This window comes from Pantoea sp. Cr_R13 (assembly GCF_029222565.1).
Taxonomy (GTDB): domain Bacteria; phylum Pseudomonadota; class Gammaproteobacteria; order Enterobacterales; family Enterobacteriaceae; genus Pantoea; species Pantoea eucalypti.
In genome coordinates, this window is record NZ_JARHXL010000001.1 from 1 (window position 1) to 57,671 (window position 57,671).

Genomic DNA, 57,671 nt, shown 5'->3' on the forward strand with positions numbered 1-57,671 from the left:
AAAAAAAACTCCAAACCTCAGCATAAAAACCTAATTACATAGACTTTAAAGATTTAATTTTGGCTGTTAAGAATATTCCGCTATTTTCCTTACCAGGCATTTAATCACCTTACTGATATCGAGGTTCAATCCATGAAAAAAGCAATCTTATTATTCTCATTACTGGCACTGACAGGTTCGTCATTCGCTGCCACACTGGTTCAGCGTGCTGAATTAGGTGATTACACGATTAAAGATCGTATATCAATTTCGGGCGTTCGTGGTGGGAAATCTCATGCCATAAATGCCATGAGTAATGAAGCCGATAAAAAAGGTGCTGGATATTTCTTTATTACCTCACTTAGCACAGGCGGTGACTCCAGCCAATCGCGTGGTACAGCGATTACGCTGGAAAAAAATGAGGTGTCAAAATAATGAAAAAAAGTTTACTCGCACTGTGCCTTCTGGGCTTTATCACTGCACCAGCAATTACGTTAGCACAGCAACCGGTTACCTGTATAAAAGTGTCTGAACAGGATGTCGCCAGCCTGTTTGATAAATGGAACGATTCTCTGGCAACCGGCGACGCGACAAAAGTCTCTGAGTTATATGTCAGCGATGCCGTTTTACTGCCAACCATTTCAAATAAAGTACGATTAACCGATCAGGAACGTATTGATTATTTCAAAGACTTCCTGAAAAAAGGTCCAATCGGCAAAATCGATTCGCGCACCATCAGAATGGGTTGTAATAAGGCTATTGATACCGGCGTTTATACTTTCACCTTCAAAGACCATACGCACGTCACAGCACGTTATACGTTTACTTATGTCTGGGATGGTCAGGGCTGGAAGATTTCAACTCACCACTCCTCAGCAATGCCAGAGCCTGTGAGCCAGCCTTAACAGCACGTTCGGTAGGATGATAACCAGCTTCGCATTACGAAGCTGTTTTTTCTACTCCAGCACTGCAGGATTTTCAATTAACTGCCGCCCGGTCCCGGCAGGCAGTTAATTGATGACACAACCCAAATACATTAATTCAATACCTGAAAATTATAAAAACCATTGGGGCTAAAAATTCTGACGCGAATTTTTTCCGATTGCACCTGTAAAGTGAAAATAAACACCAGATAGCGTTCAATTTAATTATCAGACTGAACGTTACTCCCGCACCCCATTTTCCATCAACAATATATTTAATCGCCGTTACCAATCTGCCAGATAAACGTCGGATCGTTACCGTTTACCTCCCAGTCACCCACGTTACGTATTTTGTAGATCACTGGATTATGTGATGAGACCGTCCGGGCATTGCGCCAGTGCCGGTCCAGCGCCTTGCTGACACGGGTATCGGAAGCGCCAAGGGCATTGAAGAATTCAGTGGCGGCACGCGTCACTAACTCAACCGCGACCACCTGCGCCCGGGCGGACTCAACCTCTGCCTGTACGTTAGCCGCGTGAAGCTCTGCTTCTTTAACACCGCTTAGTTGCAGTTCAAATGCCCGCTGTAATGAGTGGGTCGCCCGATCCACGGCGGCTTCAGCAGCCCAGGTCCAGCTGCTGATCTGACCGACAACCTGTAAAACCTGCACATCCTGTTTGACCTGAGGCGCGTTGCCGTGGCTGTAAATCCTCTTACGGTGCGCAACACCCTGAGACACATCACGAACTATGGCCCGGCCTATACCCGCCAGCGTGGCTAATAATACATGCTGATAAAATGCGGTCTGGTAACGAAAGCGCTCACTGAAATCATAAACGTTCGGCTGCTCCACACAGGCATGATTAAAGCGTGTTGTGCCGCTACCGGTCAGACGCTGCCCGAAGCCATCCCAGTCGTCATCACATTCCACCTCACTCTGATGGGTGTTTACCAGGGCAATCACGTCACGACCGTTGTCAGTACGCTTTGCATAGACATCAATCCAGTCCGCATAAAGTGTGCCGGTGCTGTAAAACTTTTCGCCACTGATCCGCCATCCTCCCTCTGTGGGTGAGACCTGAGTGTTGACCTCACCCAGCTTAACCGCTCCGATCTCGCTCCAGCCGCTACCCACCAACTCACCATCCACGAAACGGCGAAACCAGCGCCGCCGATCTTCACTCTCTGGCTGGTTCAGACGATCTTCAATAAAGGCAAAGTGCGCGCGCAGTGCCTGCGGCAGATTCGAATCAGCCTCGGCCAGGCCAGTCAGCAGGGAAAAGAGCTGCGGCAATGAAACACCAAAACCACCTTCCTCTTTTGGGATACGCAGGATGCCGAATCGCGCCGCTTTCAGCCAGCGAATCGGCTCATGCAGCAGAGTGCGATCGGCTTCACGTGCGGCGGCACCCTCAGCAATGCGGATAAACAGTGGCCTGAACTGTTCGGTCAGTGCGGCAAATTCAGTGCGACTTAATTCAGACATGATCTTCTCCTGATTCGGGGTGTTCATCAATGTCCTGTCGGGTCGGTTCAAACCGGATAATCAACAGGAAAAAAATGGGAATAAGGGCGGCAAGAGATACAATCCAGAACATATTAGTGCCATAACGAGCCTGCAAAACTGGCAGGATAAACAACGCCAGCGCACTTCCGATGCCAGAGAGCGAGCGACTAAAACCAACACCGGTTGCACGAATGTGGGTCGGATAGGAGAGCGCCGGATAGATCATTAACTGTGCGCCAGGTCCAAATCCTTCGGCAAACAGCCAGAGTCCCAGCAACAGTACAGCAAACACCACACCGAGGGTGGCCTGCGGATGACCGATCAGTGCCAGCGAAATCAACGCGATAAACTGCAGCGCAAAGCCGGCAATCGCCACATGCCGTGAAGGGAATTTCCAGGCCAGCCGCATGCCAAGCAAACCGCCGGTAAAAGCAAACAACGCATTCAGACCCAGCGAAGCGGAAATCGTCTCAAAGACGCCCGCCCCAAGGAACTGCGCCAGAATGGAGGGCAGGAAGAAAGCAATGGCAGTGTACTCAAACGAGATACAGACGTTCATCACTGCGCTGACGACGGTACGTTCCAGGTAAGGCTTCTGAAACAGTACGCGGATACGCACTTTCGGTGTCGCTTTAATAGTTTCGGCTTTAGCGGTCTGCTCCTCATGCGCAACAATGCCGTAGGAGTCACGCAGAATACGCACGGCGCCGCTCAGATCGCCCTGATTAGCTGCCCACAGTGGTGACTCATTCATAAACTTACTGCGCACCGCGATAATCAGCAGCGCCGGTACGGCACCAAACAGCAGCGAGGCACGCCACAGCCAGTCGATGTGTTCAGCGGGCAGCAGGAAATAGAGTGCAAAAATAATAAAGAAGCAGACTGATGAGGCGGCATACCACATCGGACACCAGGCCGCGAGCCGCGACGCTTTGTTTCCCTTGCCGGAGAATTTAGAGAACTCCGCCAGATAGGCCATGGCCACCGGCAGATCGATTCCTACTCCGATTCCCATCAGAAAGCGCGCTCCGATCAACACCCAGACATTGGGTGCCAGGCCCGCAGCTATAGCCGAAACCACAAAGAACAGCATGTCCGCCATAAACACTGAGTAGCGGCCATATTTATCAGTCAGCCAGCCGCCGACCAGATTACCGACGATGGTGCCAATCATAATCGAAGAGGTCACCAGTCCGGTCAGGACTGGGGTTAAGCCAAACTCTTTCACTACATCGTCAATACCATAGGAGAGCGTGGTGAGATCGTAAGCATCGAGAAACACGCCCCCCAGTGCCAGGAAAACGATCCAGCGGGCATAGCTATTTTTCTCTGTATGACTGTTGATAAGCCGGGCCACATCACTCACCGAACCAACCGGTGAGGAGTGAGGCGGCGGGGCGGTCAGGGTGTCGTCAATATTTAAAGTACTCATCGTATCCTCGTTATTATATTCAGCAGGTAACGAGGGTTTTATAGGCATTTCCGGGCCAGCTAACAACCAACAAATAAAGATAACTATTTCAGTATATTCAATAAGTTATTTACATAAACTGTTCACGACAAAAGCCGGATGAATAGCTGGATTCATCCGGTGAGAAGCAAAGCATTTGTGTTTTAAAACCTGAAAATCACGGTTTACTGCCAGCCCATAAAGCGTGGGTTCAGGCATGACGCCTGGCAGTGAACGTCCCGTCTCATCCCGACATTTCGGCGCTGTTTATCTGCTGTTCTATGTCCGCGGTCCGACGATAACCGGCCCCTGGATGCGGCAAGGCCAGTCGTGGCCCCTGTCCAAACAACTTTTCACGCAGCGTGCCGGGCTGATAGTGCTGTTTGTAGACGCCACGCTTTTGCAGTTCCGGCACCAGCAATTCCACCACATCTGTGAAAGTCTCATGCGTCACGGCGTAGGCGAGGTTAAACCCGTCAACGTCGGTTTCTTCAATCCAGCTCTGCAATTCATCAGCCACGGTTTCGGCGCTGCCTGCCAGCAGCGGACCAAAGCCGCCAATGCCCACCCAGTCTGCCAGACCCTGCACCGTCCACTGCCGATGAGGATCGGCAGTAGAGAATGTCTCAACCGCCGACTGAATGGCATTGGTATGGAGATGCTTCAGTACCTGATCCGGCTGATACTGCCCGAAATCGATACCTGTCCAGCCCGAGATCAGCGCCAGCGCGCCTTCGTAACTGACATAGCTTTTGTACTCCTGCCATTTCGCCTGCGCCGCCAGGTCGGTTTCACCCACAATAACCGTCTGCAGATTGAAGATCAGTATTGAACGCGGATCGCGTCCTGCCTCTGCAGCCCTTTGTCGAATATCCGCTACGGTTTTCTTTAGCAGCACTTTTGACGGTGCCGCGACAAATACACATTCAGCATGCTCAGCTGCAAAGGCTTTACCGCGGCTGGAGGCACCGGCCTGATAAAGCACCGGCGTGCGCTGCGGTGACGGCTCGCAAAGATGAATGCCCGGCACCTGGAAAAACGTGCCCTGATGATTAATCGGATGGATTTTTTTCGGGTCGCTGAAAATCTGACGTTCACGATCGCGCAGGACAGCACCGTCTTCCCAGCTACCTTCCAGCAGCTTATAGATGACCTGCAGATACTCATCGGCATAGTCGTAGCGCGCATCGTGGTCCGTCTGAGCCTGATGCCCGATATTGCGCGCACCACTTTCAAGATAGGAGGTCACAATATTCCAGCCAATGCGACCTTTGGTCAGATGATCCAGGGTCGAGATCCGTCGCGCAAACGGGTAGGGATGTTCAAAGGAGAGCGAGGCAGTCAGGCCAAAGCCCAGATGTTCTGTCACCATGGCCATCGGCGTGATTAACGCCAGCGGATCATTTACCGGCACCTGCGTAGCCTGACGGATAGCGGCATGGTTATTACCGTTGAGCACGTCATAGACACCCAGCACGTCAGCAATAAACAGCCCATCAAACTTACCGCGCTCCAGCAGGCGCGCTAAATCGGTCCAGTACTCCAGGTCTTTGTACTGCCATGAGCGGTCACGGGGATGCGCCCACAAGCCGGGTGACTGATGACCGACACAGTTCATATCAAAAGCATTCAGGCGAATTTCACGTTGCGATGACATAGCGACTCCTGAGCGGATGCGGCAATCGCTTGCCGCCCACTATTTATAATGTGGTTTAAGGTCGGGGATTTAGTAAGTCAGTGAGCCAGGACATCGCTCGCTGAACGACAGCGGCGGGGTGCTAAGCAGTTGCCGTGCGACAGATTCAGCATGTTCCGCCACCTGCGGTAATCCCATCAGCTCGCCAAAACGACCCCGAGCGGCAGGCCCGGCGACGTAGAGACTGGAATTCGCTTCACCGTTAACATTCAGCGTCTGTGACAGCGCATTAATATGGATTCCCAGCGCCAGCGGATCGGGCTGAATCACGCCGTCACCCTGCAGCTGTCTCAACAGCGCGTTGCTGTTAAGCAGAGCGTTGTGCGCGGGGCCGGTGGTGACGATCACTTTCTCTACCTCGAGCATATGCGATTGCGCGCCACGCAGGCGCAGCGTCAGCCGGAGCGTTTCGCCACCCGATTCGGCTGCGATCAGGCGCGCCGCCAGCAACGACAGCTGACCGCTGGCCTGCTGCTGGCTGAGAACCTGGCTCACCTGCGGTGCAATCCGGTAGCGATGGACGTCCCACCAGGGGCGAAGATGATGCAGAAAGCGTTGCTGCTCGTGCAGCGACAGACTCTGCCAGATGCGCTGACCGTTACGGCGGATGTCATCCAGTACCAGCTGCCAGGGCAGATTCATCGCCGCCGCATTTCTGACTTCCTGACGCACCCGATGTAACCAACTGCGCACGGTAGCAGTCTGCGGCTGACTGTAATCCAGCGTGTAATTCTCTGAACTGCCACTGAGGTTTGCACGCGGAAGCTGTCCACGGCGGGAGAAAGCGGTGATCGCTCCACGATGCTTCTGACGATGTAGCGACGCCACCACATCTGACATCGTCAGACCTGACCCGATGATTGCTACCCGATCGTCAGGGGCGACTTGTGCCAGCGCATCGCTCTGCCACGGGTTAGCAATCAATCCCGGATGGTCCTGAAGCGACTTCAGCAGAACAGGAAGGTCCGGCGGTGGATGGCTGATCGCTAGCACGACCTGATCGGCCCGGATCTGCTGCCCAGAAGCCGTGGTCACCACCCCATTCTTAAAAGCGACCGCACTGTCACGAAGATGGTTAAGTTTCACTGGTGAGCGCTGCTGTTGAGACTCAAACTGCGCATTGACCCAGCGACCAAACTCACCACGTTGCGGGTAAACATTATCGTCATGCCACAGTGCCTGCGGATCGGCGCTAAAAGCCGGTGATGCGCGATAGTCGCGGTCGAATGCACCCTCGTCATCACCTGCAAGCTGCATTCTGGCGGCTGGCACATTAATGCGGTGAGCTGGATCGGTAGTGCCATATGCCACGCCCTGCGCAAGCTGCGCGCGCGGTTCAATGACCGTTACCTGCAATCCCGACTCACCCAGCCGGGCCAGATGGATCGCCAGCGCGGTACCGGTGAACCCACCGCCGATAATGACAATCTGCTGTTGTAACATACACAAGCCTTCTCTTCTTTTAACTGGCTAACTGGCGCTGGCCTGTTTGTCAGGACGACGGTCACCGCCAATGGTTTCACCAAACGGACCTGTGTTCACGCTGCGCTGTTTCTTTTCGGTATTGGCGGCCAGCGGCAATAGCGGCATCACCAGTTCAGCAAAGCGGTGTGCCTCTTCGAGATGCGGATAGCCCGAGAAAATAAAGTTCCCGATGCCCAGCGCCTGATACTCCCGGATGCGATCGGCAACCTGCTGCGGATTGCCCACCAGTGCGGTTCCGGCACCGCCGCGCACAAGACCGACGCCAGCCCAGAGATTAGGAGCGATGCGCAGGCTCTCTCGCGAGCCCTGATGTAATGCACTCATCCGTGCCTGTCCGGCTGAATCCATACGCGCAAAGATCTTCTGCGCGGCGGCGATAGTCTCTTCATCCAGATAAGAGATCAGCCGATCCGCAGCCGCCCAGGCCTCCTCTTCGGTTTCACGGACAATGACATGCAACCGGATGCCATAAGAGAGAGTACGGCCGCTCTCCTGCGCTCGCTGACGCACCACCGCCAGCTTTTCCGCCACCTGTTCAACCGGCTCGCCCCATGTCAGATAGGTGTCGATCTGATTCGCTGCAACATCAATTGCCGCATCTGACGAGCCACCAAAATAGAGCGGCGGGCCCTTTTCCTGCACCGGCGGGAAAAGAATTTCTGCGCCTTCTACGCGGATATGCTCGCCCGCAAAGTCGACCTTCTCGCCTTTCATCAGGCGGGAGTAAACTTCAAGAAACTCCCGGGTCACTGCATAACGCTCTTCATGGCTCAGAAAGATACCGTCACCTTTGTTCTCCACCGGATCGCCACCTGTAACCACGTTAATCAGCAGACGTCCGCCGGATAGACGATCCAGCGTGGCCGCCATCCGCGCCGCCAGGCTCGGCGGTTGCAGACCAGGGCGAACCGCCACTAAATAGCGCAGCGTTTTGGTGACCGGCGCCAGGGCCGAGGCGACCAGCCATGAATCCTCGCAGCTTTTACCGGTCGGGATTAATACACCGTAGTAGCCCAGATTATCTGCCGCCAGCGCAATCTGCTGTAAATAGGGTAAATCAACCGATCTGCCGCCTTCTGTGGTGCCCAGATAGCGTCCATCACCGTGGGTGGGCAGAAACCAGAAAAGGTTAAGATTTTCCTTTGTCGCATGGCTCATTAGCAAATTCCTTTATAACGATATTTGAATTTATTACATAGGGACTAACCCTTTGGTTATATCGCTATTTGCAGAATGTGTGCCAGTGTGCATTTTGTTTTTTTATACTTAAACTTCAGTAAGTTATGACAATCAGGAATTGCGCTATCCTGCTGCATTTGCGGCAGATAAAGCTGCAGACTGCTGTAATGGCAACAACCCGGCTCGTTTCGCCCCCTCGTTTCCGCCACTGCCACGCGGTATGGTCATGGCTTTCCTGTTAATCCGGTAAACAAGATGCAGATATCCAGCCCTGAGTTAATTGATCCCGCATCGCGCGCCTTTAAAAGCGTACTGGATCAGCTCGCACCTACCGATGCAACGGTGTTGATCATCGGTGAAACCGGCACCGGCAAAGAGGTGATGGCGCGCTATCTGCATCATCATAGCGCCCGCAGCCGGCAGCCATTTCTGGCGGTCAACTGCGGGGCACTCACCGAGAGCCTGGCGGAGTCAGAGCTGTTCGGTCATGAGAAAGGGGCCTTTACCGGCGCGCAGGATCGCCATCGTGGCTGGTTTGAAGCAGCAGAAGGCGGCACGCTGCTGCTGGATGAAGTCGGTGAACTCAGTCCGTCGCTGCAGGTGAAGCTCCTGCGCGTACTCCAGGAGCGCGAGATCACTCGCGTGGGCTCGTCTAAAGCGATAAAGGTCAATGTGCGGGTGATTGCGGCCACTAACCGGGATCTGACTGTGGCGATTCGTGAACGGCGGTTCCGGGAAGACCTCTACTACCGTCTCAATGTCGCCAGCGTCACACTGCCGCCGCTGCGCCAGCGCTGCGAAGATATTCCGGTGCTGGCCAGTCATTTTCTGCAACTCTATGCGCGACGTCTGGGACGTCCTCAGTTACGGCTGAGTGAAGATGCTGTCGCCACGCTAATGGACTACAGCTGGCCGGGTAATATCCGTGAGCTGGAGAACACGCTGCACAATGCGGTGCTACTCAGCAGGACCTCGCTGGTCACGCCGCAACAGCTGCGGCTGAACGCCATTGCTGGCAGCGATTTACCCTCCGGTGAGGAGGCGCTCGACCAGTTTTTACGTCAGCAGATGCAGCAGAGTGAGACGCCACTCTATCCACGAGTGATCGCCGCGCTGGTAAAAAATGCGCTGGAACTCACGCAGGGTAATCAGTTACAGGCGGCCGCGCTGCTGGGCATCAGCCGTCATACACTGCGTACCCAGCTGGGGCATCTGGGTGTGATTAAACCCCGCCGCACCTCATTGCGTCAGCGCGACGCCTCTCCTCATCATCAGCCTCAGCAGGAGCGTGAACTGCGTATCGGTTATCAGAAGTTTGGCAACCTTGGCATTCTGAAAGCGCGTCAGTCGCTTGAGCAGCAGCTGAGCGATCAGGGCGTCAGCGTGCTGTGGAGCGAGTTTCCAGCGGGTCCACAGCTCCTCCATGCGCTGAGCAATAAGGAGGTCGATTTCGGGACCACCGGCGAAGTTCCTCCCTTGTTTGCGCAAGCCAGCAACAGCCCGATGGTCTATGTCGCCTGGGAACCTGCCGCTCCGCAGAGCGTGGCACTGCTGGTACCCACTAATAGCCCGGTTCAGCAGATTGGCGATCTCAGAGGCAAACGCATCGCCGTGAATCGTGGTTCTAATGTCCACTATCTGCTGCTGCAAATCCTGGATGAGGCGGGATTAGCGCTGGATGAGGTACGCATTGTCTATGCCCCCCCCAAATATCCACTGACGCCCAGCGACCTCAGCGCGGTAGATGCCTGGATGATGTGGGATCCGCTCCTCAGTGATGCTGAGAACAGCGGACAGTTCAGGGTGATAGCGGATGGCACTGGTCGGGTCAATAATCATCAGTTTTACCTTGCCGAACGCGGATTTGCTGCGCAGTCGGGCGATCTGTTGCAGATCCTGCTCACCGCCCTGGAACAGACGGGCCGCTACATTGATGCACACCATACTGAAGCCGCCGCGTTGCTCTCCAGCGAGCTTGGCATTTCTGCAACCTCACTGATGCACGCCTTAGCCCGGCGCAGCCATCAGACTCAGCGAATGAACCTGGCCATCATCCGGGAACAGCAAACCATCGCTGACCGCTTTTATGCGCTGGGGTTATTCAGTCGGGCTATTCGCGTACGCGAGTCAGTCTGGCATCCATAGCGTTTTTTTAGCTAAGTATCGAACATTTCCTCGCTAAGCGCTTCAATCTGCGTTTGTTATGTTGCGCTGACAACAAACAGACTCAGGAATGAGAGATGAAAAAAGTTTTATTCAGCGCAATGATTATTGCCGCCCAGGCGGGTTTTGCATTTAACGCCCAGGCAGCTGCAGAGAAACCCGATACAGTGAATATCGGTTTTCAAAAAGCTAATATCTTCGCGCTGCTGAAATATCGCGGCACGCTGGATCAGGAATTTAAGAAGCAGGGGATTGCGGTGCACTGGATTGAGTTCCCGGCCGGGCCGCAGATGCTGGAGGGCTTAAACATCGGCAGTATCGATCTGGCCGCCACCGGCGATGCGCCACCGACATTTGCCCAGGCCGCACAGGCCGATCTGGTTTATCTGGGACACTCGCCAGCTAACCCTAAAACCGAAGCGATTGTGGTGCCTGCAGACTCCCCGATTAAAAGCGTGGCGGATCTTAAAGGCAAGCGGGTGGCGCTGAATAAAGGCTCTGACGTTAACTATTTGTTGGTCACCGCGCTGGAGAAGGCAGGGCTGAGCTACAAGGACATTACACCCGTATATCTGCCGCCCGCCGATGCGCGCGCGGCTTTCCAGCGTGGCGCGGTGGATGCCTGGGTCATCTGGGATCCTTACTACGCCGAAGTGGAAACCAACGCTAAAGCCCGGCTGATTAAAAATGCCGAGGGACTGGTGCCGCACTACACCTTCTATCTTGCCAGTCGCAAGTTCGCAGATACTTATCCTCAAATCGCCGACCAGGTGGTGGATGAGCTGGACACGCTTAGCACGTGGGCCAATCAGCATCATGAAGAGGCGGCTAAAATCATGTCCACCTCAACCGGTCTGCCCCAGCCGATCTGGCAGCAGGCGCTGGCAAGGATGCCGTTTGGTGCAGAACGGATGACGCCTGAAGTCTTTACGCAGCAGCAGGCACTGGCGGATACCTTTACCCGGATTGGTCTGTTGCCGGTGAAGGTGGATATCCGCAGCGCGACCTGGTCGCTGGATAAGAAGTAAGTAAGGGCCGGGCGTAGTTTGGGTTGAGCGAATTGAAGTCGGTGATTATGTCTGCTTGCCCTTTATATGCCGGCGGCGGATTCTGCGAAAATTACGAGAAAGGATTAACCGGTTAGGGTCAGACGGCAAATCCGGGTTCGGCTGGTGCCGTCTATGGCTTTGCGGCGATGAGCGAATGGGTGGGGGACTGGCGGAGTGAGTGACTTCGCGTTCCCTTTGCTGATTTTACCTGTCTGGTATTGCCGCCGGATGCGTCAGAAAAGGAGGAAGACGAGGTTATGCTTACAGACAAACATAGCCACGAGGATAACGCCATCACGTTGAATAGCCTTGTCGCATCAACCCAAGCCACGGGCGATATGGGTACGGCAGGCGTTTGTTGTTCCTAAGGAATCCGGAAGAGCAATGGATTCGGCTAAAAAAGGTAAAGTGCTTTTCGATTAAGAATCGCCCAGTCGGGCACGATGTTTAACATAATTAGTATTATGCGCATGACTAATTTCCTGAATCACATCAGATTTTCCAGTTTGATTTTAAACTATCGCAGCACCCGATGTTGAGCAATCCTCACCGGTGTTCTACCTTCAGAAAGCGTCTTTAACGCCTCACCTGTCACATCCATTAAACCAACCGGAGGCACGATGACCGACAGTCATAACCCCGCACCCTACAGCGGCACCCTGTTTTTTGATGTCAATGAGACCCTGCTGGATACCACTGAGCTGAACCGGGTTGTCGCGCAGCGACTCGGTGACCTACCGGAACGTGCTGAAGCCTGGTTTACCTCGCTGTTACATCATTCACTCGTGGAGTCTGTGACCGGCAGCTGGCATAACTTTGGTGATATCGCCGAAGCAGTGCTGCAGATGACCGCCACACGCTATGGTATTACTCTGCCTCCAGACGCAACACCGCTGGCTGACATTATCGCAGCCATGCCAGCCCATCCTGATGTCGCCGCAGGACTGAGTGCTCTGCAGCAACAGGGATTTACACTGGTCGCGCTGACCAACTCTTCTGCGGCACTGGCCGAAAAGCAGCTCAGTTCTGCCGGACTGGCTCGGCTGTTCACGCGCATTCTCAGTGTGGAACAGGTGCAGGTTTATAAGCCCGATCTGAAAGTGTATCATTGGGCAATGCAGGAAATGGATCAGCCTGCATCACAGTGCATGATGGTGGCTGCTCATGGCTGGGATGTGGGTGGAGCAAAACGCGCAGGAATGAAAACCGCATTTGTTACCCGCAAAGGACAGGCACTTTACCCGCTGGCACCTGCACCGGATTTGATTGTCAGCGATATAGGTGCGCTGGCCACAAAACTTAAACCGCTCTGCTAAATGCAGTGCTCAGCGACCTCACATGACACCTGAATACTTAGTCTGTGTGGGTCTCAAACGCTGACCTGACCGCTTCCACAATCCGTTGTGCAGTCGTTGTGTCGTCCAGCAGCGGGAACGTTTTTTTGAGCTTGCCAGAAATCTGCCAGCCATTTTCTTTCAGCGAACGGATAATACGACTGGCGTCCTGATCAGGCATCTCAACGACCTCCTTCAGCTGCTGTTGAGCGCGCTGAAATATCACCAATACGCGCGCTTCATCAGCCATCTCAGTTCGGACCGTGTGTTCGATGACTCTGCAGGTATAGAGCACATGCTCGGTTAAGTCGGGATAACGCCAGGCGAAACGGGCATCCTCATAGTCGGTGAAAGTGAAATTACTCCGCGTGCCATCTTCATAGGTTTTCAACTCGCCAAACCGATAGCAGCCTGCATAGCGCCGCATTAGCCGTTTAGAAAATACGTCCAGCGTGCGATCGTAACCGACCCGAAAATCCATCGAACTGGTGATGGTGGCTGAAACCGGCAGGATCACGCCATCCGGTATCGCCCCATCACGAATCAGTGTGTCATTGATTAAAAAACGGTGGATGCGGCCATTGCCGTCGCGCATCGGATGGATATAGACAAAGCCAAACGCGATAACCCCCGCACGAGCCAGTGGTGCGGCACCCCGCGTAGCCTGCTCAAAGGCTTTAAGCCCATTCATAAAGCGCGGAACATCATCATAGTGTGGCGCAATATAGTGGACGATATCTTCACGCATGGTCGACTGTCCGACAAACACGGGCGAACGTCGCAGCCCCAATCCCAGCGCATCCTGCCCGAGAATGCCCTGCTGTATTTTATGCAGGCTGGCATCGCTGAGTGGATCCTCAAGCTGGCCGCAATACTGCGCGATAACGTGGGCAAATCGTTGAATACGATCGCCCTGGTCCGCCTCTTTCTCAATCAGGAAACTGGCACGTGACTCTTTAAATGTCAGCCAGTTGGCGGTGCGCATCAGAATATCCGCGCCAAAGGTGTTATCCAGATCATGCAAAGCATCGTTGAGATCGAACGTGAGCGCCTGCTCAATGGCTGCGGTTCTGCGCACCAGCGGGCAGAAATCAGCGGATCCTGGCAGATTATTATTGATGCGCCAGCGCCTGTTACGGTTCACGGTCGTTCGGGTCAGATACGCTTTGGATGAAATCGCCTCAACATAGCCTCCGTTGGTGACGTCCGGTACCTGTAAGGTATTACCAGTCAGCCATTCATAGAGAAAGCCGGCCCGTCGCGCATACTGTCCGAACGGTTCCTGCCGACACCACGCTTCCAAAGGTTGTGGTCCGATAGTCGTAAACAGGCGTGCGAAAAACTCCAGATGGATCTCTTCGTACTTGAGACCAAAGGCAAAGTGACCCGCAAAATCATCTTCCGGCTGATAGCCTGGTGGATAATAATTTTCTACCTGTCCCTGGCCTTCATGATGAGAGCGTACGGTTCCGATAGCTGACTTCACGCGTAAGGGCTGCGCCAGTTTGATAGCATAACGTTCGCACAGTGCGCTAAAGCCAACCAGCATGTTGAATCCTTTATCCGTCGCCCGAAAACGATAACAAAATGGATATTTATCATGAAAACGCTAAATAATCCATTATGACGGCATTAATTACCGCCCGGAAACGTTAATAAAAACGGTGTTCATTGCGGAAATAGTAAAATACAGAATGTTCAGGGCTTAACAACAATGCACAGTAGCCCGATTACAATAATCACCACACCAGCTAAGCTACGCCAGCTAAATGCTTCGTGAAATACCGGTAAGCAAACCGCCACCAGCCAGACCAGCACGTAACTCAGGCTGAGCAGTGGATAGACCCGATTAAGCGGAAAATAGTGCAGCGCCCGAATCCAGCAGAGCATGGAAACAGCATAAGCTCCCAACCCGGCCAGCAGCAAAAAGGCAGGCAGTATGGCAACTGTTGGCAGCGACGTCAGGCTACTGACATCGGGCAGGCGCGGCATCGCCCAGCGCATCATCAGCTGTGCCGCTGAGACCAGCAGCACGCTACATGCGACCCATCCGTACCCTTTCATATTCATAGCTGGCTCGCCATTAGCGCGACGCCCGTCACCACCAGCAGCGTGCCTGAAATCTGACGAAGCGTTAGCCGTTCGCGCCACAAAATGCGTCCGGCCAGCGCAACGAAGATGAAATTAAGGCTCAGCATGGGATACGCTTGGCTGACGGGCACCCGCTGCAGCACCAGCAGCCAGAGGAGCATTGCGATACCTAACAGCAGCACGCTTACGCCAATCCAGCTTAAGCGGATGCGGCCTGATGCCGCATGGGTCGCCTGTTTCTGACACAGCTGCGCGCTGCAGCTGAGCAGACTCACCAGCACAATCAGCAGTAGCATTTACTTCATCTGACCGTAATAAAGGCAGACCAGCCGGCCCTGGCGATAGACCTCATCCGGAACCGGCACATCCTCGCCAATATCACTGTGTGGGGAATCAACCAGTAACAGCAGTGACACGCTTCCCATGCGGCGATGATCGGCAAGCCAGCCGCCGAAATCTGCCTGAGAGACAAAGCGGGATTGTGCATCCGGATAGCTCAGCCCATATTGCAGCTCACCTTTATTATCATAGAAGCCGATATCACTGCGTTGCAGGTGCCAGGCTGCGGCAGATGCCACGCCCGGATTGTCCGCCAGAATAAAATGACTGGATGCCAGACGCTCGCTGATCACAGAGACAAAGTGTTGCGGCTGTTTGGCATCACGGATTTTATCCGGGATAGCTGAGCCAATAAAGAGAGCGACCCCCAGCGGGCAAAGCGCGGCCACCAGCCAGCGGCGTTGTGAAAATCGGCAGCTGTATGCGCCCGCCAGTCCCCAGATGAGAAACGCCAGCGCTCCCAGTCCCAGCTTCAGCATCTCATGAGTAGCAAACAGGGGGTGATGCGTTACGCTCCAGGGCGCGAGCACCAATAGCACAGTTGCCAGCGTGAGGATGCCGAAAATCAGGTTGATCCAGCCATTAACGGTTAATGCGCGCCCTGCCCGCTGCGCCGCGTTCAGCCCATAATGGGCCATCAGCAGCGACAGCGGCACAAAACAGGGCAGGATATAGGTCGGCAGCTTGCCTTTTGCCAGACTGAAAAACAGCAGCGGCATCACCGTCCAGCTCAACAGATACAGTGCGCCGGGATTCTGCTGACGCTCGCGCCAGCCTGTCATCAGTGCACCCGGTAACAGCGCCAGCCACGGTAGCGTTCCCAGCAGCAGAACCGGCAGGTAGTACCAGAAAGGGGCTTTGTGCTGTGCATTATCTTCTGCAAAGCGCTGAATATGCTCAATCCAGAAGAAGTAGTGCCAGAAATCAGGGGCCTGATGATAGATCGCCAGCGCCCAGGGTGCGCTGATTGCTGCGGCAGAGAGAATCGCCAGCGGCCCGAAGCAAAGCAGCTCAGGTATTCTCTTTCGCCAGATCACCCATGGCAGAATCGCCAGCACCGGTAGCGCCAGTGCCAGGAATCCTTTGGTCATGAATCCCATGCCGCAGGCGAGACCCAGCAGCAGATAGCCGCCCGCGCGCCCGGCTCGGCCGCTGGCCTCCGTCGCCAGCCAGAAGCTGCACATTGCAGCCGCCAGCCAGAGCATCAGCATCGGATCGAGCACGGCGTAGGTGCCAACGCCATAAACCAGCAGTGAACTCAGGAAAATCAGAGAACCCACAGCAGCGGTGCGGACCGAACCAAACATCCGCCTGCCGAGCCAGAAGATCAACGCGGCGGTTATCGCTGTTGAGAATATTGATCCTGCTCGTACACCAAAATTGTTATGGCCGAAAAGCCATTGGCCCAGTGAGTTTATCCAGTAACCCGCAATCGGTTTTTCAAAATAGCGAAGACCGAAGAAGTGTGGTGTCACCCAGTTACCGGTTGCCAGCATCTCCCGGCTGATCTCTGCGTAACGCGTCTCATCCGGTTGCCAGAGGTCGCGGAACATAGGCGGCAGAAGGTAATAGAGAATGAAAAAGCTAAAAAAAATGAGCCACTTCGTGTTCTTATGTATCCGCACTAGTTCGCCTCTTTAGTCAGTTTCTGGCAGCCCAGCCACCCTTCCCGTCCGGGAATTTCACCTCTGACGATCCTTCCCACGGGTAAGGTGCTCAGGTCGTCGGGCAATAGCTCGCTTAACGGACAGAACTGAATGCCATTACGGGTTGCTGCATTCAGCAATTTGTCGAAGTCTGGTAAGCCAATAATCCCCTCCACTTCGGCATGCACGGTATAGACAGCGCCATCATCAGAAGCGAGCATTTTCGCCAGAATGTAATCGTTATAGCCTTCTGCGCTGACCTCACGGCCAACCACTTCATCCCATGTGGGTAACGTCACCGGAATCTGTACAGTGCCGATCTGGCCATCTGGCAGTATGGGCCTGAATGGCCCGCTGCCGCGGCAGTCACTGTTGTAGTGAAAGCCAAAATCCTGTTTGGCGGCAACGACCCGACCATCAGCACGCCAGCCTGCAACGGCCGAACAGCTAACAGGATGACCAAGGATTTCACTGAGCGTTTCGGTGCCGCGTGCTATCTGCTCAACCAGTTTATCCTGCGGCCAGACCCCCGCCCAGGTCTGCCAGGCAAAGTGGTCCCAGGCATGCAGACCGACTTCATGCTGACGTGTGGCATCCTGCATAATGTTCCGCAGGCCACGGCCCATCTGCTTTCCCGGCCAGGCCGTTCCGGCGAGCAAAATGTCCCAGCCATAAAGTGATGCGGCGCGGGAGCGCAGCATTTTCATCAGAAACGCCGGTTTCACCAGCCGCCAGAGATGGCGGCCCATGTTGTCCGGTCCCACGCTGAAGAAAAAGCTGGCCCGCACTGCGTGACGCTGGAAGAGCTCAAGCAGCGCCGGCACACCCTGCTTCGTGCCGCGCCAGGTATCTACGTCAATCCGCAGACCGATCTTCTTCATCACTTATCAGCCTGTTGCTCAACGGTACGCAGGAAGAAATCGAGCGTGTTGTCGATAGTGACATCCATCGTGACGGTTGGCGTCCAGCCAAGTAAGCGACGCGCATTGCGGATAGCCGGTTTGCGGTGCTCCACATCCTGATAGCCTTTACCGTAGTAACTGCTGCTTTCCACTTCGCGGAAACCGGCAAACGGCGGGAACTGGCTGCGCAGCGGGTGACGCTCGAAGCTGGCCAGCAACTGCTCCGCCAGTTCTTTGATACTGGCTTCATTGTCCGGATTACCGATGTTGATGATCTGACCATCACAATTCTGCTGCTTGTTTTCGATAATGCGGAACAATGCTTCCACACCATCCTGAATATCGGTAAAGCAGCGCTTTTGTTTGCCGCCGTCGATCAGCTTAATCGGTGAACCTTCAACCAGATTGAGGATAAGTTGCGTGATCGCGCGAGAACTGCCGATGCGTGCTGCATTGAGGTTATCCAGACGCGGTCCCATCCAGTTGAACGGACGGAACAGGGTAAAACGCAGCCCCTCTTTTTCGCCATAAGCCCAGATCACACGGTCCAGCAGCTGTTTCGATACCGAATAAATCCAGCGCTGTTTGTTGATCGGCCCGACCACCAGATTGGAGCTATCCTCATCGAAGCTGGCATCAGTACACATGCCATAGACTTCAGAGGTGGATGGGAAAATAATGCGCTTCTGATACTTCACGCAGTCACGGATGATTTTCAGGTTCTCTTCGAAATCGAGCTCAAAGACGCGCAGCGGATTACGGGTGTATTCAATCGGCGTGGCGATCGCCACCAGCGGCAGGATGACATCACATTTTTTGATGTGATACTCAATCCATTCGGAATGAATAGCGATATCCCCTTCAACGAAATGGAAGCGCGGATGTTCCAGGAAGCGGCTGATGGCGTCTGAACTGATATCCAGGCCATAGACTTCAAAATGCTCATCCTGTAATAAACGCTCGGTGAGATGGTTACCAATAAAGCCGTTAACCCCGAGGATGAGCACGCGTGTACGACGTTGCAGCGCCGACTGCGGTTTTGAATAGAGCAGTGCGCCAGGCACCATGCCCAGGCTTTGCGCCAGCTGGCTGCCATTCATGTAAACGCCATGCTCAGACTGTCCGGTCAGAATTTCCAGTGCACCCTCACCACAGGCGATAAGGAATGGCTGCTTAGAAATCACCGTACCTGGCTTCGCCTGATGCGGGTGCGTATGAACCCGGCTCTTCCAGACGATAAATTTAACCGAACCGGCGAAGGCGAAGGCGCCTGGCCACGGATCGGTAACCGCTCTGACCAGATTGTGAATCTTCTCTGCGGGTTGATTCCAGTCGATGCGGCCATCTTCGGCCGTGCGACGGCCAACACAGGTCGCCTGACTCTCATCCTGTGGCGTCTCACTGACCTCACCCGTGTGCAGGCGAGGTAAGACGTCGTTAAGTAACTGCTCTGCAGCCTGAGTCAGTTTACGATGCAGCGTCAGCGCGTTGTCTGCATCCTCAATGGCCACCTTCTGTTGCGCCAGAATATTACCGGCATCCGCACGCTTCACCATGCGATGTAACGTAACGCCGGTTTCCGTCTCACCGTTGACCAGCGCCCAGTTAAGTGGCGCCCGACCGCGGTATTTTGGCAGCAGTGAACCGTGCAGGTTAAAAGCCCCCTTTTCAGCGCATTGCAGGATCTCATCGCTCAGCAGATGGCGATAGTAGAAGGAGAAGATCATTTCTGGCGCCATGGTGCGGATGCGGTCAAGCCAGATTGGGTGATTCGCCTCGTCCGGTGCATAGACCGGAATGCCGTGCTCTGCCGCCAGACGCGCGACTGAGCCGAAAAAGTGATTTTCGGTAGCCACATCGTTGTGTGTAAAAATGGCGGTGATCTCATAGCCTGCGCTAAGCAGTGCATTGATGCCGACACAGCCCAGATCGTGATAGGCGAAAACAACGGTCTTCATGATTGAGTATCCTGTACTGAAGGCTCTTCAGGAGCCTGAACAATGCGTTGAACGAAATAGCGCGGACGCGCCCGAACGTCGTTATAAATTCGCCCGATATACTCCCCGAGCAGTCCCATACCCACAAACTGGGCACCGATAAACATGAACAGCACGGCGAACAAGACGAAAACACCATCTCCCGCCCATGCCGCACCAAAAAAGAGTCGCAATACGATAAGCACCAGCGAGAAAGCGAAGCCGGAGAGAGCAATAAGGCTGCCTACTACGCTGAGCAATCGCAGCGGCGTGGTGGTCAGGCAGGTCACCAGGTCGTACATCAGGTTGATCAGGCGCATAAAGCTGTATTTCGAATCGCCAAAGGCCCGCTCGGCGTGGAGTACCGGCAGTTCAATGGTGTTTCGGGCAAAGGTGTTGGCCAGAATCGGAATGAACGTACTGCGTTCGTGACAATTGAGCATCGCCTCGACGATATGCCGACGATAGGCACGCAACATACAACCGTAATCGCCCATCGCTTTGCCGGTTACCCGCTGAATCAGCCGGTTGAGTGTGCGCGAGGCCTTGCGACGGAACCAGGTATCCTGACGCTGCTGACGAACGGTACCCACCACGTCATACCCCTGACGCGCAGCTTCAACCAGGCGCGGGATCTCTTCCGGAGGGTTCTGCAGATCGGCATCCAGTGTCACAATCAGATCGCCACGGACCTGGCTGAATCCGGCCATAATGGCGGAGTGCTGACCGTAGTTGCGATTGAGCAGTACGCCCGTTATGCGGCTGCCGGGAATGATGGCAGCCTGTTCAATCAGTTCGGCTGAGCGGTCACTGCTGCCGTCATCCACCAGCAGAATTTCATACTCAATTTCAATGGCGTCACATGCCGCGCTGGTCCGCTGCAGCAATTCCGGCAGGCTTTCCTGTTCGTTATAAACCGGGATGACCACGGAGAGCATATTGATAGGTTTGATATCGCGCATTTCAGGCTCCGGCAATGTCATGTAAAGCCTGAATCACACGCCCGACATCCTGATCCGTCATTGACGGAAACAACGGAATCGAACACATCTGCTGGCTATTCAGTTCACTGGCAGGTAAACGTAAATCGGGATAGTGCTCGCGATAATATTTGTGGGTATGCGCCGCACGAAAATGCAATCCGCTGCCTATATCCCGCGACTTCAGTGCCTGCATAAAGGCATCACGCGTCAGACCGCAGCGCTGCTCATCAATGCGAATAATGAACAGGTGCCACGCGTGCTGATGTGGCCAGACAGGCAGTGACAGTGGCGTGAACGGCAGCGTGTGCAGCGCTTCCAGATAGCGCTCAGCTATCTCACGGCGGCGAGCAATAAAACCGGGTAGCTTCTGTAACTGCACCAGCGCAATGGCTGCGCTGATATCAGGCAGATTATATTTAAAGCCCGGCATCATCACTTCTGCCTGTGGCAGACGCCCCTGGGTCTGGCGATCAAAAGCATCAACCGCCAGGCCATGAAACTTGAGACTGCGAATACGATCGGCGAGAGCAGCGTCATCGGTCACCACCAGGCCGCCTTCCGCACAGGTGATATTCTTGATGGCGTGGAAAGAGAAAATAGCTGTGCCGCGATGCCCGATCGGCTTTTCGTGATAAGTCGTGCCCACCGCGTGAGCCGCATCTTCAATAATGGCGATGCCATGCGGCTCAGCAAGCTGATAGATTGGCGTGAGATCGGCGGGAGCACCGGCGTAATGCACCGGAATAATCGCGCGGGTACGTGAGGTAATCGCCTGAGCTATGAGTTCCGGCGTCACCATCAGGTTGTCAGGGTCGACATCAATCATCACCGGCGTGGCGCCCAGCAGCGTGATCAGGTTCAGAGTGGAGACCCAGGTCATGGACGGCGTAATGACCTCATCGCCAGGCCCGATTCCCATCGCCATCAGCGTTACATGCATCCCCGCGGTGGCAGAACTCACAGCAATGGCGTGCTGGTTGCCAGTCAGTTGTACAAAAGCCTGCTCCAGTTCCGCGCATTTAGCGCCTGTTGTTATCCACCCAGAGTCAAATACCGCTTTAACAGCAGCCAGCTCTTCATCACCAAATGAAGGGCGGGAAAATGGCAAAAAATCCATGCTAAAACTCCTGCAGATCAAACTCATTAGCTGTCGCGCATTGTTAGTCAGACACAACGCCGGCAAAAGAATTGAAATAGCGAAATATCAACATCCGGTTATGGCGTTATCGACACCTTATTTTCCCGTTCTGGAATTGAGGTTACCGGACTGCTAATACAAACTAACGTATGAAACTTAACTGAACATTAAATGAATAGTGTTCATTGCAATAAAATCAAAGAAGAGTGAGTTAGGGTTTTACGAAAAAGTTCACATTTAAGTTAATAATAATGACTCAGCTCTCAATTTTTGATTTATTGATGTTCTGTTTAAGGTAGCAAGCGCTGCCACTTCTCAGATCAGAAACCTTCACCAGAGAGGCAACACACGGAACTCAATCTAACCAAATGATTTTATGAAATAAATACAGACTGACACGCCAGACGACTCCTGACCAAATCAGTATCCTGTTAATTTCACCGAAAACATCCGCCGATAAAAGCGTCTTAATGTATTCTTAATATTGTTCGTTATTAATGTTCAGCCCTAACAATAATTATTACACTTTGGTAAAACTAAGATGACAGTCAGTTAATATTTGTCAGATTACCTGTACCTGAAGGGTGAAAACAGTGCTAAAAAAAGTGAATAAGATCGTGGTTTGAGGCGTTAACGTCTGGTCTGCCTAAAAAGAGAAAATTGTGATGATGCGTGTCGCCTGTTTATGCACACTGTTCGCCCTGCTCAGTCCGTTACTTTACGCCGCGCCAGTAACCTATACCATAACACCTGATAAAACATCGATTGGCCTCTCATGGCGTGCCTTTGGTCACGATTTTTCGCAAGCCAGACTACAGGGTGTGACTGGCACGGTGACACTTAATCCGGATGAAGACCATGACGATCGTATCGAAGTGAATATTCCAGTGGGCACACTGGTGGCATCGAACAGTCTGTTGACCTGGCAATTGAAAAGCGATCTGTTTTTTGATGCTGAGCGTTACCCGCAGATTCACTTCGTGAGCAGTCGTGTTGCCTCACTGGGTGAGGGTAACTACCGTATTTTTGGCGTGCTAACGGTTAAAAATGTCAGCCGGTCAGTGGTAATGCAGGCCTCATTGGACAGTGGTAAAACAATTGATCCGGCGTCACGCTCTCTGGCGCTGCATGCCTCCACTGCTATTTCCCGCTCTGCCTTTGGAATGGATCGATTGGTTGGAGTGGTTGATGATCGGGTAAACATTGCGCTGATAATTGCCGCACAGGCCAGATAATCGCTGTTGAAGCAAACGCTCAGGGACAGGTTTTTTTAACTGAGCGTGGTCACCAATGCTTTAGCGATGGCAGCCAACTGAGCAGAGGGATTACGCCCTATCAGAACATACTGATAGCCACCGCGCTTCCACCAGGCCAGCTGCATGCCGTGGCGCTGTTCCTGAGTAATCGGGTTCGAATCCTGTGGTGCAGGCGAGATACAGAGCGCCATCGGACCATAATCAGCATGCAGCCAGGCGATCTGTGCAATCGACGTTCGTTCGTAACGCAGGATCCGCACCATTTTCAGTTCAGCGCCTGGCAGGCGAAGTTGCTGCGGGTGCAGCTCCAATCCTAAATCCAGCCGTGTACGGTCGAGACCTCTCTGCAGCATTGCGGCGTCATTGGGGGTATCGGCCAGCGTTTCAGCACTGTAAAGCGACATATATCGCGCCTCCAGATCGCGGATATTCTGACTTTCATCCTTCGCATCATCTGAGGGTCTTGCCAGAAAACCGATGCCGCTGCCCACCAGTAAAAAGCTGACCGATGCGGCAATAAGCGCGCGACGACTATACTCGGGTGCCGCCTCGGGTGCCGGAATGGTCGCCAGGCGCTGGGCCATTCTGGCCTGTGGTGCCTGTTCGAGTAGCGGCGAAAAAGCCTGTTTAAAATCGAGACTGGTGTGCTGAAAATGCGCAACCCGCTCCACCAGTTCAGCATCCTCATCCATCGCCTGTTCAAACTGCGCAGCTTCTCGCGGCGTCATCTCACCATCCAGCCAGGCGACAATCGCCTCATCGCGCCACGGCGGCGTAAAAGTTTCCCTGTTCATCTCCGTTTCTCCTGCGGTGAGGGCGTGGTCGCCGGCTGTCTGGCTAGCGTGGCGCGTGCGGCGGCCAGACGGCTCATAATGGTGCCAACCGGGACAGCCAGCGTCTCTGCTGCCTCCTGATAGGTGAGTCCTTCCACGTAAACCAGAAACAGCGCATTTCGCTGTGCCTCGGGTAAGGCGTTGACGTGTTGCATAATGCGCTGGAAATGGCGATTGTCGTCGCTGGTGGCGTGATTATCCGCGGCCAGCAGCGCATCGGGATCCACAAATCCCTGCCCCTGCCGCACTTTTCGTGCGCGTAAATCGCTAACCCAGATGGAATGGAGGATGGAAAACAGCCATCGATCAATACGCGTACCCGGCATGAACTGCGCGCTGCGTTCCAGCGCGCGCACGCAGGTTGACTGTACCAGCTCTTCTGCCATGTCACGGTTGTGTGACAACACATAGCCATAACGCCAGAGCCGCGTCAGATGTTCCGCAAGGTGCTGACGGATGTCACTGTGAGTGATTTTTCGCTCCTCCCTGCCGCATCAGACCTCAGGATGGCCATTGATCGCGGCTTGCAGATCGCGGTACTCCTCGCAATCTGTACCACAAATTCCGGCAATGGTTTTTAACTGTTCGCGAGCCAGATCGGGGCGCCCTTTAATCATCCAGGCTTCGCCCAGATATTCACGCACTTTAGCGTAACGAGGATCAAGCGCAATGGCGCGCTGATAATAGCCAATACCCTCATCGGTACGCCCCAGCTTGCGGGTGGCATAACCACGGTAGTTCCACGCTTCACGCGTATCCTGATTTTTCAGTGTATCCAGCAGGTTCAGCGCCGCCTGATATTCGCCCTTTTTTGCCAGATGATAGGCGTAGCGCGTTTTATCATCGTCACTCAACTTGCTGGTTTTTTCGGGCACACAGCTTTTAGTATGACTGTCATAAACCTGACCTTTTGGACAGTCGGGCGTTTTTTTATCACTGTCATTATCACCCATCGCCATACTCAGCGGAGAGTGCAGCATCAGCAATAGAGCCGGAACAGCAAGCAGAGAAATACCAGAACGCGTTGTCATAATTTATCCTTATCGGGTCTGTGAGGCAGGCGATAAAGCCCGCCGGATGCAGTCCGCTATCGCGGCGCTGTACGGTAAACACCTCAGCGCCGGTTTCTATTCGATAAAAATAAAATTATTTTTTATCAGCCTGCCGTGCGTGATCAAATCCGCAGTTTTTCCACCTGGCAAAAGCGCCCTTCTGCCAGCGAAATTACGGCGGCTTCCGCAATGGCCTGTGCTTTCAGACCATCCTCAAGGTTTGGCAGATCGTCAATCTGCTCACCATTCAGCGAGCGGATAAACGCATCCAGATGGGCATAGATAGTAAGTGGGCTGCACCCGGCTAAACTAGTCAGGTAGCAGCCCCGGCTGCAGAATCTGCGCACCCTGATAGCAGCTGACTCCCCGCTGTGGCTGAGAAGCCGATTCGAGCATCCCGAGCGGTCCCATCACACTGATACGTTCATCGTAGCCATAACCGGTGCGGCGAGCATTGTCCAGCTGTGCCAGCGCCCCGCCGTGCAGCCGCAATAGCAACGTGCTGGTATCCACATCTTCAAATTCGCTGATCGCGGGTAACGCCAGCGCTGCCCCCATAACGGCAACCTCCGTGACTTCCTCTTCATTCAGCCAGCGCAGCAGGTCAAAAAAGTGGATAGCCTGATCGCGCATCTGGCCACCTGAAGCTTTCAGATAGCTCAGCGGCGGCATGGCTGAGGAGCGGCAGACCATTTGTATCAGTTCTGCCGGCCCAATCCGCTCCAGGCGGAGTTGCTGTTTAAGCTGCTGATGACTGACATCGAAACGGCGATTAAACCCCACAGTGACGGGTACGTTGTAAGGGAGGACATTAGCCACAGCTGAGCGTGCACGCTCAAGAGAGAGATCGATCGGTTTTTCACAGTAGATTGCTTTACCGGCACGGGCGGCGGTTTCCAGCAAATCGGCATGAGTCGGCGTTGCGCTGGCGATTAACACCATATCGATCTCTGCATCATTGATCGCCTCAGTCACGGGTGCTGCACGGGTCGAAAAGCGCGTCGCGAACGCGTCAGCGCGTGCAGGTTCTGCATCGGCCACCCAAACCAGGTCACCCTCAGGATGCGCCCGAAGATTCGTGGCATGAACTTCGCCAATAAAGCCACATCCCAACAGGGCAACACGTTGCTTTTTATTCATTTTTGAACTCCGTCATAGTCCAGCAGAAGGCTGAACCAGCAGGATAACGCGGCGTTTTAAACTCACCGCATGATGTTTTGAGGTGTTTACCTCAAAGGAGCAGACATGGCACTGAAAGACGTTGCCCTAAGGGCAGGGGTTGGGCTGACAACCGTGGTTCGGGTACTCAATGAATGTTTCAGAAAGATTGACACCGCTGTTAAATAGCCCTTAAACCTGACATTTTTATAAAAATTAAAATATAAATCTATTTAGGATTCATTTGGCATTTTAATAGTTTACCCCGCTTAAGAGTTGTTATCATCACATCGAATATGGAACGCAGTCATGCCGAAACAAAAGCCGAAGCAACATAGTTGCTCTGAAACCGAAAACGGGCACCCTGCAGAACCTTTTTAGCATTCAAATACTGATGGCAGGATAATCCTGCATTTTTCCTGCACTCATTACGGTGCCTGACTAATCAATGAGAGTTTGCTTTGGAACACTATTTATCCCCGGTGCGCACCACCAAAGAGAGAGTGCTGCACGCGGTTGTTTTCGAAGTTGCTGCCAATGTGCTTGTCTTCATTATCCTGATGATTTGGGCCTCTGCTGCCCCCGCACAATCGGCACTGTTGACGATCGTCTCATCAACGCTTGCAATGGGATGGAACTACCTCTTCAATCTGATGTTTGACAGCATCCAGCTACGAACAGGATTTAAAAAAGACTGGCGAATGAGATGCCTCCATGCTGTTTTGTTTGAGGCTGGACTGTTAGTGGTGCTGATACCTTTTGCAGCATGGTGGCTGAATATTTCGCTACTCGCAGCGCTGAAACTGGAATGCGGGCTGGTGCTGTTTTTTCTGGTCTATGCTTACCTGTTTAATCTGATTTGGGATTACGCAAGTGCTGCTCGTAAAAAGAACAGTTAAACTAATTCCGGATAGCACTATGAATAAATCTTTTTATCTTAATAAATTAAGAAAACTTCCATCATCCGATATTTTTAGCATCCAGAAATTAATATGTGCAGAAATAAATTATAAACACACCTTTTCTTTCAACGAAAAAACACCATAAAAAGTCAGGATAATAACGTAAGAGACCTGTAGAAAAGTGCGTCCAGAAACAGGAAGCAGGGTGTGTCTTCCGGTAATTTTTTAGATTTTTAATTGCACAACCTGTAAAACAACTCATAAAAGCAGTTATTTTCAACGCCTGCACTTAATAAAAAATTTAGCCTCATGTCCTGTGACAGGAATGAGGCCAGAAAGGTTAATCAGTCCAGTTGTAAAGGAAAGTGAGTGAATAACGGATTGAACAGTGATGAGTACTCACGACAAAACCAGGCAAAACCATTTATAATACAACACAGTTAAGCATCATCATTTTGGCTATCGAATAATCCAGGAACTATTTCGATTGATCACGATGAAATAATGCCCACTGCTCAATCTTTTCTCCTGATGGCAAAACACAATAGAGCGCACTGCCGCTGGATGATGCCTCCTGCACCAGTTTCCCACCACGCTGAAGACACCACTCGCTGGCAGGATTACGCATTGTCAGGCGCTGTGGTTCAGCATTGTTAGACGTGCAGCCACTCATTTGCACGGTAGCCAGCATCAGAAAACAGATTGCTATTTTATTGGCGACTTCCATTTAACTCTCTCAACATTAATTTCAGGCACATTCTTAATAAACAGGTTAATTTTCACATACTTTTTGTTATTCGAAAAAATGAAGTTGTTTAGGTATTCTCAGCATCCTGAAACGTGTATGAATGTTTATAACGATAGCATCTGCTCGTTAAACTCTTTCTTAACGATGTCATAAGGTTGTCACTCCCCTCACCCGACAAAAAAGAACAACTGAACCACATCAAAAAGAGACCTTGTCGATTAAGATTCTGGGGTATCAATAATTCCTTTATAAAGCTCAAACAAAGAAAGATCATTGATAAATGCGTTAAACTGTCTGTCACCGTTGAGTGAAAACTTTTTCATTACATTATACTTATGTGTGTAAACAGTTTTAACTGAAAGATTAAGATGCTTAGCTATTTGCCCGACATTATACCCTTTTTTTAAAAAACTCAGCACCTGCAACTGGACTATCGTCACACGTGCAAAAACACAACCTGCGCAATCTGACGGTAGAAAACCTTGTCTGTTTCCCTGACTACCGACCCAGAAGCGAATGATTTTCTCATGAATATCCCGAATGGAATCATTGCGCGAAATAATAATAATAGAGCGATAGCATACAGGAAGTTGCTCAAGGGTGATGTCTTCAACATCGTCAGTGAACACTATTATAATGCTACCGGGCTTTCGAGCACGGTAGGCCGGCTGACACATATAAAGACGCCACTGAGCAGCATTAATGAGTATAAAATCGGCCAGGCCTAAACTTTGTGAACTGTCAGTTCGTAAAAACTCCACAGATGAATCAGATAGTAATGCCTCCTCAATTATTTTTGAGATGCCCAACCGAAAGAAGTAGTTTTCATTTGTACAAACAACTTTAAAATCCATTTTTTCCTTAAGCATCTCAGATATTAAAATAATCAGGTAAACTTGCCATTAACCAGGGTGAGCTCACCTTTCTCTTTCAATTCTTTCAGCACTCTGCAAATTGAGCTTTTTGAAAGATGTGAACTACTTTGAATCAGACAAAGTGCTGAAAATCGTTTTTTAAGGTGCGGTGGTAGCTTTTCCCAATGCCGGATTAAGGAAACCACTTCATCATAGGAATTATTTTTAGATAACTGTATATAGTTCATCAGGTCAGAATATTGGCCAGATAAAATAGACATAGCGTCATTGAAAAGGTCTTTCTCGAAGATCAGTTGCCAGAATAGATCGTAATCAATAAAACTGACTTTTCCATAATCAATCCTTTCCAGATAAACGGGAGGTTCATCGAGTGATGGCGTAACACCGACAACAAAGGGAGCCGATAAGACATTCAACACCTTATGATCGCCCTTTAACTTGAGTAAGAAATCACCATCAAGAATGAACATAATTCGGCGTAGATTATCTTTAGTAAGATGATAGCGACGCTTCCCACGCGAAATCTCATCTGGATTTGCAGCCTGGGTATATCCGGCTAATGCATCAATGACCCGCTCATGATTTTCGGTTACTCTAAACATAATAATTAACTCAATCTGACTAACACAAGGTTAGTGATTAGTAAAAAAATCAGTAAATATCATTACACCACTTAAATGCTTGTAAATTAGCAGACAAAAGCAAACGTCAGAATTTTAACGAAGTAAATGATAGCGTTGTCGATTTCTCAGGAAATCATAATCACCTGAGCATACAGGTTATCGATTCGTCATATCAGGCATACAAAAAAGCCTTACAGCGTTGAGATATAGCCAAAATTGAGAATAAAAGTTTTCAGCCATCATTGTGAAGTCCTGTATTGATAAAATAACAACACATCCGTCAGGCTTAATTAGGACACACCGCGCCCAAAATTGACATTTAAATCCACCACAATCAAATAATTAGGTTTTTATTCTATTTTAATACTTCAATATAGGTTAAAGCTCTAAAAAAAGATTTTGCACCCAGCACCCTATCTTACCTGCAGGTGTATATAGTGTAAGTTCTGCACTCTCTATTTTGGTAAGCTCCGTTTTTTCCTCGCATTGAAGTCTTGATGGCAAAATGCATGTCACCCGTATTATCAATACTCTGGCAAAAGGGATTTTAAAAACTAAAATAACGCTCAGCTGAACGCCTATATTCATTGCCAACGGGGGATTTACGTTGCGCCTGAAAAATGGCATCAGAAAAACACCCGTAAGAGCATTCTGTCTTACGGGTATAATTTCAACTAAAAACTGACTGGTTTAATACCGCTGGCAGGTAAATAAACTTGAAAGGGGACCACTTATAAGATAGGTATTCCCATTTAGCCGAGTGAAGTCCAGCTGTAAATAATTGGGGTCAAGTGTAATCTCAGCCAGCAAAATATTAAAGACATCGCCTGGCGTTGAATCATTCGTAGAAGTGATCATCTTTGTGATTTTATAACGGTATGTATCACTGTCTATTTTCCGGCCCTGACTTAACGCAATACGCCGATTAAGTTCTGTAATCTTATCATCAACTGTAACCTGACCATTTAATAACAGATATCCTGTATCAGAATCGATAAAACGCAGATCCTGTGTTACAGCAAACTCAATTCTACTAGCATCATGACGGCTTAGCTCGTAGCGACTGAATGCTGAGCAGCGGAAAGGCAGATCGTTAGCCCGGGATTTGAAATATTTAAATCCTGTAAAAATCACCAGTAAAAGTGCAGCCAGTGATATTGTCAGCGTGGCATTTCGTTTCAAGACGTTCTCCAGTCCAGATAATAGAAGTTGTCACAGGAAACGATATGACCACTACTGTTAAGATTGCATGCAGAGAGCATCGTTCTGCCATAATTAGTCGTCGATAGTGAGGTTTTTTTGTCAAAATAGATACGGCGTCCCGGTATACAGGATTGATTATTTTCTTTCAGGATTTCTGTAATTTCTTTATTGAGTGATTTTTTCTCAAAAACATTGAGCCCTTGCAATATCACCGCTTCGCAGCCGCCTTCCAGTTTGATGGTACTCATAGAGTAACCCTTTTCATCAAAGCCAGGCCCCGCGTAATACCAGAGAGAACTGCCCAGTAACACCAATATAATAATGAAAAAAATCACCTTACTGAAGTTGAGGAGCGGTTTTTTGACACTTACATCCTGATTAACAGACTCAGTTAATACAGTGTGGCTTTTCTCCACTGAACCAGAATCTTCAGCGTTCACCTCATCCGTTTGGGCATCTGTCACATCCGTAGCCTGTGGGCTTTCACGTTCAATGCTGATGTCAGTGTTGAGTCTGATGCCAATTTTCGGAATGGTGATAATTAAATTTTCACAGCCATAAGCGGCGAGCGCTCTGCGCAACATACTTAGATACTGATTCAGATTACTGTTTGAGCCGCGCAGGCCATATTTATCCCAGACTTCAGTCAGCAGGATTTCGCGTGCCAGGACTTCTCCCTGAGAATTCAGTAGCTGCTCAAAAAGACGACCAGAAGAAATACTCAGACTCAGCGTTTCCTGGGTAGGCATGTGCGTCAGGGTACAGTCGTCAGAATTGTAGGTGATCTGGCCATCAATAATGTAAATCATTAAAAAACCACTGAATTTGCCTTCATTCCAGACAGTATAATTCAGCTCAATTAAAGAAGCACTCAAGAAACCTGAATCTGACATTTAACCAAGATGATGTTTAGCTGGCACTACTATGGCGTATCCAGAGGAGATTCGATTGTTTGAGGCTTTTCACCGATGAGGTACTGAGTCGCATAAACAGTGCCCGACTCTCTCCATCTTATCCGGACTGTAGATTTTCACCGCAGCTCAGCCTAACATGTGACCATTAATAACAGTGGTCACTGAGTTTTCATCCACCTTTACTCTGTCAGGTTTTAACAATGATCCAGTCTGTAACAGAAAATGCGACACGTGGTCCGGCCGGGCACAACGTTCGTGACCAGATTGTCGATGCTGCCATGCAACACTTTGCACATTATGGCTATGAAAAAACGACGGTATCTGATCTCGCAAGAGCTATTGGTTTTTCGAAAGCATATATCTATAAATTTTTTGAATCTAAACAGGCGATTGGAGAAGTAATATGTGCCAATCGGCTGGCGATGATTATGCAGCGTGTCGAAGAAGCGATGGTTGATGCACCTGGGGCATCAGAACAACTGCGACGGCTGTTTCGCACACTTTCTGCCACCGGCACTGAATTGTTTTTTCATGAACGCAAACTCTACGATATTGCCGCTGTGGCATCTCGCGATCGCTGGCCATCAGCTTCAGCTCACGAAGAGCGGCTGCTTAACCTGATTCTGCAAATACTGCGCCTGGGGCGCGAAACGGGTGAGTTTGAGCGTAAAACACCGGCTGATGAAGCAGCAGAAGCGATCTATCGGGTTCTTAAACCTTATGCCAGTCCGGTATTGCTCCAGTACAGTCTTGACGACGCTGAGGAAGCCTCTGCGCAGCTGGCAGCGCTGGTATTACGCAGCCTGGCGCCCTGAGCATTGCGCATTATGTGACTATTGACTTAATTAGTCACCAGATCAAATATAGCAACTTGTTTTGTCATCGCTCTGGATTCTGATGCTACTCCGCTTATCTCAGCCTGTGATGTTCCATCTCTGCGCGCGTCCATCGCACTATCCTGTGCAGGGCCTCGCTATTTGCGCTTCAGGCGCGTTTCAACTCTCCGCGTCAGCATGTCAATCGCTGCCCGGACAGCTTACGGGAGCAACCTCATGAGTCACACATCCTCATCACAACGCATCGTCATTACCGGCGCGGGCGTCGTTTCGCCATTAGGTTGTGGCGTTAACAACGTCTGGCAGCGACTAACGACGGGTGAGTCCGGTATCCGCACACTGCCCGACACACTCACTGCCGGCACCGGGATTTCAGTAGGTGGCCTTGTGCCAGGCATTGATGAAGATCCGCTGGCGGGATATGACCCGGAGTCATTCATTGCGCCGAAAGAGCGTAAGAAAATGTCGCGATTTATTGAATTTGCGCTGCTTGCGGCAGAAGAAGCGCTGGCTCAGGCGGGCTGGCATCCTGAAGATGAGGCCGCGCGTGAACGCACCGCAACCATTATTGCCTCCGGCGTCGGCGGTTTTGGCGCGATTGCTGACGCCGTGCGCACCACGGATGGGCGCGGTCCGCGCAGACTTTCGCCCTTCACTGCCCCCTCGTTTCTGGCCAATATGGCCGCCGGTCATGTCTCGATTAAATACGGTTTTACCGGCCCGCTGGGCGCACCGGTTACAGCCTGTGCTGCAGGCGTGCAGGCCATTGGTGATGCAGCAAGGTTAATCAGAAGCGGCGAAGCGGACATTGCGATTTGTGGCGGGACCGAAGCGGCGCTGGATCGCGTAACGCTAGGCTGTTTCGCGGCAGCGCGTGCCCTATGCACAGGCTATGAGGAGCATCCGCAACACGCATCACGTCCGTTTGATCGCGACAGAAACGGCTTTGTGATGGCCGAAGGTGCTGGTTTGCTGGTGATTGAGTCGCTGGCTCATGCCCAGGCTCGGGGTGCTACGCCACTGGCGGAAATTATCGGTTATGGTACCAGCGCCGATGCTTATCATCTTACCGCAGGTCCGGAAGATGGCAGTGGCGCTGCGCGGGCAATGAGAACCGCTCTGCGCCAGGCGTGTATCAGCGCAGATGACGTTCATCACATCAATGCTCATGCAACCTCAACACAGGTTGGCGATCACGGCGAGCTGGCCGCTATCCGAGCTGTATTTGGCGATAACTCACAGGTCGCGATCTCTTCAACCAAATCTGCCACCGGCCATCTGCTGGGTGCAGCGGGCGGCGTTGAGGCGATATTCACCCTGATGGCGCTGCGTCAGCAGCTTATCCCGCCGACACTGAACCTTCATCATCCCGATGACGCAGCAGGCAATCTTGACCTGGTGGCGCTAACTGCACGCCCGGCGGAGTTGACCTATGCCATGTCGAACGGTTTCGGCTTTGGCGGCGTCAACGCCAGCCTCCTGCTTCGTAAGTGGCATTGACGTCATCGTGAAGACTCAACCTGCGCCACCAGATACCCTGGTCGCGCAGGGTTTAAGTCTCCAGAAGATCACGCTTTGCTGGATAATTCCAGAGGCTCCCCGTCAGCAATAGCGTCATAAACCTGAATCCTTCCTGACTTCCCAACCCTCTCCTTTTCTTTCAACAATGGCATCGGCGACGTCAATCAGGAGGCTGTTGTCTTCTGTAACCCGGTCATTGATGAACTGCTGGCACAGGGTATGACTCCCTTTATTTCACTGTTTCACTTCGATATGCCAATGGCAACGCCGGAACAGGAAGACAGGAAGAATCATCAGGTCGTTGCAGCATTCTCACCCACTTGCGGCTGAATGATGATAATCCTCGCTGCGCCTCACACCAACTCATAGCCGCTGCAGTGCCCTATCCCCGCACCGGCGCATCGAACAGACTCAACGCCACAACAATCACTGCATAAACCAGCAGATACAACAGAATCAGCGCAGCAAGCAAACGACGGTGGCTGCGCATCCCGTTTTTCTTCATGGTGTCATTCAGAAGGTATAGTTGAGTGCCAGGGTCGCCGATGCGCCATTGTGTCGGGCTACGATTGGGCTATCTGAGGCATGTTTATCCAGCCAGCTGTAATCACCGATCACGCTCGCGGCCCAGGCGGGCGTAAATTGATGGCTCCAGGTCAGGCTGGCGTCGGTGCCATAAAATCCACCCGCAGCATCATAACGTTCATAACCGCTACGCGCGCTTTGCTCGCGGTTAACGCCGTACCAGGTGTTCATGTAACGTCCGTCGCCAAACAAACCTGCCACCTGCAGTGCCACCGTATCATCGCTGGTCTGCCAGGGAATCAACGTTACGGATGTCCGATACTGCACGCCCTGACTGTCACTTAGTGGCAGCGTCGCTTTACCCTCCAGCACAAACCATGGTGTGACTGACCATCCCACCGCCAGTGCCGTGTTTACCGTGGCGTCAATCTTTCCCATGCCCCTGAGCCGGTCATCACCGTCACGCCATGAGGAATTGCGGTCAGATCGGCCTAACCCATAGCCCAGGGTATGTTCCAGATACAACCCATTATCTGCCTGCAGGTCGTAGCCAATCCCTTTTTGCGAATCAAGAAAGAAAGCCCCGTCGCGCGCCTGAATAATCGGCGTCAGCTGCCAGTGCTGCTTATCTGCGCCGCTGTAACGCGGTGCATTAATGCCCGCAATGCCCACCGTCACGCTGGACGAAGGCGTGGCACTGTCATCCGCTCTCGCGGCAGCCGCGCTTAATGCCAGTGAAAAACAGACCATGTGAAGCGTTATTTTTCCGGTTATCATCTCGTTTCCTCATTATCACATCAGGTGCGGAGCTGAGGGATTCAGGGCCGCGTCACTGGCCGGAGTATGCGGGGCGAGTGTCAATGAATGACCAGGGATTTATGAAGAAACAGTCAAGGTGATCTGAAATGCAGCTAAAACGTATCCTGATTATTGAAGATGATGCTGACGCGGCCGGCGTCCTTGAGGCCTATCTGAAACGTGAAAATTATGACGTTACCCTCGCCGGTGACGGGCCTGGCGGGCTGGAAGTTGCCCGACGCTGGCAACCCGATCTGATTCTGCTGGATATCATGCTGCCTGGCATGAACGGCACTGAGGTGCTGGCCGCGCTGCGACGTCGTGACGATACGCCCGTGATCATGGTGACGGCGATGGGCGACGCACCCGATCGCATTGGCGCACTGCGCTATGGCGCAGATGATTACGTGGTCAAACCCTATCATCCGGGCGAAGTCGTGGCGCGCGTTCAGGCGGTCCTGCGCCGGAGCCAGAATAGCGCATCGGTCACTGAGATCCTGCAGTGGGCGGGCCTGACTGTTGATCCTATCGCCCTTACTGCCGTGGTTGAGAGCGACAGTGTCACACCGCGCCGTCTCGATCTGACACCCACTGAATTCTCCCTGCTGGTCACCATGATGCGCGCCCCGACGCGACCGTTTACCCGCCTGTTTCTGCTGGAGCAGTGTCTGCCAGAAAGTGATGCGCTGGAGCGCGTGGTGGATACGCACGTCTATAACCTGCGCCGCAAACTGGAGGCTGCCGGCATTTGTGACGTCCTGCCAGCGGTCCGCAGCGTTGGCTATCGGTTCAGACAGCCATGAATAAAAACATCTACAACTCACTGTGGCGCTGGATCTGCGTCAGGGTCATGTTTCTGGCGATTGGCAGCGTCATTCTGATCGCCTTCTGCATGTGGCTACGCTTCGCAATACAGGCATTCTGGGTCTATTACCGTATGCCACCCGCGCTGCTTGAGGAGTTTTCACAGCTACGCCACCATCCCGCCAGCGACCCGGCACGGTTTCACCAGATAGTTGATCAGTGGTGGGGGATTAAATTTTCCGATCCGTCGCTGGCCTCGTCGGACTGGTTTACTGTCATCGCGCTGGTGGTCGTCACCATCCCCTTTATGGTGTTTATGGCACTTCGCTTCGCGCGCCCACTCTCTACGCAGTTCAGTCAGCTGGCGACCGCGGCTCGCGCGGTGTCGAAAGGGGAGTTTGGCCGAACGGCTGCAGTGGTTAAAGAAGCCCCGCAGGAGCTGGTGCGCTTTACCGAAGATTTTAATCAGATGACGCAGCAACTGGCGCGTTACGAGCGCGAGCTGCGTACCTCGCATGTGGCGATGGCACATGAACTTCGCTCACCCCTGACGGCGGCGATGGGCCGCCTGCAGGGCATCCTGGATGGCGTATTCCCTGCCGAGCCGCAGCAGCTGGCGATGATCATGAAGCAACTGACGCAGCTCAGTCGCCTGATCGATGAGTTGCATCTCTTGTCACTGGCAGATGCCGGGCAGCTTGTTCTGAACCGCGAGCGGTTTGATCCCGGCGAGTTACTGCGCGAGCGCACGGGCTGGCTGCTGCCTCAGGCAGAACAGGCAGGTGTGACCATCAGCGTCGTCGCGCCAGAAGATATCATGCTCTATGCCGATGCGTTCCGCCTGGGCCAGGTGGTGACGATCCTCTGTGAGAATGCGCTGCGCTACGCGGCAGACGGGGGCGCGTTGCTCATCACCGCCAGCCAGAACGATCAGGCGGTTACCCTGACTTTCCGCGATTATGGTCAGGGTGTAGAGCCGGACTTCCTGCCGCAACTTTTTGATCGTTTTACCCGGGCCGACTCCTCACGCGCCCGCCACTCCGGCGGCAGCGGTCTGGGATTGTCGATCGCCAAAGCTATCATCGAGGCGCACGGCGGATCAATTCGCGCCACGTTACCCGCTGATGGAGGCCTGTTAATCGGGATAACGCTGCCAGCGAGATAAATTTCTCTGGCTTGACCATTTCTTGATGGTTCATGCAACGTTTCTGGACACAAGCCGGGTTCAATGAGCACAACTCATTAAAGGAACACGGCTATGACTGATTTAATCCCGGATGCTGCCCGCCAGGTGTGGCGTCACCTTTTTAGTGTTCAGATCTTTGCACCAGCCATGTTTGTGCTGCTTGGCGTGCTCATCATGACTGGCTGCCGGGACAATAATTCTGCCCCGCCCGCTGCCCCGCCGCGACCAGTTAAAACGGTGATTGTTCCGCCGCTCGGAAGTGATGCTTCACTAGTGCTGACCGGAGAAATCCGCGCCCATGAAGAGGTCGCGCTTGCTTTCAGGCTGGATGGCCGGGTCGTGAGTCGTGCGGTTGAACTGGGCGACCGCGTCAGTGCCGGACAACCGCTGGCCGCGCTGGAAAATGATCAGTCACGTAATCAGCTCAGTAGCGCGCGGGCCGATCTTGACAGCGCCCGCGCTGCTGAACAGGTTGCCGCACTTAATCTTCATCGAATGCGGCTGCTGATGCCCGGTGGTGCCATCGCTCGCAGCCAGCTGGACAGCGCCCAGGCAGACTGGCAAAGCGCGCAGTCCCGCCGTCTTAGCAGCGAAGCAGCACTAAAAAATGCGCAGGACACCCTCAGCTGGACTCAGCTCACTGCACCCACCGCAGGCCGGATCACCGCCATTACAGTTCAGCCCGGTCAGGTGGTCAGCGCCGGACAAAGCGTCATGACGCTGGCAGCGGGAGATGCACGCGATGCGGTGTTTGACCTGACCACACCAGCGCTTTTGCGTCCTGACAACCTGACACCACTAAAGGTGGCGCTGCTCGCCGATCCCACCGTGCAGGCCAGTGGCACCGTGCGTGACATCAGTCCGCAGGCTGATCCGCAAACCCGCACCTGGCGACTGCGCATCTCGCTGAATCATCCACCCGAATCGATGGCACCCGGTGCCACGGTCACCATCAGCTTACCCGATGCACAACCGCCGGTGATCGCCCTGCCCGCCAGCGCCCTGACCCGCACCACAGATAAACCCGCGCTGCTGGTCGTTGATGCTGCTTCCCGCTTACAGCTTCGCCCGATAGTCCTGGCCCGCTTTAGCGCACAGCAAATCTTCGTCGCGGCCGGGATCCAACCGGGCGAGCGCGTTGTGACGGCCGGCGTTAATACCCTTCAACCCGGCGAAAAGGTCTCGCTGATGCAGGAGGCGCCATGAAAAAAACGGCTGGCTTTAACCTTTCTGGCTGGGCGCTGGCGCATCAGCAGCTGGTCATCTTTTTCATGCTGCTGGTGATGGCCGCGGGTGTCCTGAGCTATCAACGTCTGTCACGAAACGAAGATCCGGCGTTTACCATCAAAACTGCCGTCATCTCGGCCCAATGGCCGGGCGCGGACGTGGACAATATGGTGCAACTGGTCACTGACGTACTGGAACAGAAGGTACAGGAGATCCCATCACTGGACGCCGTTGAGAGCGAAACCCGCGCCGGGGAAACGGTGATATATGTCAACCTGCGTGATGACACACCACCCTCTCAGGTGGCTGGCACCTGGTATCAGTTACGTAAAAAGATGAAAGACGTTGCCGCTTCACTGCCTCAGGGCGTGCAGGGTCCGGCAGTGAACGATGAGTTTGATGACACCTTCGGCACAATTTATGGCTTTACGGCTGATGGTTTTACCGCCAGAGAGTTGCGCGATCGGGTCGATAACCTGCGGCGAAATCTGACGAGCCTGCCCGACATCGGAAAAACCACCCTGCTGGGTGTGCAGGAGCAGCAGGTGGTTATCGCCTTTTCCCCGCGCAAGCTAAACGGCATGGGACTCGATTTAAAGCAGGTCAGCGACGCCATCAAAGCGCAGAACGACGTGGTACCCGCGGGCAGCCTGCGAACCGACCGCGAGAACATTGCGCTGCGGGTCAGTGGCACCCTGACCTCGGTCGAAAATCTGCGGGCGATTACCCTGCATATCGGAGAGCGTTTCATCCCGCTGACTGAACTGGCTACCATCACTCTTCAACCTGCCGATCCCCCGGCACCCACGTTTCGGATTAACGGCGTTCCGGCTATCGGGCTGGCGATTTCCATGGCCCCAGGCGGCAACATGCTCGATTTCGGCAAGCAGCTTAACCAGCGCATGCAGACACTGGCCAGTCAGTTACCGCACGGCATCACCCTGACCCGCGTGGCTGACCAGTCATCCGTGGTGAAAAATGCGGTCAGCGGCTTTGTTCGGATACTGGGCGAAGCGGTAGTCATCGTGTTAGCCGTCTCTTTCGTCTCGCTGGGACTGCGTGCTGGTCTGGTGGTGGCAGCGGCCATTCCGCTGGTGCTGGCAATGACCTTTACCGGCATGTTGCTGGCGGGCATCGGCCTGCAACGAATTTCACTGGGTGCGCTGATCATTGCGCTGGGGCTGCTGGTGGATGACGCGATGATCACTGTCGAAGCGATGGTGGCGCGGCTGGAAGCAGGCGACAGTAAGTGGCAGGCCGCGACGTATGCGTTCAAAACCACCGCATTCCCAATGCTGACAGGCACGCTGGTGATGATTGCGGGTTTTATTCCGGTCGGGTTCGCGGCCTCCAGTGCCGGAGAGTACTGCTATTCGCTGTTTGTGGTGATCGCGCTTGCATTGCTTTGCTCGTGGGTGGTCGCAGTAATCTTTTCTCCACTCACCGGCTGCTGGCTGCTGTCTGTAAAACACATCACAGCCCACCCGTCGCCGGGCGTGCTTGCACGCACTTATCACCGACTTCTGGACGTGATTCTGCGTAACCGACTGGTGACAATGGGCGTGGCAATGGCGGTGCTGTTAGTCAGCTTTTATGCCACCACCTTTATGCAGGGTGAATTTTTCCCGGCGTCAGACCGCCCCGAATTGCTGGTCAGCCTGACGCTGCCCGCCAATGCCGCGCAGGCCGAAACCACGCGTCGTACTGCACAACTTGAAAAAATGCTTCTCAATGATCGGGATGTGGCGAACTTCACCAGCTATGTTGGCTCAGGTGCAATCCGCTTTTATTTGCCGATGGAAGTGCTGCTGGATAATGAAAACATCGCACAGCTGGTGGTAGTGGCAAAAGATCTCTCAGTGCGCGATCGGCTGCGAAGCAGGCTGGAACGAAAACTGGCAGCAGATTTCAACGATATCAGTACTCGCGTCTCACCGCTTGAGCTGGGGCCGCCGGTTGGCTGGCCTCTGAAATATCGCATCACCGGTCCGGACAACGCACAGGTTCGGCAGGTCGCCGATCGGCTGGCGGCACAGCTTGCTCGCTCACCGCTGACCCGGGGTGTCAATCTCACCGCCGGAGAGCCAGAACGCGTTATCCGGCTGGCAGTAAATCAGACAGCAGCCCGCGCGGCTGGACTCTCATCAGAGACGATCGCCACCGCGCTGAACACGCTGATGTCCGGCAGCGTGGTGACCACGCTGCGCGATCGCAACCGCCTGATCGATGTAGTGCTGCGCGGCGATGACAAGGCGCGCCAGGACACTGACTTGCTGGCAGGATTGATGATTACCAATGCCACCGGACAAAAAATTCCGCTGCGCCAGGTCGCGACGCTGAACTGGGGAGTGGACGACCCGGTGATCTGGCGCCGTCAGCGGCTGGCTTACATCACCGTACAGACCGATATTGCACCCGGTCAGCGGGCTGAACAGGTTTCGCAACAGCTCGCGCCAGGTGTCGCCGCTCTGCGTGCTTCACTGCCTGCCGGATATGGTATTGAAGAAGGTGGCGTGGCGGCAGAATCAGACAAAGGCAACGGTTCTGTGTTTGCGCTGTTGCCGGTGACGATCTGCGCCATGCTGATCCTGCTGATGATTCAGCTGCAACGTTTCTCAGGCATGCTGCTGGCGCTAAGCATGGCACCGTTTGGTTTGCCAGGCATCATATCCGCAATGCTGCCGGCGGGTACTCCGCTGGGGTTTGTGGCGCTGCTGGGAATTATTGCACTGGCGGGAATCATCATCCGCAACGCCGTGATTATGATCAGTGAAGTGGATACGAACAGCCGCGCCGGACTTGCCGCTGGTGAAGCTATCCGGCAGGCCGCCCATCACCGGGCGCGTCCGATCGTGCTGACCGCGTGTGCCGCAATCCTGGGCATGATCCCTATTTCTCATCAGGTTTTTTGGGGACCGATGGCTCTGGCGATTATTGGCGGGCTGGTCAGCGGTACGCTGGTGACACTTACGGTATTGCCCGCTGCGTTAAGTCTGATGATGGAACGCCATTCACGTTAAATCCGTTCAAAAAAAGTCCGGCGATTCTGTACCAGGAACAGCAGAATCGCCGGATGTCCTCAGTTCATCACCTCAACCAGAATCAGTGGGCACTTTCTGACTTTGCAGGCCTGACTGTAGGCCAGCGAGCAGACCGAACAAAGATCACGCACGTCAGACTGATACTCATACTCCATGAAATAGCGGAACTGGCCGCCTGCCGAATCTGTTCTCCAGAATCGCTGCGGCTCCAGAATTTCATCCAGTTGCCTGAATGTCAGGGCTGACGGGTTATGAAACCCGACTCTTACGCGATATATAGTCATGTGCTGATTATTGGCATACCCGCAACGTGCCGCCAGTTGGTTATTGTTTTCATTACAATAGCTGGCGCTTATCAACCCATCTCTTAGTGTGGCGCAGGCAGTTCTGCCAGCATTGCCAGCAGATGCAGGACCGCTTTTGACGGGTGATGCCGACGCCAGGCAAAGGCCACGTCGGTAAACAGCGTGTTGTTTTCGATATCGCAGAAGCTCACGTCGGGGTTATCGACGCAACGCATCGACTCCGGCACCAGCGCAATCCCGCAGCCGGCCGCAACCATACCCAGCGACGTGGTGATTTGCGGCGCCTGCTGGAAGGTGTGGCGCGAAAAGCCCGCCCGCAGACAGGCAGTGACAATCAGCTCATACAGGCTCGGCGAGACGTCACGCGGGAAAATGATCAGGGTTTCATCCGCCAGCGCGGAAAGCGGCACAGTGGGTGTACCGCTTAAGGGATGAGAACGCGGCAGCGCAATCAGCATTTTTTCGGTGGAAATGACACGCAGATTAAACGCTTTGCTGCTTTCGCACGGCAGCCGGATAAAGGCGGCATCCAGTAATCCCTCCTGTAAATCCTGCATCAGCAACGCCATATTCTCTTCACGCGTCAGCAACGTCATCGCGGGATAACGTTCCTTAAACGTATGGATTAGCGTGAAGATGCATGAATTAAACGCCACCGAGCTGGCAAATCCCAGCGACAACTGACCGCTGATCCCGCGCGCAATACCACGCGCGTTTTCCAGCGCCTGATCGGCCAGCTGCACAATCTGTCGGGCATCCGCCAGAAACGCTTCTCCCGCTTCAGTGAGTTCAACCCCGCGCGTCAGCCGCTTCAACAATGGCGTGCCGATCTCCTGCTCCAGCCGCAATATCTGCTGACTCAGTGGCGGCTGCGATATTCCCAGCAATTCAGCGGCTCGGGTAAAGTGAAGCGTCTCGGCTACGGCAACAAAATAACGCAGATGGCGAAGTTCCATATCAAAAACGTCTCAAAGTTAACAGGTTTAGCTATTGGACCCACCGACTGAATCGGTTCACCATTAGGTTAACACGGCTTAACGGTTAATCGACGAGGCATCAAATGAGCAATTGTGTAACTGATTGTTCCTGCGAGGATCAACTAAAACATACTGTCTTAACGCTTTCCCATGATGCGCCAGAAAGTGTTATCTATCAGACCTCTTTAATGAGTGCGCTGCTGAGCGGCGTCTATGACGGTAATGTCCGCATTGCCGACCTGCTGCGCAAAGGGGATTTCGGCCTGGGCACCTTCAACCGGCTGGATGGCGAGATGATCGCGTTTGACAGCAAAGTCTATCAGTTGCACGCCGACGGCAGCGCGCATCCGGCCGATCCGGCGCAGAAAACCCCGTTTGCGGTCATGACCTTTTTCAAGCCGCAGCACCTGTTTGAGTTTGACCGGCCGATGTCACGCGAGGAAATCCATCGGGTGATCGACAGCGAAATCACCTCCGATAACCAGTTCTGTGCGCTACGCATCAGCGGCCGTTTCAGCCGCGTCGATACCCGCACCGTGCCGTGCCAGTGCCGCCCGTATCGATCCATGCCGGAAGTGCTGGGCGATCAGCCTACCTTTTCCTTCAGCCAGCGTGCAGGGGAACTGATTGGATTCCGCACGCCGCAATATATGCAGGGCATTAACGTTGCGGGCTATCACGAACATTTTATTACCGACGACCGCGAAGGCGGCGGCCACATTCTCGATTACGCGCTGGAACAGGGCACCCTGACTTTTGGTGCCATCAGCAAGCTGGTCGTGGATCTGCCGCAGGACAGTGACTTTCTCAATGCCGACCTGAACCCCGCCAATCTTGACGCCGCGATCCGAGCGGTAGAAAGCTAATCAGAGGAATGACGATGAAAACTCCAACCGATACCACGCTCTGGACCTGTGGCGCTGACCTGGTGGTCGCGCAACTTGAGGCACAGGGTGTCCAGCATGTCTTTGGCATCCCTGGCGCAAAGATCGATAAGGTTTTTGACTCGCTGCTGGACTCATCCATTCAGACCATACCGGTTCGCCACGAAGCTAACGCCGCGTTTATGGCCGCCGCAGTTGGCCGTCTCACCGGCAACGCGGGTGTGGCGCTGGTTACCTCAGGGCCGGGCTGCTCTAACCTGATCACCGGTATGGCTACCGCCACCAGCGAAGGTGATCCGGTGGTCGCTATCGGCGGCCAGGTGAAACGTTCCGACAGTGCAAAGCAGGTTCATCAGAGCATGGACACCGTTTCGATGTTTCGCCCGATCACCAAATATGCGGTTGAAGTGACCGATCCTTCTGCGCTTTCTGAATGCCTGTCCAATGCGTTTCGCCATGCGGAACATGGCCGCGGCGGCGGTGCCTTTATCAGCCTGCCACAGGATATTGTCGATCAGCCGGTGACCGGCAAAGCGCTGAGCAGTAAAGGCCGTCCGGTGTTAGGTGCCGCGCCAGACGCGATGATCGAGGCGGTCAGCAGGGCGATTGCCGGGGCTAAAAATCCGGTTATCCTGCTGGGATTGATGGCGAGCCAGACGGAGAACAGCGAAGCCATCGACGAGCTGCTGACCCGGAGTCATATTCCGGTCACCAGCACCTATCAGGCAGCGGGGGCCGTCAGACAGGATCACTTCTCACGTTTTGCCGGGCGTGTCGGGCTGTTTAATAACCAGGCAGGCGACCGGCTGCTGCAACAGGCTGACCTGATCATTACCATCGGCTACAGCCCGGTAGAATATGAACCGGCGATGTGGAACAGCGGCAATGCCACATTGATTCATATCGACGTGATACCCGCAGAGACCGACAACCGCTATCTGCCCGATGCGGAGCTGGTGGGGGATATCGCGGCCACGGTGCGTAAACTGGCTGCGCGTATTACTGCGCCACGGCAACTGACTGCAGAAACTGCCTCTATTCTTGACGATCGCCAGCAGCAACGAAAATTACTGGCAATGCAGGGTGCCAGCCTCAATCAGTTTGCCCTGCATCCGCTGCGCATCGTGCGCGCCATGCAGGACATTATTAACAGCGATGTCAGCCTCACCGTCGATATGGGTAGCTTCCACATCTGGATCGCCCGCTATCTCTACAGCTTCCGCGCCCGCCAGATCATGATCTCCAATGGTCAGCAGACTATGGGCGTGGCCCTGCCGTGGGCAATTGGTGCCTGGCTGGTCGATCCGCAACGCAAAGTGGTGTCGGTTTCAGGTGATGGCGGCTTCCTGCAGTCCAGCATGGAGCTGGAAACCGCCGTCCGGTTAAAAGCCAATATTCTGCACATCGTCTGGGTTGATAACGCCTACAACATGGTGGCGATGCAGGAAGAGAAGAAATATCACCGCGTCTCTGGTGTTCATTTTGGCCCGATTGATTTTAAAGCCTACGCAGAAGCATTTGGGGCTGCGGGCTTTGCGGTGACCAGTGCAGCAGAACTGGAGCTAACGCTGCGAAAAGCGATGGATGTTCAGGGACCTGCAGTTGTGGCTGTGCCTGTTGATTACGCTGACAACCCGTTACTGATGGGCCAGCTGCATCTGAGTCAGCTTCTTTAAGTTCATGTAAAAAGGAAATCATGATGAAAAACAGAGTGGCATTTGTGACTGGCGCAGGCCAGGGCATTGGTGAAGCGATCGCCCTGCGTCTGGCGAAAGATGGGCTGGCGGTCGCGGTGGCCGATTTCAATCAGGAGACCGCCCGCCAGGTCGCAGACAAGATCAACCAGTTGGGCGGAAAAGCGATAGCCCTGAAGATCGATGTCTCGCAGCGCGATCAGGTGTTGGCCGCAGTCGAAGAGGCTCGTCTCGCACTGGGTGGTTTTGACGTCATCGTTAACAACGCAGGTATTGCGCCCTCCACGCCAATTGCGGAAATTACCGAAGCAGTGGTCGACAAGGTCTACAACGTCAATGTCAAAGGGGTGATCTGGGGTATGCAGGCCGCGATTAAAGCGTTTGCTGCAGAAGGTCACGGTGGCAAAATCATCAACGCCTGCTCCCAGGCGGGTCACGTTGGTAATCCGGAGCTGGCGGTTTACAGCTCAAGCAAGTTTGCCGTGCGCGGCCTGACACAGACCGCCGCGCGTGATCTGGCGCCTGCCGGGATCACGGTGAATGCGTTTTGCCCGGGTATTGTCAGAACGCCAATGTGGCAAGAGATCGACAGACAGATTTCCGAAGCAGCTGGAAAGCCCGCCGGTTACGGCACGGAAGAATTTGCGAAACGTATTACGCTGGGACGTCTTTCTGAACCGGAAGATGTTGCCGCCTGCGTCGCCTACCTCGCCAGTCACGACTCTGATTACATGACCGGTCAGTCACTTTTGATTGATGGCGGCATGGTGTTTAACTGATCTGCCCTCGCCTGCTTCGTTCCGGCGCAGCAGGCTCTGCTTCTGCACCCATTAAAACATTAGTTTCTTTTATCTTAAAAACGGTTAGCCATCAGCCTGTTGACCGTTTAATCGCGCCGGACCTGCGTTTTCGTCGTCTAAGAGATTAAAGCTGCTTATTATCCTGCCGATAAAACAGAGACTTCTCTCCCTGTTCAAAGCGACCATGTTAACGATCAACCATAACGAGCCCGCCGCCATCACGAACAAAACGCGGTACAGCACTGACTCTGTTCTGGGACGAACGGTTGAAAGGTTATCATCAGGGATGCGGATTAACAGTGCAAAAGACGATGCGGCAGGTCAGGCGATTGCCAACCGCATGACGGCCAATATCAACGCCGATGCGGTGGTAGCGCGTGGCCTCAATGACGCTATCAGCTATTCCCAGACCGCCAGCGGTGGCCTGGGCAGCATTGTCGATCTGCTGATCCAGGCCCGCACGCTTTCAGTTCAGGCAGCCAACGGCACGCTATCGGACGCGGACAGGCAGAGCGTCAACGGTGCATATCAGCAGATTCTGGCAGGCATCAATGACGTCGCGGATCACACCGAGATTTTCGGGCGCTATCCGCTGGCGACCAATAATCCCGATCTGCCTCCTGCGAAACTGGGTAACGTTGACCCTATCAACACGAAGTTCCCGGTTCCAGGCAAGAATTACTCTTTTACCTCCGGCGTGATCCCGCTGGCCTATATTCCGGCAGGCTCGACAGCCATAAGCATCACCATCGACTCGCTGGGTATGGATGACGATCTCCAGCTCTTTACCCGCGACGGTAAGCATCTGGTCGGTACACCGCTGGATGGCAGTGCGCCCGATTACACCTGGGCCAGCAAAGGCATCAACAATGCGGCTACCGCAGATACCCGCCTGCTGACCAGCAATAACGGTTTTGGCAGCGGTGCGGCATATGACAGTTCGCAACTGCTCGAGGGCGGTACAAGCTGGGCGCTGGCGGGCAGCAACAGCAGCACTTATAACGGCATGAACATCACGTATAGCGGTGATGGCGATCGTTATGAAGATGTCGCCAGCGGTGATTTCAACAACGGGACCATCACCAGTAACCGGCTTGAGCGCATCACGCTCGATACTGTAAACGAAGATTTGATTGTGGTGGTGGTGGGCAATGGCTCTTTCACAGGTAATCTGACCTGGGGAAAACTGCCCGAACCTAAAGGTGTGCCTGAAACGCCGCCACATGAGAGTCGTCCCCTGGAAGTGGTCACCAGCGCAGATTATGGTCAGCCAGTGCAATCAGATACCATCCCGGCTACGCCGTCAGATACCAAAACTCTGGGGCTGAACAACACAACGCTGCTAAACAGTCAGGACATCTCCGGCACCATGAAGGCGCTGGAGAGCGCGCTGGCGAAGATTAGCGGCTATCAGTCGACTTATGGCGCGAAGATTAACCGTTACGAATCAAACCGTAATGTGCTGGCGCAGCAGGGCGTGGATACCTCAGCAGCTCGCAGCCGCATACAGGATGCGGACTATGCAGAAGAAGCCAGTCAGCTGGCTCGCAACCAGATTATTCAGCAGGGCCAGACTGCCGTCAGTAAAATGGCGAACAAAACACCTGAAATGATTATTCAGCTGTTAGGCAGCTAACACTTTTAACCGGCTGGGCGTCCTGCCTCAGCCGTTTGCCCTCTTTCTTCTCCAAGAAAATCGCCTGATTCGGTCCTCTGCTGGCCCGAAATCCCCGGCTAACCCTCGTCACGCTTTGATCCCAGTCACACAAACTCGTTTAAGATTCGTTTAAGAATGGTCGTCATCACCTTTTTTTGTTAAATAAATGCTAAATGCTGATAACAATTTAATATCACCATCCTGCGCAGGATTAAGTAAAACAACAGGTTAATCATTACCAGACTAAGTAATCACCTGAATTTTCCTGCGGTCATAAGCACTTTTCATTACTTTTACGCCATTGCGAGGGCTGTTATTTTGCTGACAATACTGGGTTTTACCATGGTTGTTTGCTTCATGTATCTGATCATGACCAAACGCATGTCAGCCTTGATTGCGCTGATTCTGATACCAACCATATTTGCGCTGATTGGCGGGTTTTACGCGGGCCTGGGTGACATGATGCTGGACGGCGTCAAGAAGCTGGCTCCTACCGGCGTAATGCTGACTTTCTCCATTCTCTATTTTGGTCTGATGATTGATGCCGGACTGTTTGATCCGCTGGTGCGCTTTATTCTCCGGATGGTGCGCGGCGATCCCCTGAAAGTGCTGGTCGGCACGGCGGTGCTGACCCTGCTGGTTTCACTGGATGGTGACAGCTCCACGACGTATATGATCGCTATCGCCGCGTTCCTGCCGCTCTATCACCGGCTGGGTATGAATGTGCTGATGATGACCTGTCTGGTCAACCTCGCCAGCGGTATCATGAACCTCTCGCCATGGGGTGGCCCGACAGCCCGTGCCGCAGCGGCACTGCGTATTGATGCCCTCGACATCTTTATTCCGATGCTCCCGGCCATGTTGCTGGCCTGCGTTAGCCTTGTGGCCATGGCAGTGCTGTTTGGTCTTCGTGAACGCAGGCGTTTAGGCGTGATGACCATGAAAGATCACCATCTCGACAACATTGAACTGGGTCTGGGGGATGCCGAAGAGTGCGCAGCCAATCGCCGGCCAAAAATGTTCTGGCCTAACTTCATCCTGACCACTGTGCTACTGGTGCTGCTGGTGGTTGGGTTAATGCCAATTCAGATCCTGTTTATGCTGGCATTTGCGATAGCGGTGATGCTCAACTATCCCACGCTGGAAGAGCAGAAAGCACGCATCAGCTCCCATGCCGGTAACGTTCTGGCGGTAACCGCGCTGATTTTTGCCGCCGGTATTTTCACCGGTATCCTTTCCGGCACCGGTATGGTTGATGCAATGGCGAAAAGTTTGCTGGCGGTGATCCCGCACAGCTTTGGCCCTTACCTGGCAGTATTTACTGCGCTTGTCAGCCTGCCGTTCACCTTCTTTATGTCGAATGATGCGTTTTACTTTGGCATTCTGCCCGTTATTGCTCAGACAGCGGCCAGCTATGGCATTACCGCTGAAGAGATTGCTCGCGCTTCCATTGTCGGCCAGCCATTCCACCTGCTGAGCCCGCTGGTACCGTCAGTCTACCTGCTGGTGGGTCTGGCGAAGGTCGACATCGGCGACCATCAGCGCTTTGCAATCAAATGGGGAATTCTGGTGAGTCTGGTATTGATGGCTGGCGGTCTGCTGACCGGTGCTTTCCCGTTGTTCCACCGTTAATCCTCTGCTTTCGGGTGGATAACCGGCCATTTTCCCGGTTATCCGCCTCCCCGATTACAACAGTCATTGTACAATGACTTGTATTGTTCATTACGGAGGTTTTATGAGAGCAATCAGTTACAGCGAAGCCAGACAGAATCTTTCTGCCACGATGGTTCAGACAGTTGAAGATAAGGCACCGGTGTTAATCACTCGCCAGAACGGCGAATCCTGCGTGCTGATGTCGCTTTATGAATATAACTCACTGGAAGAGACGGCCTATCTGCTGCGTTCGCCTAAGAATGCGCGCAGGTTGATGGACGCTATCGAAAGCCTGCAAAGCGGTAAATGGACTGACAGGGATATTATTGAGCGAAACTGACCTGGTCCGCAGAAGCTTGGGAGGATTATCTGTACTGGCAGGATACTGATAAAAAAGCCGTCAAAAACTTTAACGAACGCCTTAAAGATGCCAGCAGGACGCCTTTTGAAGGCAAGGGAAAACCCGAGCCCCTGAAGCATAATCTTGCGGGATTCTGGTCCCGCAGGATTACGGCGGAACATCGACTGGTCTACGCCGTCACTGAGGAGGCATTATTAATCGCCTCATGCCGTTATCACTACTGACCAGAAATCGCCTTCCTGACATTGACGATCAACTGAGTGATTGGGTACAGGAAGCATCACACGGTTCCTGCACCCAGACACGGCCCCACATTCCGCAACAGATCGCTATGCCACCCGATTAATCCGGATCGCCTGCCCTCTTTTTCAGCTGCGCCGAAAGCCAGGGAGCTGTCAGACTTTCTGCAGAGAGACTCACCTCTTCCGGTAAGCCGGATGAAACGATCTTTCCTCCCCTGAGCCCCGAGCCGGGCCCCAGATCAATCACCCAGTCCGCTTCAGCCACAATGCGCATAGTATGTTCCGCCATAATCACCGTGTGGCCGCGCTTTACCAGTTCATCAAGCACAATCAGCAGCTTATCCATATCAGACGGGTGCAAACCCGTCGATGGTTCATCAAGCAGATAGAGTGTAGGCGTACGCTGTAAACGCTGCAGTTCCCAGGCGAGTTTGATGCGCTGGCACTCGCCGCCAGACAACTCAGTGGCGGGTTGACCCAGCGTCAGATATCCCAGTCCCAGTGACGTTAAAGCTTTTAACGAACGCTGAATACCGTCATACGCGTGAAAGACCGCAGTGGCGTCGTCCACGGTCAGAGCAAGCACATCCGCAATCGTCAGGTTGTTCCACTTCACTTCCAGCGTGTCGGGATTATAACGGCCTCCCGCACAGACTGAGCAGGTTGCGGTGGCGCTGGGCATAAACAGCAGCTCAATTGAAATCTGCCCCTGCCCTTCACATGCAGGACAGCGTCCGGCGGGTAAATTGAATGAGAAACGGCTGGCGCTGAAGCCTTTGGCTTTCGCTGCAGGGGTTTCTGCAAACACTCTGCGGATAATGTCGAAAAATCCGGTGTAAGTGGCCAGATTTGATCGAGGCGTTCTGCCAATAGGACGCTGATCGATTCTCACCAGTCGGCCGATGGCGTCACTTCCGCTCACCACCTGTCCTCTGACGTCTGCCACCAGATCCTCTTCCTCGCCCTCCTCGCTGTCAGCGATTTTATCAAAACGTCCGAGCATTTCCGGGAGCACGCGATTCAGCAGCGTTGATTTACCGGAACCAGAAACTCCGGTGACAGCCGTCATTCTTGCCAGCGGAATAGCGATATCCATTGCGGAAATATTGTTGCAATGGACCTGCTCAAACCGGAGCCAGCTCTCAGCAGGCCGGCGCTGGCGCAGTCCGGTATAGCTCCGCGAGAAGAGATAGTCAGACGTGGGTGAAGCGACGTTTTTAAGTCCTGCCGGTTCGCCGTTATAAACGATCTCACCGCCATGCGTTCCCGGACCTGGGCCAACCTCAATGAGCCAGTCAGCCTCGGCGATGAGGTCCATATTATGTTCGACAACCACCAGCGAATTACCTGCGCGCACCAGGTTTTTCAGGGAGGTGAGCAGCGCTTTAACATCATCGGGATGCAGGCCGGCAGAAGGCTCATCCAGCACGTAAAGCACGCCAAACAGTCGTGATATCAACTGGGTTGCCAGACGCACGCGCTGCAACTCGCCGGATGAGAGTTGGGTGGTACGGCGGCCCGGTGCCAGATGGCCCAGCCCCAGCGTGTCCAGTTGCTGTAGCCGCATACTGATATCAGACGTCATCCGGATAACCGCCTCCCCCAGGGCAGCCTCTACAGGCAGGTTGGGTGAGGTGCCATCAGCATAAGGCTTCAGCAGTTCTGCGAGCGCCGAGACAGATAGCTCACTCAGGCTGGCAATGTCATAACCCGCAAAGGTGACGGATAAGGCATCCCGATTCAGTCTTTTACCGTGGCACGCTGAACAGGGCGTGACCGTGACATAACGGGCAAGCCGTTTCTTCGTCGTCTCGCTGCCACCGGAATAGCTCTGTAGTACGATTTTTGCGGCACTGGTGTAGGTCCCGGTATAAGCGGGCTCTTCACCCGCAGCCAACGCTTCTTCACGTTGTTCAGCATTCAGACCGATAAAAATCGGCACCGAAGGCTGTTCGTCCGTCAGCAATATCCACTGCTGATCACGGGATGAAAGCGTGTGCCACGGCGCATCGACATCGTAACCGAGTGTCTCAAGGATGCTTCGCAGATTTTTGTTATGCCAGCCTCGGGGCCATGACGCGATGGCGCCCTGGCGGATGCTCAGTGAGTAATCCGGCACCATTGAGTCAGTTTTGACGGTGTGCACGCTTCCCAGTCCCTGGCAGTGCGGACATGCTCCTTCTGGATTGTTAGGCGAGAAATAATCGGCGGTCATAAAAGGCACACCGTCGGGTCGTGCACCTGCCCGGGAAAACAGCAGACGCAGCGTAACGGAAATTCGGGTGAGGCTGCCCACTGTTGAGCGCTCCTGAGCACCCGCCCGGCTCTGTTGCAGAGCCACCGCAGGCGGAAGTCCGTCAATATTATCTACATCCGGTGCCGCGGCCTGATCGATCAGTCTGCGGGCATGGGGCGAAACCGACTCAATAAACCGGCGCTGGGCTTCCGCGTAAAGCGTATCAAAGGCAAGTGACGATTTACCGGAACCTGACACGCCGGTAAACACCACCATGGCGTTGCGGGGAAACCGAAACGAGACATCTTTAAGATTATGCGTTCTGGCACCCTGTACCGAAACATAAGGGTCGATATGCTCATCAGCGCGGTTATGTTCAGCGTTGCGTTGGTCTGTCATGATTTCCCTGTTTAAAAATGCATGGCAGCCTGACATTCGCCTGCCATTAATGATTGAATCATTTCAGATGCTCATCGGGTCTTCAGGCTATCCGGCCCGTTTGAGAATTGAAGCAACAGCAAGGGTAGTCACGGATTTCTATCTTCACAACGCAACAGGTCGTTGAATGACTCGTGATAAATTCTGCTACGCACTCCTGGATCACTACATCCCGACCATTTACTACCTGAACCTAATAGTCTGAACCAGAGGCGTAATAGTGCGTGACTTTGGTAAATAGAAGTAAAGAGAAGTAAACATAATTTTGCTGATCAGGTGCTGATGCAGGTCTTAAATGAAATCGTGATTTAAAAATAATCCTTATTTAAATATGAACCCCATACATCTTGTTAACATTTCACTCGGTAATTTAACGGCAGACTTCAACTGAGCACTTCTGGTTTATTTTACCTATTCATAAATCATTATTTCCCGCAAGCCAAAATAATCATTCAATAAAATGCCAAAAATTAAATAGATCAATATATTCAATGAGTTAAAAGGTAATCATCTGATTTTACATTGGTGAAAACTATGGATAAGGTGATTTAAAATCACTTTGCCTATCGATCGGGCTGATCACCCTCCGTTGACTATCACTCCCCGAAATATAAAGATGTTTCACATCGGGCAAGAGGGATATCAATATTAAATTAAGAAAAGATTATCTCGTCAGTATTAAGAATTCATGGAATGCGGACAGACCCTATCATTTCTGAAAAATGTCTGCGATGAATATCCTGATGAAATCGATCTTAACTGGATGTATGGGAAAGTTAATCAGTGCATCGGATCAAATGATAATTGAAATGAAAATGGTTACCTTTACGGATCTGAGCGCCTGATGACCGATATTGAAGGTGCATTCCGTGATGATACAGGAATATCAAACCATTAATCAGTATATATTATGAATATTTAATTAAATAATAGCGCTTAATTATCGCTTAAAAACTTACCGACAGCGGTGGCGCTTACTGTATTACTGGCTTCTTCAGTAACGCTTGTTACCCACTACCAAATTTAAATTCTGTAAAAAATTCGAGCACCAGTTCGTGCTGATTAAAATCATCGCTTACACCTATGAGACTCAGCAGCAAAAATAGCAAGAAATTGAATGAAAATGCACTTATCAAAATCAGAATGAACTTTTAATAAAATATGCCAGGTAATAGATAACATCACTATCAGATTTTCTATTTTTCATTAAACAGAGACTCTATCTCTGAGCTTTTCCAAACTCAAAAAGTGAGGTGTTCACTATGCGTAAAAATATTCTTTTATTATCAACGTTTTTAGTTTTATTCAACGTATCAGCCGGTGCGATGGCTTCCACAATTTCAGCCACCGGCCTGAGCATTCATGAAGCGGAAAAATCCCTTGCAAAAAAAGCAGAAGCAAAAGGGGTTAACTATAAAATAATCGGCGCACACTATGGGAATTATGTGTATCTGATTGCCAAAACGGAGCCGTAATTTTCAGTAATGGTTAATAGCTAAAACGACTTACCGGCTGTGAAGTACATAAAAGTGATATTTCAGCGCCGGTTTCTTAACACACTTCACAAAAGGATAGATTATGAAAAAAAGTATGTTGCTTTTACTGACTGCTTTCTCAGTCAATGCTTTTGCACAGACTACGCAGGATTGTGTAAAAACGGACCAACAGGAGATTGCAGGGTTATTTGACCGCTGGAACAACTCTCTGCAGACCGGCGATGCCCACAAAGTAGCTGAAAACTATCTGAGTGATGCGGTTCTTCTGCCCACCCTCTCAAACAAAGTAAGAAAGAGTGATGCGGAGCGTGTGGATTACTTTGAGCATTTTCTGGAGAAAAAACCTGTCGGTAAAATTGAGAGCCGGACCATTCGCACCGGTTGCAACAAGGCAACCGACAACGGGGTCTATACCTTTACCTTTGCAGATAACTCTTCAGTAAAAGCGCGCTACACCTTTACCTATGTCTGGGATGGGAAAGCGTGGAAAATCTCGTCGCATCACTCCTCCGCGATGCCGGAAGGCTGAATCTTTGCAGATGTTCAGGCCGGCCTGAGAGATAACTAAAGCGGTAATGGCTTCTTATTACAGCCAGTCAGGCTGGATTTTCAGTGACCCTGCCCGATGCTCTTTCTCATTCAGGTAAAGGCACCGGGCAGATGACGCAGGGAATGTCTTAGTGACTGACGAGGATAAAAGGTGATGCTCAGCGCACTGGTTAGCCTTATGCGAAACGAAAGTGCGCTTTTACTAATCAATCAGTTTGCCTTTGTCCAGTTGAACCGCGCCCGTTTCCCGGAGCTTCTTCAATACCCGTGATGCCGTGCTTTTGGATAAAAAAGTGCTATTGGTCAGAAAGTAAAGCACTGAAAATCGCTTTTTTATATGACATGGAAACGCACTCCACCGGCTGATTGCATTAGTGACCTGCACTTCCGAATTGGCATAATGTGACTGAAGGCAGTTCAGCAGATCGGTGTGATAGCCTGACATGATTTTCATAACGTCCGGAAACAGCCCTTTATGGTTTACGAGGCTCCAGAACTGGTTATATTCAATGCTGTAGATTTTTCCGTAGTCGACTTTCTCGATGAATATCGGCGGTGCTTCCAGTGCCGGCATGGCGCCGATGACAAACGGCCCCGTAATGATATTGATGATTTTATTTCCATTTTTTGAACGGATAATAAAATCTCCTTCCTTAATCAGGTATACCTTTCTCTCCTGACCAGTGAAAAAATCGAAGAACTGCTTCCCCCGTGAAAGTCGATCGAACCTTGCCGGTTTAATGTAAGGCTCCATATTATGGATGATATTTAGATGACTTTCCGCAACATGCCTGGACATAAAAACTTCCTTTTTATTGCTCCTTAACGAATGAAGATAGTATTTAAAAATAATTCAGCTTATGTATAAGCTGGAAATAAAAATAGTCTCAAATGCATACGCTTGTATATATGGCTGATTTGTTTTTAGTCACGCCCTGATTTCGTAAACTTCACAAGATTTTAACTTGCTGGCTCGTATGCTACTTATGTGAATAACAATACAGCACTAATCTCTTTTTCATATCCACAACCTTTTAAAGAAGAAATTGTGTCGTGATTATCATGTAGAAAAAGCCCCTTTAATCCAGACCTGGGGTTGGCAGTTAACAACAAGATCAAACTGCAATATGAATCACTGTATTCGTGTCTTGAGATGGTGCGTCTTTTAAAGTAGGATTCTTACAACCATGACATCACCTATCTTTTACGCTTCAGCTGCGGTAAACCGGGCTGGCAATGCCCGACCCGATAAACCGCAGTAATCGTATTTACTCAGAATGTCGCATCCACCGTCATGGCATTACGGCTTTTTGAATTTGTCTTCAACCTTCTCTTTCGCTTCCGCGATTTTCTCCCCAGCCTTTTCTGTAAAACTGTCTTTATGAACTGGCCCACTTCCTGGTGTTACCGGACGGGTGTTGTAGCCATGGTCAGCGCGGGCCTGACCCGTGCTCTCAACCAGCGGATCGATCGCAGTGTGATTGCCGGTCACCGGGTCTGCACTTAACGGATCTCTGCTGGCATGGTCAATATCTACTTCCTGACGGCGTACAGAATCATTAATGGTTTCGACACGATCGCTGGCCTCTTTACGCAGCACCACTTCTTCAATAATTTCCGCGGTCTTATTAATCACAGGCTGCTCATGCGACTCTTCCACTTCAACCGTTTTTTCAGACCAATCGACATTGCCCGGTGAGCCCGTTTCGCTGACCGGACGACGGAAGATTTCTGCATGTTGCTCGCGCAGCGAAATATTTTCTGATACGGGTTCCGTGACAGTGTAGCGACGAACGCGGGTTGAGCCTTCACTGACCAGACGTTTGCCTACTTCCAGACGTTCATCTGCCAGCCGCAGCACGTCTTCGTTACTTTCATCACCGGTTAATGGAGTACGACCCGCGACGTAATGAGCAGGTTCAGTATGAAGTGGTTTGACTGCTGCGCTATCCTGAAACGTTCCGCTAGTGGGGGCAGTCAGGCCATCATTTGTTACATCGTCGTCAGGTAACGCAGCGCGACGTTCTGTCAGTTCTTCATGCGCATCAAGGATACCTAACGCTCGCGGTAGCTCATCTTCATCCGCCCGCAGCGACAGCACTACACCGCCGGTACGCATCGCGTCTTCATAGACTTCGGCCTGATCTTCTTCCAGCGTATTGCCAAACAGGCGCTGCCAGAAACCAGGGTGACGGGCTTCGTGTCCTTCAGTACGCAAGCGATCGCCGGAAATGATGTCAATGTCATCATCCAGGAAACCGGCCTTAATAAGGTTACGCTTTGCACCCTCAGCCAGTGAGAGACTGCTGAACATTGTGACGATTGTTTCACGTGCCATGTTGTGTTCCTCGATGATGGATTTGGACGGCTCTGAGTGGGATGTTCGGGTCAGATAAGCGTGCTGTTTACGTAGGGTGACGATCTCTTCTGTCTCTTCCATGCTGACAACCTTGCGGATATGCCACTCCTCTTTCAGCACCAGATGACGAACAATCTCGATTTCCTCTTCGACGATGGGAATGATCAGCACACCATTCTCTTCACGGATCTCCGGCATCGCCGTCAGCCGCTCCGACTTAGGAATGCGGTCAATCTCCGCTGTCTGATGCCGGAGCATCAGCGCAATCTTTTGCTGATGCTCAGTGACCTGTCGGGTAACTCTGACATAGCCATCAGTGACCCGCTGTCTGGAAATCTCAATGACTTCTTCCGCCAGTCTTATTACCTGGTCGTTACCCTCTGACCCTGATTCTTCAGGAGGTTGATTGTTCATGGTTAACCTGCCTGTGATACAGAGCGATCATTTGTACTTTTCCTGACCTTAAGCATAAGTGACTGCTTCCCGGCTGATCAAAGCCTGGCACAAAGAACAACAAAAGGTAGAGAAAATGCAGTAAAATACGGGAAATTTAAGTAAAAACGTCGCTAAAATACGATAAGCGATGCGGCAGACTAAATCACTAATCGCAGCGGGAAACAGTCAAATCTGTTTTGCTGCTTCCCGGGGAGAATAAAGAGATATGTTCAGGGATTAAC

50 protein-coding genes and 2 pseudogenes are annotated in these 57,671 nt (G+C 52.6%); 23 read left to right on the forward strand and 29 right to left on the reverse strand.

Annotation, left to right across the window (positions count from 1 at the left end; genetic code table 11):
- The first annotated feature begins 132 nt into the window (after nucleotides 1–132).
- Together P2R09_RS00005 and P2R09_RS00010 are read left to right on the forward strand one after the other, a co-directional pair.
- A complete protein-coding gene (locus P2R09_RS00005) occupies nucleotides 133–414 on the forward strand; it encodes a YdgH/BhsA/McbA-like domain containing protein (protein WP_275765729.1) in 282 nt (93 codons plus the stop codon).
- Nucleotides 414–884, forward strand: coding sequence for an SgcJ/EcaC family oxidoreductase (locus P2R09_RS00010; RefSeq protein ID WP_275765731.1), 471 nt, complete (start codon nucleotides 414–416; stop codon nucleotides 882–884). The genes P2R09_RS00005 and P2R09_RS00010 overlap by 1 nt, the downstream gene beginning before the upstream one ends.
- Nucleotides 885–1,177: 293 nt before the next feature.
- Here P2R09_RS00010 and P2R09_RS00015 read toward each other — a convergent pair whose 3' ends face one another.
- The 5 genes from P2R09_RS00015 to ssuD all read right to left on the reverse strand — a co-directional run bounded on the left by P2R09_RS00015 (nucleotide 1,178) and on the right by ssuD (nucleotide 8,199).
- On the reverse strand, nucleotides 1,178–2,389 hold the full coding sequence (locus P2R09_RS00015; RefSeq protein ID WP_275765735.1) for a monooxygenase: 1,212 nt from the start codon (nucleotides 2,387–2,389) through the stop codon (nucleotides 1,178–1,180).
- A complete protein-coding gene (locus tag P2R09_RS00020) occupies nucleotides 2,382–3,842 on the reverse strand; it encodes an MFS transporter (RefSeq protein WP_275765737.1) in 1,461 nt (486 codons plus the stop codon). Before P2R09_RS00020 ends, P2R09_RS00015 begins: the two co-directional genes overlap by 8 nt.
- Before the next feature lie 262 nt (nucleotides 3,843–4,104).
- Complete coding sequence (locus P2R09_RS00025; protein ID WP_275765740.1) at nucleotides 4,105–5,517, reverse strand: LLM class flavin-dependent oxidoreductase; 1,413 nt, start codon at nucleotides 5,515–5,517, stop codon at nucleotides 4,105–4,107.
- A gap of 69 nt (nucleotides 5,518–5,586) precedes the next feature.
- Complete coding sequence (locus P2R09_RS00030; RefSeq protein ID WP_275765743.1) at nucleotides 5,587–6,999, reverse strand: FAD-dependent oxidoreductase; 1,413 nt, start codon at nucleotides 6,997–6,999, stop codon at nucleotides 5,587–5,589.
- Nucleotides 7,000–7,026: 27 nt separating this feature from the next.
- Complete coding sequence (ssuD, locus tag P2R09_RS00035; RefSeq protein ID WP_275765746.1) at nucleotides 7,027–8,199, reverse strand: FMNH2-dependent alkanesulfonate monooxygenase; 1,173 nt, start codon at nucleotides 8,197–8,199, stop codon at nucleotides 7,027–7,029.
- Between the two features lie 276 nt (nucleotides 8,200–8,475).
- Here ssuD and P2R09_RS00040 point away from each other — a divergent pair, with 276 nt between their 5' ends.
- The 3 genes from P2R09_RS00040 to P2R09_RS00050 all read left to right on the forward strand — a co-directional run bounded on the left by P2R09_RS00040 (nucleotide 8,476) and on the right by P2R09_RS00050 (nucleotide 12,748).
- Entirely contained in the window at nucleotides 8,476–10,365 is a 1,890-nt protein-coding gene (locus P2R09_RS00040; protein WP_275765749.1) for a sigma-54-dependent Fis family transcriptional regulator, read from the forward strand.
- Nucleotides 10,366–10,484: 119 nt separating this feature from the next.
- Nucleotides 10,485–11,411, forward strand: a complete 927-nt coding sequence (locus P2R09_RS00045) for a sulfonate ABC transporter substrate-binding protein (RefSeq protein WP_275766028.1) — start codon at nucleotides 10,485–10,487, stop codon at nucleotides 11,409–11,411.
- 641 nt (nucleotides 11,412–12,052) lie between these two features.
- A complete protein-coding gene (locus tag P2R09_RS00050; protein ID WP_275765752.1) occupies nucleotides 12,053–12,748 on the forward strand; it encodes a haloacid dehalogenase type II in 696 nt (231 codons plus the stop codon).
- A gap of 37 nt (nucleotides 12,749–12,785) precedes the next feature.
- Here the strand turns inward: P2R09_RS00050 and P2R09_RS00055 are convergent, their stop codons facing one another.
- From P2R09_RS00055 to arnB, 8 genes are all read right to left on the reverse strand, one after another.
- The gene (locus P2R09_RS00055) at nucleotides 12,786–14,315 is read right to left on the reverse strand and encodes a Fic family protein (protein ID WP_275765755.1); all 1,530 of its coding nucleotides are present in this window, start codon (nucleotides 14,313–14,315) and stop codon (nucleotides 12,786–12,788) included.
- 149 nt (nucleotides 14,316–14,464) lie between these two features.
- Entirely contained in the window at nucleotides 14,465–14,830 is a 366-nt protein-coding gene (gene arnF, locus P2R09_RS00060; protein ID WP_275766031.1) for a 4-amino-4-deoxy-L-arabinose-phosphoundecaprenol flippase subunit ArnF, read from the reverse strand.
- Between the two features lie 2 nt (nucleotides 14,831–14,832).
- Nucleotides 14,833–15,153, reverse strand: coding sequence for a 4-amino-4-deoxy-L-arabinose-phosphoundecaprenol flippase subunit ArnE (gene arnE, locus P2R09_RS00065; RefSeq protein ID WP_275765758.1), 321 nt, complete (start codon nucleotides 15,151–15,153; stop codon nucleotides 14,833–14,835).
- Entirely contained in the window at nucleotides 15,154–16,821 is a 1,668-nt protein-coding gene (arnT, locus tag P2R09_RS00070) for a lipid IV(A) 4-amino-4-deoxy-L-arabinosyltransferase (RefSeq protein ID WP_275765760.1), read from the reverse strand.
- The gene (gene arnD, locus P2R09_RS00075) at nucleotides 16,821–17,723 is read right to left on the reverse strand and encodes a 4-deoxy-4-formamido-L-arabinose-phosphoundecaprenol deformylase (protein WP_275765763.1); all 903 of its coding nucleotides are present in this window, start codon (nucleotides 17,721–17,723) and stop codon (nucleotides 16,821–16,823) included. Before arnD ends, arnT begins: the two co-directional genes overlap by 1 nt.
- Nucleotides 17,723–19,702, reverse strand: a complete 1,980-nt coding sequence (gene arnA, locus P2R09_RS00080; RefSeq protein ID WP_275765766.1) for a bifunctional UDP-4-amino-4-deoxy-L-arabinose formyltransferase/UDP-glucuronic acid oxidase ArnA — start codon at nucleotides 19,700–19,702, stop codon at nucleotides 17,723–17,725. Before arnA ends, arnD begins: the two co-directional genes overlap by 1 nt.
- Nucleotides 19,699–20,682: an undecaprenyl-phosphate 4-deoxy-4-formamido-L-arabinose transferase gene (arnC, locus tag P2R09_RS00085; RefSeq protein ID WP_275765769.1), complete on the reverse strand. Its 984-nt coding sequence runs from the start codon at nucleotides 20,680–20,682 to the stop codon at nucleotides 19,699–19,701. The genes arnA and arnC overlap by 4 nt, the downstream gene beginning before the upstream one ends.
- A gap of 1 nt (nucleotide 20,683) precedes the next feature.
- On the reverse strand, nucleotides 20,684–21,820 hold the full coding sequence (arnB, locus tag P2R09_RS00090; RefSeq protein WP_275765773.1) for a UDP-4-amino-4-deoxy-L-arabinose aminotransferase: 1,137 nt from the start codon (nucleotides 21,818–21,820) through the stop codon (nucleotides 20,684–20,686).
- A 686-nt stretch (nucleotides 21,821–22,506) separates the two neighbouring features.
- On the opposite strand from arnB, the gene P2R09_RS00095 reads away from it, so the two are divergent.
- Nucleotides 22,507–23,076, forward strand: coding sequence for a YceI family protein (locus tag P2R09_RS00095; RefSeq protein ID WP_275766033.1), 570 nt, complete (start codon nucleotides 22,507–22,509; stop codon nucleotides 23,074–23,076).
- 35 nt (nucleotides 23,077–23,111) lie between these two features.
- Here the strand turns inward: P2R09_RS00095 and P2R09_RS00100 are convergent, their stop codons facing one another.
- From P2R09_RS00100 to P2R09_RS00115, 4 genes and pseudogenes are all read right to left on the reverse strand, one after another.
- Nucleotides 23,112–23,891, reverse strand: a complete 780-nt coding sequence (locus P2R09_RS00100; RefSeq protein ID WP_275765776.1) for a hypothetical protein — start codon at nucleotides 23,889–23,891, stop codon at nucleotides 23,112–23,114.
- The gene (locus P2R09_RS00105; RefSeq protein ID WP_275766035.1) at nucleotides 23,888–24,388 is read right to left on the reverse strand and encodes a sigma-70 family RNA polymerase sigma factor; all 501 of its coding nucleotides are present in this window, start codon (nucleotides 24,386–24,388) and stop codon (nucleotides 23,888–23,890) included. Before P2R09_RS00105 ends, P2R09_RS00100 begins: the two co-directional genes overlap by 4 nt.
- 36 nt (nucleotides 24,389–24,424) lie before the next feature.
- Nucleotides 24,425–24,961 carry a tetratricopeptide repeat protein gene (locus tag P2R09_RS00110; protein ID WP_003850566.1) on the reverse strand — a complete coding sequence of 179 codons (537 nt, stop codon included), beginning with the start codon at nucleotides 24,959–24,961 and terminating at the stop codon, nucleotides 24,425–24,427.
- Between the two features lie 143 nt (nucleotides 24,962–25,104).
- Nucleotides 25,105–26,122: pseudogene (locus tag P2R09_RS00115) on the reverse strand (Gfo/Idh/MocA family oxidoreductase).
- 479 nt (nucleotides 26,123–26,601) lie between these two features.
- On the opposite strand from P2R09_RS00115, the gene P2R09_RS00120 reads away from it, so the two are divergent.
- Nucleotides 26,602–27,039, forward strand: a complete 438-nt coding sequence (locus P2R09_RS00120) for a PACE efflux transporter (protein ID WP_275765782.1) — start codon at nucleotides 26,602–26,604, stop codon at nucleotides 27,037–27,039.
- Nucleotides 27,040–27,520: 481 nt separating this feature from the next.
- Here P2R09_RS00120 and P2R09_RS00125 read toward each other — a convergent pair whose 3' ends face one another.
- The 5 genes from P2R09_RS00125 to P2R09_RS00145 all read right to left on the reverse strand — a co-directional run bounded on the left by P2R09_RS00125 (nucleotide 27,521) and on the right by P2R09_RS00145 (nucleotide 31,366).
- Nucleotides 27,521–27,769, reverse strand: a complete 249-nt coding sequence (locus P2R09_RS00125; protein WP_275765785.1) for a DUF333 domain-containing protein — start codon at nucleotides 27,767–27,769, stop codon at nucleotides 27,521–27,523.
- Between the two features lie 239 nt (nucleotides 27,770–28,008).
- Nucleotides 28,009–28,644: a LuxR family transcriptional regulator gene (locus P2R09_RS00130; protein WP_275765788.1), complete on the reverse strand. Its 636-nt coding sequence runs from the start codon at nucleotides 28,642–28,644 to the stop codon at nucleotides 28,009–28,011.
- Between the two features lie 32 nt (nucleotides 28,645–28,676).
- Nucleotides 28,677–29,267, reverse strand: coding sequence for a helix-turn-helix domain-containing protein (locus P2R09_RS00135; protein WP_275765791.1), 591 nt, complete (start codon nucleotides 29,265–29,267; stop codon nucleotides 28,677–28,679).
- A gap of 711 nt (nucleotides 29,268–29,978) precedes the next feature.
- Nucleotides 29,979–30,470 (reverse strand): FidL-like protein, encoded by a 492-nt coding sequence (locus P2R09_RS00140; RefSeq protein ID WP_275765793.1) that lies wholly within the window; start codon nucleotides 30,468–30,470, stop codon nucleotides 29,979–29,981.
- Nucleotides 30,467–31,366: a winged helix-turn-helix domain-containing protein gene (locus tag P2R09_RS00145; RefSeq protein ID WP_275765796.1), complete on the reverse strand. Its 900-nt coding sequence runs from the start codon at nucleotides 31,364–31,366 to the stop codon at nucleotides 30,467–30,469. Before P2R09_RS00145 ends, P2R09_RS00140 begins: the two co-directional genes overlap by 4 nt.
- Before the next feature lie 239 nt (nucleotides 31,367–31,605).
- On the opposite strand from P2R09_RS00145, the gene P2R09_RS00150 reads away from it, so the two are divergent.
- The 3 genes and pseudogenes from P2R09_RS00150 to P2R09_RS00160 form a co-directional block, all read left to right on the forward strand.
- Entirely contained in the window at nucleotides 31,606–32,220 is a 615-nt protein-coding gene (locus P2R09_RS00150; protein WP_039661988.1) for a TetR/AcrR family transcriptional regulator, read from the forward strand.
- 237 nt (nucleotides 32,221–32,457) lie between these two features.
- Nucleotides 32,458–33,741, forward strand: coding sequence for a beta-ketoacyl-ACP synthase II (fabF, locus tag P2R09_RS00155; protein ID WP_275765803.1), 1,284 nt, complete (start codon nucleotides 32,458–32,460; stop codon nucleotides 33,739–33,741).
- Between the two features lie 168 nt (nucleotides 33,742–33,909).
- Nucleotides 33,910–34,023 (forward strand): annotated as a pseudogene (locus P2R09_RS00160) (family 1 glycosylhydrolase); the annotation flags it as partial.
- A gap of 121 nt (nucleotides 34,024–34,144) precedes the next feature.
- Here the strand turns inward: P2R09_RS00160 and P2R09_RS00165 are convergent.
- A complete protein-coding gene (locus P2R09_RS00165) occupies nucleotides 34,145–34,267 on the reverse strand; it encodes a hypothetical protein (protein WP_003850579.1) in 123 nt (40 codons plus the stop codon).
- Between the two features lie 8 nt (nucleotides 34,268–34,275).
- Nucleotides 34,276–35,064 carry a MipA/OmpV family protein gene (locus tag P2R09_RS00170; RefSeq protein WP_275765806.1) on the reverse strand — a complete coding sequence of 263 codons (789 nt, stop codon included), beginning with the start codon at nucleotides 35,062–35,064 and terminating at the stop codon, nucleotides 34,276–34,278.
- 128 nt (nucleotides 35,065–35,192) lie between these two features.
- On the opposite strand from P2R09_RS00170, the gene P2R09_RS00175 reads away from it, so the two are divergent.
- The 4 genes from P2R09_RS00175 (at nucleotide 35,193) to P2R09_RS00190 (ending at nucleotide 41,322) form a co-directional block, all read left to right on the forward strand.
- Nucleotides 35,193–35,888, forward strand: a complete 696-nt coding sequence (locus P2R09_RS00175; RefSeq protein WP_275765808.1) for a response regulator — start codon at nucleotides 35,193–35,195, stop codon at nucleotides 35,886–35,888.
- Nucleotides 35,885–37,054, forward strand: a complete 1,170-nt coding sequence (locus P2R09_RS00180; protein ID WP_275765810.1) for an ATP-binding protein — start codon at nucleotides 35,885–35,887, stop codon at nucleotides 37,052–37,054. Before P2R09_RS00175 ends, P2R09_RS00180 begins: the two co-directional genes overlap by 4 nt.
- A gap of 93 nt (nucleotides 37,055–37,147) precedes the next feature.
- Nucleotides 37,148–38,281 carry an efflux RND transporter periplasmic adaptor subunit gene (locus P2R09_RS00185; protein WP_275765813.1) on the forward strand — a complete coding sequence of 378 codons (1,134 nt, stop codon included), beginning with the start codon at nucleotides 37,148–37,150 and terminating at the stop codon, nucleotides 38,279–38,281.
- On the forward strand, nucleotides 38,278–41,322 hold the full coding sequence (locus tag P2R09_RS00190) for an efflux RND transporter permease subunit (protein WP_275765816.1): 3,045 nt from the start codon (nucleotides 38,278–38,280) through the stop codon (nucleotides 41,320–41,322). Before P2R09_RS00185 ends, P2R09_RS00190 begins: the two co-directional genes overlap by 4 nt.
- 59 nt (nucleotides 41,323–41,381) lie before the next feature.
- On the opposite strand, the gene P2R09_RS00195 is transcribed toward P2R09_RS00190, so the two are convergent.
- Together P2R09_RS00195 and P2R09_RS00200 are read right to left on the reverse strand one after the other, a co-directional pair.
- Nucleotides 41,382–41,627 (reverse strand): hypothetical protein, encoded by a 246-nt coding sequence (locus tag P2R09_RS00195; protein ID WP_003850587.1) that lies wholly within the window; start codon nucleotides 41,625–41,627, stop codon nucleotides 41,382–41,384.
- Between the two features lie 83 nt (nucleotides 41,628–41,710).
- Nucleotides 41,711–42,604, reverse strand: coding sequence for a LysR family transcriptional regulator (locus P2R09_RS00200; protein ID WP_275765821.1), 894 nt, complete (start codon nucleotides 42,602–42,604; stop codon nucleotides 41,711–41,713).
- A gap of 104 nt (nucleotides 42,605–42,708) precedes the next feature.
- Here P2R09_RS00200 and budA point away from each other — a divergent pair, with 104 nt between their 5' ends.
- From budA to P2R09_RS00235, 7 genes are all read left to right on the forward strand, one after another.
- Nucleotides 42,709–43,491, forward strand: a complete 783-nt coding sequence (gene budA, locus P2R09_RS00205; RefSeq protein WP_090967126.1) for an acetolactate decarboxylase — start codon at nucleotides 42,709–42,711, stop codon at nucleotides 43,489–43,491.
- 14 nt (nucleotides 43,492–43,505) lie between these two features.
- Complete coding sequence (gene alsS / locus P2R09_RS00210) at nucleotides 43,506–45,185, forward strand: acetolactate synthase AlsS (RefSeq protein ID WP_275765826.1); 1,680 nt, start codon at nucleotides 43,506–43,508, stop codon at nucleotides 45,183–45,185.
- 23 nt (nucleotides 45,186–45,208) lie between these two features.
- A complete protein-coding gene (locus P2R09_RS00215) occupies nucleotides 45,209–45,982 on the forward strand; it encodes a (S)-acetoin forming diacetyl reductase (RefSeq protein ID WP_275766037.1) in 774 nt (257 codons plus the stop codon).
- A gap of 205 nt (nucleotides 45,983–46,187) precedes the next feature.
- The gene (locus P2R09_RS00220) at nucleotides 46,188–47,639 is read left to right on the forward strand and encodes a flagellin (protein WP_275765828.1); all 1,452 of its coding nucleotides are present in this window, start codon (nucleotides 46,188–46,190) and stop codon (nucleotides 47,637–47,639) included.
- 339 nt (nucleotides 47,640–47,978) lie between these two features.
- Entirely contained in the window at nucleotides 47,979–49,292 is a 1,314-nt protein-coding gene (locus P2R09_RS00225; RefSeq protein ID WP_275765831.1) for a CitMHS family transporter, read from the forward strand.
- 103 nt (nucleotides 49,293–49,395) lie between these two features.
- The gene (gene yefM, locus P2R09_RS00230; protein ID WP_275765834.1) at nucleotides 49,396–49,653 is read left to right on the forward strand and encodes a YoeB-YefM toxin-antitoxin system antitoxin YefM; all 258 of its coding nucleotides are present in this window, start codon (nucleotides 49,396–49,398) and stop codon (nucleotides 49,651–49,653) included.
- Nucleotides 49,650–49,898, forward strand: a complete 249-nt coding sequence (locus P2R09_RS00235; RefSeq protein WP_275766040.1) for a Txe/YoeB family addiction module toxin — start codon at nucleotides 49,650–49,652, stop codon at nucleotides 49,896–49,898. The genes yefM and P2R09_RS00235 overlap by 4 nt, the downstream gene beginning before the upstream one ends.
- 118 nt (nucleotides 49,899–50,016) lie before the next feature.
- Here P2R09_RS00235 and P2R09_RS00240 read toward each other — a convergent pair whose 3' ends face one another.
- Nucleotides 50,017–52,551, reverse strand: coding sequence for an excinuclease ABC subunit UvrA (locus P2R09_RS00240; RefSeq protein WP_275765837.1), 2,535 nt, complete (start codon nucleotides 52,549–52,551; stop codon nucleotides 50,017–50,019).
- A 1,301-nt stretch (nucleotides 52,552–53,852) separates the two neighbouring features.
- Here P2R09_RS00240 and P2R09_RS00245 point away from each other — a divergent pair.
- Nucleotides 53,853–54,065, forward strand: a complete 213-nt coding sequence (locus tag P2R09_RS00245) for a DUF1471 domain-containing protein (RefSeq protein ID WP_275765840.1) — start codon at nucleotides 53,853–53,855, stop codon at nucleotides 54,063–54,065.
- 103 nt (nucleotides 54,066–54,168) lie between these two features.
- Nucleotides 54,169–54,615 carry an SgcJ/EcaC family oxidoreductase gene (locus P2R09_RS00250; RefSeq protein ID WP_275765845.1) on the forward strand — a complete coding sequence of 149 codons (447 nt, stop codon included), beginning with the start codon at nucleotides 54,169–54,171 and terminating at the stop codon, nucleotides 54,613–54,615.
- Nucleotides 54,616–54,837: 222 nt separating this feature from the next.
- Here P2R09_RS00250 and P2R09_RS00255 read toward each other — a convergent pair whose 3' ends face one another.
- Together P2R09_RS00255 and P2R09_RS00260 are read right to left on the reverse strand one after the other, a co-directional pair.
- Complete coding sequence (locus P2R09_RS00255) at nucleotides 54,838–55,434, reverse strand: helix-turn-helix domain-containing protein (RefSeq protein WP_003850609.1); 597 nt, start codon at nucleotides 55,432–55,434, stop codon at nucleotides 54,838–54,840.
- A gap of 501 nt (nucleotides 55,435–55,935) precedes the next feature.
- The gene (locus P2R09_RS00260; RefSeq protein WP_275765851.1) at nucleotides 55,936–57,408 is read right to left on the reverse strand and encodes a DUF2382 domain-containing protein; all 1,473 of its coding nucleotides are present in this window, start codon (nucleotides 57,406–57,408) and stop codon (nucleotides 55,936–55,938) included.
- Nucleotides 57,409–57,671: the final 263 nt, after the last annotated feature.

Excerpts from the sequence above, each read along its gene's own strand:
- ssuD (WP_275765746.1), bottom strand. The coding sequence starts at position 8,199 with ATGAGCCATGCGACAAAGGAAAATCTTAACCTTTTCTGGTTTCTGCCC.
- budA (WP_090967126.1), top strand. The coding sequence starts at position 42,709 with ATGAGCAATTGTGTAACTGATTGTTCCTGCGAGGATCAACTAAAACAT.
- P2R09_RS00055 (WP_275765755.1), bottom strand. The coding sequence starts at position 14,315 with ATGCTGGTTGGCTTTAGCGCACTGTGCGAACGTTATGCTATCAAACTG.
- P2R09_RS00050 (WP_275765752.1), top strand. The coding sequence starts at position 12,053 with ATGACCGACAGTCATAACCCCGCACCCTACAGCGGCACCCTGTTTTTT.
- P2R09_RS00135 (WP_275765791.1), bottom strand. The coding sequence starts at position 29,267 with ATGTTTAGAGTAACCGAAAATCATGAGCGGGTCATTGATGCATTAGCC.
- P2R09_RS00200 (WP_275765821.1), bottom strand. The coding sequence starts at position 42,604 with ATGGAACTTCGCCATCTGCGTTATTTTGTTGCCGTAGCCGAGACGCTT.
- arnE (WP_275765758.1), bottom strand. The coding sequence starts at position 15,153 with ATGCTACTGCTGATTGTGCTGGTGAGTCTGCTCAGCTGCAGCGCGCAG.
- P2R09_RS00125 (WP_275765785.1), bottom strand. The coding sequence starts at position 27,769 with ATGGAAGTCGCCAATAAAATAGCAATCTGTTTTCTGATGCTGGCTACC.
- arnC (WP_275765769.1), bottom strand. The coding sequence starts at position 20,682 with ATGCGCGATATCAAACCTATCAATATGCTCTCCGTGGTCATCCCGGTT.
- P2R09_RS00045 (WP_275766028.1), top strand. The coding sequence starts at position 10,485 with ATGATTATTGCCGCCCAGGCGGGTTTTGCATTTAACGCCCAGGCAGCT.
- P2R09_RS00220 (WP_275765828.1), top strand. The coding sequence starts at position 46,188 with ATGTTAACGATCAACCATAACGAGCCCGCCGCCATCACGAACAAAACG.
- P2R09_RS00005 (WP_275765729.1), top strand. The coding sequence starts at position 133 with ATGAAAAAAGCAATCTTATTATTCTCATTACTGGCACTGACAGGTTCG.
- P2R09_RS00130 (WP_275765788.1), bottom strand. The coding sequence starts at position 28,644 with ATGGATTTTAAAGTTGTTTGTACAAATGAAAACTACTTCTTTCGGTTG.
- P2R09_RS00190 (WP_275765816.1), top strand. The coding sequence starts at position 38,278 with ATGAAAAAAACGGCTGGCTTTAACCTTTCTGGCTGGGCGCTGGCGCAT.
- P2R09_RS00010 (WP_275765731.1), top strand. The coding sequence starts at position 414 with ATGAAAAAAAGTTTACTCGCACTGTGCCTTCTGGGCTTTATCACTGCA.
- arnF (WP_275766031.1), bottom strand. The coding sequence starts at position 14,830 with ATGAAAGGGTACGGATGGGTCGCATGTAGCGTGCTGCTGGTCTCAGCG.
- P2R09_RS00150 (WP_039661988.1), top strand. The coding sequence starts at position 31,606 with ATGATCCAGTCTGTAACAGAAAATGCGACACGTGGTCCGGCCGGGCAC.
- P2R09_RS00195 (WP_003850587.1), bottom strand. The coding sequence starts at position 41,627 with ATGACTATATATCGCGTAAGAGTCGGGTTTCATAACCCGTCAGCCCTG.
- P2R09_RS00240 (WP_275765837.1), bottom strand. The coding sequence starts at position 52,551 with ATGACAGACCAACGCAACGCTGAACATAACCGCGCTGATGAGCATATC.
- P2R09_RS00175 (WP_275765808.1), top strand. The coding sequence starts at position 35,193 with ATGCAGCTAAAACGTATCCTGATTATTGAAGATGATGCTGACGCGGCC.
- P2R09_RS00215 (WP_275766037.1), top strand. The coding sequence starts at position 45,209 with ATGAAAAACAGAGTGGCATTTGTGACTGGCGCAGGCCAGGGCATTGGT.
- P2R09_RS00180 (WP_275765810.1), top strand. The coding sequence starts at position 35,885 with ATGAATAAAAACATCTACAACTCACTGTGGCGCTGGATCTGCGTCAGG.
- P2R09_RS00165 (WP_003850579.1), bottom strand. The coding sequence starts at position 34,267 with ATGAAGAAAAACGGGATGCGCAGCCACCGTCGTTTGCTTGCTGCGCTG.
- P2R09_RS00185 (WP_275765813.1), top strand. The coding sequence starts at position 37,148 with ATGACTGATTTAATCCCGGATGCTGCCCGCCAGGTGTGGCGTCACCTT.
- P2R09_RS00250 (WP_275765845.1), top strand. The coding sequence starts at position 54,169 with ATGAAAAAAAGTATGTTGCTTTTACTGACTGCTTTCTCAGTCAATGCT.
- P2R09_RS00260 (WP_275765851.1), bottom strand. The coding sequence starts at position 57,408 with ATGAACAATCAACCTCCTGAAGAATCAGGGTCAGAGGGTAACGACCAG.
- P2R09_RS00110 (WP_003850566.1), bottom strand. The coding sequence starts at position 24,961 with ATGACAACGCGTTCTGGTATTTCTCTGCTTGCTGTTCCGGCTCTATTG.
- P2R09_RS00255 (WP_003850609.1), bottom strand. The coding sequence starts at position 55,434 with ATGTCCAGGCATGTTGCGGAAAGTCATCTAAATATCATCCATAATATG.
- P2R09_RS00015 (WP_275765735.1), bottom strand. The coding sequence starts at position 2,389 with ATGTCTGAATTAAGTCGCACTGAATTTGCCGCACTGACCGAACAGTTC.
- P2R09_RS00245 (WP_275765840.1), top strand. The coding sequence starts at position 53,853 with ATGCGTAAAAATATTCTTTTATTATCAACGTTTTTAGTTTTATTCAAC.
- P2R09_RS00095 (WP_275766033.1), top strand. The coding sequence starts at position 22,507 with ATGATGCGTGTCGCCTGTTTATGCACACTGTTCGCCCTGCTCAGTCCG.
- arnD (WP_275765763.1), bottom strand. The coding sequence starts at position 17,723 with ATGAAGAAGATCGGTCTGCGGATTGACGTAGATACCTGGCGCGGCACG.
- arnB (WP_275765773.1), bottom strand. The coding sequence starts at position 21,820 with ATGGATTTTTTGCCATTTTCCCGCCCTTCATTTGGTGATGAAGAGCTG.
- P2R09_RS00020 (WP_275765737.1), bottom strand. The coding sequence starts at position 3,842 with ATGAGTACTTTAAATATTGACGACACCCTGACCGCCCCGCCGCCTCAC.
- fabF (WP_275765803.1), top strand. The coding sequence starts at position 32,458 with ATGAGTCACACATCCTCATCACAACGCATCGTCATTACCGGCGCGGGC.
- P2R09_RS00100 (WP_275765776.1), bottom strand. The coding sequence starts at position 23,891 with ATGAACAGGGAAACTTTTACGCCGCCGTGGCGCGATGAGGCGATTGTC.
- yefM (WP_275765834.1), top strand. The coding sequence starts at position 49,396 with ATGAGAGCAATCAGTTACAGCGAAGCCAGACAGAATCTTTCTGCCACG.
- P2R09_RS00170 (WP_275765806.1), bottom strand. The coding sequence starts at position 35,064 with ATGATAACCGGAAAAATAACGCTTCACATGGTCTGTTTTTCACTGGCA.
- P2R09_RS00025 (WP_275765740.1), bottom strand. The coding sequence starts at position 5,517 with ATGTCATCGCAACGTGAAATTCGCCTGAATGCTTTTGATATGAACTGT.
- P2R09_RS00040 (WP_275765749.1), top strand. The coding sequence starts at position 8,476 with ATGCAGATATCCAGCCCTGAGTTAATTGATCCCGCATCGCGCGCCTTT.
- alsS (WP_275765826.1), top strand. The coding sequence starts at position 43,506 with ATGAAAACTCCAACCGATACCACGCTCTGGACCTGTGGCGCTGACCTG.
- P2R09_RS00030 (WP_275765743.1), bottom strand. The coding sequence starts at position 6,999 with ATGTTACAACAGCAGATTGTCATTATCGGCGGTGGGTTCACCGGTACC.
- arnA (WP_275765766.1), bottom strand. The coding sequence starts at position 19,702 with ATGAAGACCGTTGTTTTCGCCTATCACGATCTGGGCTGTGTCGGCATC.